General features: G+C 62.7%; 55 protein-coding genes and 1 pseudogene (2 of these 56 cut by a window edge). 35 read left to right on the top strand and 21 right to left on the bottom strand.

The window, feature by feature from the left end:
• Together CWE01_RS30665 and CWE01_RS30660 are read left to right on the top strand one after the other, a co-directional pair.
• Positions 1–36 carry the 3' end of a zinc-binding alcohol dehydrogenase family protein gene (locus tag CWE01_RS30665; protein ID WP_100944328.1) on the top strand. The gene continues 978 nt to the left of window position 1, outside the view, so 36 of the gene's 1014 nt are visible here — the last part of the coding sequence; its start codon lies beyond the left edge, outside the window; it ends in the stop codon at positions 34–36.
• A 144-nt stretch (positions 37–180) separates the two neighbouring features.
• Entirely contained in the window at positions 181–360 is a 180-nt protein-coding gene (locus tag CWE01_RS30660; protein WP_100944327.1) for a hypothetical protein, read from the top strand.
• Positions 361–375: 15 nt separating this feature from the next.
• Here CWE01_RS30660 and CWE01_RS30655 read toward each other — a convergent pair whose 3' ends face one another.
• A complete protein-coding gene (locus tag CWE01_RS30655; protein WP_100944326.1) occupies positions 376–1563 on the bottom strand; it encodes a multidrug effflux MFS transporter in 1188 nt (395 codons plus the stop codon).
• Between the two features lie 98 nt (positions 1564–1661).
• Positions 1662–1865, bottom strand: a complete 204-nt coding sequence (locus CWE01_RS30650) for a heavy-metal-associated domain-containing protein (RefSeq protein ID WP_100944325.1) — start codon at positions 1863–1865, stop codon at positions 1662–1664.
• Between the two features lie 148 nt (positions 1866–2013).
• Here CWE01_RS30650 and CWE01_RS30645 point away from each other — a divergent pair, with 148 nt between their 5' ends.
• The 3 genes from CWE01_RS30645 (at position 2014) to cueR (ending at position 5263) form a co-directional block, all read left to right on the top strand.
• A complete protein-coding gene (locus CWE01_RS30645; RefSeq protein WP_100944324.1) occupies positions 2014–2400 on the top strand; it encodes a hypothetical protein in 387 nt (128 codons plus the stop codon).
• 63 nt (positions 2401–2463) lie between these two features.
• On the top strand, positions 2464–4851 hold the full coding sequence (locus CWE01_RS30640; protein WP_100944323.1) for a heavy metal translocating P-type ATPase: 2388 nt from the start codon (positions 2464–2466) through the stop codon (positions 4849–4851).
• A 10-nt stretch (positions 4852–4861) separates the two neighbouring features.
• The gene (cueR, locus tag CWE01_RS30635) at positions 4862–5263 is read left to right on the top strand and encodes a Cu(I)-responsive transcriptional regulator (RefSeq protein WP_100944322.1); all 402 of its coding nucleotides are present in this window, start codon (positions 4862–4864) and stop codon (positions 5261–5263) included.
• Positions 5264–5300: 37 nt separating this feature from the next.
• Here the strand turns inward: cueR and CWE01_RS30630 are convergent, their stop codons facing one another.
• Positions 5301–6197: a PA4780 family RIO1-like protein kinase gene (locus CWE01_RS30630; protein WP_100944321.1), complete on the bottom strand. Its 897-nt coding sequence runs from the start codon at positions 6195–6197 to the stop codon at positions 5301–5303.
• A 435-nt stretch (positions 6198–6632) separates the two neighbouring features.
• Between CWE01_RS30630 and CWE01_RS34460 the strand changes: the two are divergent.
• Positions 6633–7721 (top strand): annotated as a pseudogene (locus tag CWE01_RS34460) (cache domain-containing protein); the annotation flags it as partial.
• 90 nt (positions 7722–7811) lie between these two features.
• Complete coding sequence (locus CWE01_RS34455; protein WP_370868300.1) at positions 7812–8579, top strand: methyl-accepting chemotaxis protein; 768 nt, start codon at positions 7812–7814, stop codon at positions 8577–8579.
• Positions 8580–8711: 132 nt separating this feature from the next.
• Here CWE01_RS34455 and CWE01_RS30620 read toward each other — a convergent pair whose 3' ends face one another.
• Entirely contained in the window at positions 8712–9503 is a 792-nt protein-coding gene (locus CWE01_RS30620; protein WP_100944319.1) for a helix-turn-helix transcriptional regulator, read from the bottom strand.
• 203 nt (positions 9504–9706) lie between these two features.
• On the opposite strand from CWE01_RS30620, the gene CWE01_RS30615 reads away from it, so the two are divergent.
• Positions 9707–10561 carry a MaoC/PaaZ C-terminal domain-containing protein gene (locus tag CWE01_RS30615; protein WP_100944318.1) on the top strand — a complete coding sequence of 285 codons (855 nt, stop codon included), beginning with the start codon at positions 9707–9709 and terminating at the stop codon, positions 10559–10561.
• A 207-nt stretch (positions 10562–10768) separates the two neighbouring features.
• Positions 10769–10918: a hypothetical protein gene (locus tag CWE01_RS33460; protein WP_157815309.1), complete on the top strand. Its 150-nt coding sequence runs from the start codon at positions 10769–10771 to the stop codon at positions 10916–10918.
• Between the two features lie 64 nt (positions 10919–10982).
• Here the strand turns inward: CWE01_RS33460 and CWE01_RS30610 are convergent, their stop codons facing one another.
• Positions 10983–11471 (bottom strand): type VI secretion system tube protein Hcp, encoded by a 489-nt coding sequence (locus tag CWE01_RS30610; protein WP_100944317.1) that lies wholly within the window; start codon positions 11469–11471, stop codon positions 10983–10985.
• A gap of 191 nt (positions 11472–11662) precedes the next feature.
• On the opposite strand from CWE01_RS30610, the gene CWE01_RS30605 reads away from it, so the two are divergent.
• From CWE01_RS30605 to CWE01_RS30580, 6 genes are all read left to right on the top strand, one after another.
• Positions 11663–13036, top strand: coding sequence for a hypothetical protein (locus CWE01_RS30605; RefSeq protein WP_315975366.1), 1374 nt, complete (start codon positions 11663–11665; stop codon positions 13034–13036).
• A 132-nt stretch (positions 13037–13168) separates the two neighbouring features.
• The gene (locus CWE01_RS30600) at positions 13169–13474 is read left to right on the top strand and encodes a MazG-like family protein (RefSeq protein ID WP_100944316.1); all 306 of its coding nucleotides are present in this window, start codon (positions 13169–13171) and stop codon (positions 13472–13474) included.
• Positions 13471–14220: a methyltransferase gene (locus CWE01_RS30595; protein ID WP_100944315.1), complete on the top strand. Its 750-nt coding sequence runs from the start codon at positions 13471–13473 to the stop codon at positions 14218–14220. Before CWE01_RS30600 ends, CWE01_RS30595 begins: the two co-directional genes overlap by 4 nt.
• 14 nt (positions 14221–14234) lie before the next feature.
• Positions 14235–14831, top strand: coding sequence for a DUF4136 domain-containing protein (locus CWE01_RS30590; RefSeq protein WP_100944314.1), 597 nt, complete (start codon positions 14235–14237; stop codon positions 14829–14831).
• Positions 14832–14851: 20 nt separating this feature from the next.
• Positions 14852–15412, top strand: a complete 561-nt coding sequence (locus tag CWE01_RS30585) for a DUF4136 domain-containing protein (protein ID WP_100944313.1) — start codon at positions 14852–14854, stop codon at positions 15410–15412.
• A gap of 143 nt (positions 15413–15555) precedes the next feature.
• Positions 15556–17412: a pilus assembly protein TadG-related protein gene (locus tag CWE01_RS30580; protein ID WP_100944312.1), complete on the top strand. Its 1857-nt coding sequence runs from the start codon at positions 15556–15558 to the stop codon at positions 17410–17412.
• On the opposite strand, the gene CWE01_RS30575 is transcribed toward CWE01_RS30580, so the two are convergent.
• Both CWE01_RS30575 and CWE01_RS30570 read right to left on the bottom strand, forming a co-directional pair.
• A complete protein-coding gene (locus CWE01_RS30575; protein ID WP_100944311.1) occupies positions 17320–20148 on the bottom strand; it encodes a PAS domain-containing sensor histidine kinase in 2829 nt (942 codons plus the stop codon). The two genes, CWE01_RS30580 and CWE01_RS30575, sit on opposite strands and share 93 nt — an antisense overlap.
• A complete protein-coding gene (locus CWE01_RS30570; RefSeq protein WP_100944310.1) occupies positions 20145–20591 on the bottom strand; it encodes a TadE/TadG family type IV pilus assembly protein in 447 nt (148 codons plus the stop codon). Before CWE01_RS30570 ends, CWE01_RS30575 begins: the two co-directional genes overlap by 4 nt.
• 75 nt (positions 20592–20666) lie before the next feature.
• Here CWE01_RS30570 and CWE01_RS30565 point away from each other — a divergent pair, with 75 nt between their 5' ends.
• On the top strand, positions 20667–21137 hold the full coding sequence (locus CWE01_RS30565) for a prepilin peptidase (protein ID WP_100944309.1): 471 nt from the start codon (positions 20667–20669) through the stop codon (positions 21135–21137).
• Between the two features lie 117 nt (positions 21138–21254).
• Positions 21255–22028: a response regulator transcription factor gene (locus CWE01_RS30560; protein WP_100944342.1), complete on the top strand. Its 774-nt coding sequence runs from the start codon at positions 21255–21257 to the stop codon at positions 22026–22028.
• Positions 22029–22115: 87 nt separating this feature from the next.
• On the opposite strand, the gene CWE01_RS30555 is transcribed toward CWE01_RS30560, so the two are convergent.
• Genes CWE01_RS30555 through cpaB form a run of 8 tightly spaced genes read right to left on the bottom strand, consistent with a single transcriptional unit; the run spans position 22116 to position 29592 of the window.
• A complete protein-coding gene (locus CWE01_RS30555; RefSeq protein ID WP_100944308.1) occupies positions 22116–22382 on the bottom strand; it encodes a DUF3613 domain-containing protein in 267 nt (88 codons plus the stop codon).
• Positions 22383–22403: 21 nt separating this feature from the next.
• The gene (locus CWE01_RS30550; protein ID WP_100944307.1) at positions 22404–23138 is read right to left on the bottom strand and encodes a tetratricopeptide repeat protein; all 735 of its coding nucleotides are present in this window, start codon (positions 23136–23138) and stop codon (positions 22404–22406) included.
• 10 nt (positions 23139–23148) lie between these two features.
• Entirely contained in the window at positions 23149–24036 is an 888-nt protein-coding gene (locus CWE01_RS30545) for a type II secretion system F family protein (RefSeq protein ID WP_100944306.1), read from the bottom strand.
• A gap of 1 nt (position 24037) precedes the next feature.
• Complete coding sequence (locus tag CWE01_RS30540; protein ID WP_100944305.1) at positions 24038–24925, bottom strand: type II secretion system F family protein; 888 nt, start codon at positions 24923–24925, stop codon at positions 24038–24040.
• Between the two features lie 12 nt (positions 24926–24937).
• Positions 24938–26209 (bottom strand): CpaF family protein, encoded by a 1272-nt coding sequence (locus CWE01_RS30535; protein WP_100944304.1) that lies wholly within the window; start codon positions 26207–26209, stop codon positions 24938–24940.
• Positions 26209–27396 carry a pilus assembly protein gene (locus CWE01_RS30530; protein WP_100944303.1) on the bottom strand — a complete coding sequence of 396 codons (1188 nt, stop codon included), beginning with the start codon at positions 27394–27396 and terminating at the stop codon, positions 26209–26211. Before CWE01_RS30530 ends, CWE01_RS30535 begins: the two co-directional genes overlap by 1 nt.
• Entirely contained in the window at positions 27393–28589 is a 1197-nt protein-coding gene (locus CWE01_RS30525; protein WP_256346866.1) for a type II and III secretion system protein family protein, read from the bottom strand. Before CWE01_RS30525 ends, CWE01_RS30530 begins: the two co-directional genes overlap by 4 nt.
• Positions 28590–28641: 52 nt before the next feature.
• On the bottom strand, positions 28642–29592 hold the full coding sequence (cpaB, locus tag CWE01_RS30520; protein ID WP_100944301.1) for a Flp pilus assembly protein CpaB: 951 nt from the start codon (positions 29590–29592) through the stop codon (positions 28642–28644).
• A 308-nt stretch (positions 29593–29900) separates the two neighbouring features.
• Between cpaB and CWE01_RS30515 the strand changes: the two genes are divergently transcribed.
• From CWE01_RS30515 to CWE01_RS30490, 6 genes are all read left to right on the top strand, one after another.
• Positions 29901–30095: a Flp family type IVb pilin gene (locus CWE01_RS30515; protein WP_100944300.1), complete on the top strand. Its 195-nt coding sequence runs from the start codon at positions 29901–29903 to the stop codon at positions 30093–30095.
• 70 nt (positions 30096–30165) lie between these two features.
• Positions 30166–30582, top strand: coding sequence for a response regulator (locus CWE01_RS30510; protein ID WP_100944299.1), 417 nt, complete (start codon positions 30166–30168; stop codon positions 30580–30582).
• An 89-nt stretch (positions 30583–30671) separates the two neighbouring features.
• Positions 30672–30965, top strand: coding sequence for a hypothetical protein (locus tag CWE01_RS30505; RefSeq protein ID WP_100944298.1), 294 nt, complete (start codon positions 30672–30674; stop codon positions 30963–30965).
• A 33-nt stretch (positions 30966–30998) separates the two neighbouring features.
• Positions 30999–32348 carry an MATE family efflux transporter gene (locus CWE01_RS30500; protein ID WP_100944297.1) on the top strand — a complete coding sequence of 450 codons (1350 nt, stop codon included), beginning with the start codon at positions 30999–31001 and terminating at the stop codon, positions 32346–32348.
• 777 nt (positions 32349–33125) lie between these two features.
• Positions 33126–33950, top strand: a complete 825-nt coding sequence (locus CWE01_RS30495) for a porin (protein ID WP_157815308.1) — start codon at positions 33126–33128, stop codon at positions 33948–33950.
• 38 nt (positions 33951–33988) lie between these two features.
• A complete protein-coding gene (locus CWE01_RS30490) occupies positions 33989–34216 on the top strand; it encodes a hypothetical protein (protein ID WP_100944295.1) in 228 nt (75 codons plus the stop codon).
• A gap of 29 nt (positions 34217–34245) precedes the next feature.
• Here CWE01_RS30490 and CWE01_RS30485 read toward each other — a convergent pair whose 3' ends face one another.
• The 6 genes from CWE01_RS30485 to CWE01_RS30460 all read right to left on the bottom strand — a co-directional run bounded on the left by CWE01_RS30485 (position 34246) and on the right by CWE01_RS30460 (position 40947).
• Positions 34246–35034, bottom strand: coding sequence for a DUF4123 domain-containing protein (locus tag CWE01_RS30485; RefSeq protein WP_100944294.1), 789 nt, complete (start codon positions 35032–35034; stop codon positions 34246–34248).
• Positions 35031–36386: a contractile injection system protein, VgrG/Pvc8 family gene (locus tag CWE01_RS30480; protein WP_100944293.1), complete on the bottom strand. Its 1356-nt coding sequence runs from the start codon at positions 36384–36386 to the stop codon at positions 35031–35033. Before CWE01_RS30480 ends, CWE01_RS30485 begins: the two co-directional genes overlap by 4 nt.
• Before the next feature lie 244 nt (positions 36387–36630).
• Positions 36631–38544, bottom strand: coding sequence for an arginine decarboxylase (speA, locus tag CWE01_RS30475; protein ID WP_100944292.1), 1914 nt, complete (start codon positions 38542–38544; stop codon positions 36631–36633).
• A gap of 227 nt (positions 38545–38771) precedes the next feature.
• The gene (locus tag CWE01_RS30470) at positions 38772–39143 is read right to left on the bottom strand and encodes a translation initiation factor Sui1 (protein WP_100944291.1); all 372 of its coding nucleotides are present in this window, start codon (positions 39141–39143) and stop codon (positions 38772–38774) included.
• A gap of 205 nt (positions 39144–39348) precedes the next feature.
• Entirely contained in the window at positions 39349–39876 is a 528-nt protein-coding gene (locus CWE01_RS30465) for an NUDIX hydrolase (protein WP_100944290.1), read from the bottom strand.
• 3 nt (positions 39877–39879) lie between these two features.
• Positions 39880–40947 (bottom strand): DUF2333 family protein, encoded by a 1068-nt coding sequence (locus tag CWE01_RS30460; protein ID WP_100944289.1) that lies wholly within the window; start codon positions 40945–40947, stop codon positions 39880–39882.
• A 305-nt stretch (positions 40948–41252) separates the two neighbouring features.
• On the opposite strand from CWE01_RS30460, the gene CWE01_RS30455 reads away from it, so the two are divergent.
• The 12 genes from CWE01_RS30455 to CWE01_RS30395 all read left to right on the top strand — a co-directional run.
• Positions 41253–42914 carry a PleD family two-component system response regulator gene (locus CWE01_RS30455; protein WP_100944288.1) on the top strand — a complete coding sequence of 554 codons (1662 nt, stop codon included), beginning with the start codon at positions 41253–41255 and terminating at the stop codon, positions 42912–42914.
• A gap of 55 nt (positions 42915–42969) precedes the next feature.
• Positions 42970–44931: a methyl-accepting chemotaxis protein gene (locus tag CWE01_RS30450; RefSeq protein ID WP_100944287.1), complete on the top strand. Its 1962-nt coding sequence runs from the start codon at positions 42970–42972 to the stop codon at positions 44929–44931.
• A 269-nt stretch (positions 44932–45200) separates the two neighbouring features.
• A complete protein-coding gene (aroQ, locus tag CWE01_RS30445; RefSeq protein ID WP_100944286.1) occupies positions 45201–45656 on the top strand; it encodes a type II 3-dehydroquinate dehydratase in 456 nt (151 codons plus the stop codon).
• Positions 45657–45680: 24 nt separating this feature from the next.
• Positions 45681–46139 carry an acetyl-CoA carboxylase biotin carboxyl carrier protein gene (gene accB / locus CWE01_RS30440; RefSeq protein WP_100944285.1) on the top strand — a complete coding sequence of 153 codons (459 nt, stop codon included), beginning with the start codon at positions 45681–45683 and terminating at the stop codon, positions 46137–46139.
• 17 nt (positions 46140–46156) lie between these two features.
• Entirely contained in the window at positions 46157–47515 is a 1359-nt protein-coding gene (gene accC, locus CWE01_RS30435; protein WP_100944284.1) for an acetyl-CoA carboxylase biotin carboxylase subunit, read from the top strand.
• A 139-nt stretch (positions 47516–47654) separates the two neighbouring features.
• Positions 47655–48533 (top strand): 50S ribosomal protein L11 methyltransferase, encoded by an 879-nt coding sequence (gene prmA, locus CWE01_RS30430; RefSeq protein ID WP_100944283.1) that lies wholly within the window; start codon positions 47655–47657, stop codon positions 48531–48533.
• 30 nt (positions 48534–48563) lie between these two features.
• Complete coding sequence (locus CWE01_RS30425; RefSeq protein WP_100944282.1) at positions 48564–49880, top strand: DUF3426 domain-containing protein; 1317 nt, start codon at positions 48564–48566, stop codon at positions 49878–49880.
• Between the two features lie 175 nt (positions 49881–50055).
• A complete protein-coding gene (dusB, locus tag CWE01_RS30415) occupies positions 50056–51069 on the top strand; it encodes a tRNA dihydrouridine synthase DusB (protein WP_100944281.1) in 1014 nt (337 codons plus the stop codon).
• Positions 51066–51386: a DNA-binding transcriptional regulator Fis gene (gene fis / locus CWE01_RS30410; RefSeq protein ID WP_003186237.1), complete on the top strand. Its 321-nt coding sequence runs from the start codon at positions 51066–51068 to the stop codon at positions 51384–51386. The genes dusB and fis overlap by 4 nt, the downstream gene beginning before the upstream one ends.
• An 81-nt stretch (positions 51387–51467) precedes the next feature.
• Positions 51468–53075, top strand: coding sequence for a bifunctional phosphoribosylaminoimidazolecarboxamide formyltransferase/IMP cyclohydrolase (gene purH, locus CWE01_RS30405; RefSeq protein WP_100944280.1), 1608 nt, complete (start codon positions 51468–51470; stop codon positions 53073–53075).
• Between the two features lie 150 nt (positions 53076–53225).
• The gene (purD, locus tag CWE01_RS30400) at positions 53226–54521 is read left to right on the top strand and encodes a phosphoribosylamine--glycine ligase (RefSeq protein ID WP_100944279.1); all 1296 of its coding nucleotides are present in this window, start codon (positions 53226–53228) and stop codon (positions 54519–54521) included.
• A 99-nt stretch (positions 54522–54620) separates the two neighbouring features.
• A protein-coding gene (locus CWE01_RS30395) for a hybrid sensor histidine kinase/response regulator (protein ID WP_100944278.1) crosses the window boundary here: on the top strand, positions 54621–56561 show its 5' portion. 846 nt of this gene lie beyond the right edge of the window; 1941 of the gene's 2787 nt are visible here — the first part of the coding sequence; its start codon is at positions 54621–54623; its stop codon lies off the right edge, out of view.

Here is a 56561-nt window from a genome sequence, read left to right as displayed (position 1 = left end):
AAGGCCAAGGGCAAGATCGTGCTGGAAGGGTTCTGAGCAACCACCAGTCAGATGATTGAGCCTGGTCATCTGCAAGCAGGAAATCAGCGCTACAATCGTACCCTCACTGCTGTTTTGGTTTTATCGCAGTCATTTTCAAGAAACAGAGAATGAGCCGTTACCAACAGGAGGAAGTGCGCAATGAATATACTGCTCAAAGAACTGACCAGGCCCCACGGCAATCAATGGCAGGTCCGTCTGGACCAGCACGTGGTGACCTTCCGTAGCGAAGCTGAAGCCCGAGCCTTTGTCACCACCCTGCAAAGCAGGCTGCAGGCCCCCCACGCTTTCCCCGAACACCGGCAACGCGCCGTCGGCTAATCCCGCGTCGGGAACCTAGCCCTGGATGACTCGCGCGTTGTGTACGCGGCGAGTCGACGTGGCCAGCGTGACCACCAGCACACCGCACAAGCTGATGACCAGGGCCATCGGCACGGCGCTGCCATCGTGTAACACACCGACCAATGACGCCGCCGCTGCTGCCACGCCGAATTGCAGGCAACCCAGCGTCGCCGAGGCGCTGCCGGCGCGCGCGCCCTGGCCGCTCATGGCGCAGGCCGAGGCGTTGGGCAAAATGCAGCCCAGGCTGGAAATACAAATGAACAACGGCACCAGCATCGGCCACAGCTGTTGCGGGTGCAGGCTGCTGATCGCCAGCAGCGTCAGGCCGGCTGCCAGGTAGACCCACACCGCGCGTACCAGCAGAAAAGCCGGGCCGCGTTTGGCCAGCAGACGCGCGTTGACCTGTGCGGTCAGGATAAAACCCGCGGCGTTGGTGCCGAACAACCAGCCGTAGTGCTCGGCCGGCACACCATAAAGCTTGATGAACACGAACGGCGAGCCGGCGATATAGGCAAACATCCCGGCAATCGCGATGCCGCCGGTCAGGGCATGGCCGAGGAACAGGCGGTCGCCCAGCAAGCGGCCGTATTGGCGCAACGCACCCGACAACGGTGGACGCGGCTGATTGGCCGGCAGGCTCTCAGGCAGGCCAAGGATCACGGCGATGGCCGCCAGGGCACTGAAGATCGTCAGGGCGAGAAAGATCGAATGCCAGCCATAGAGGTTGACCAGCACGCCGCCGAGCATCGGCGCCAGGATCGGTGCCAGTCCCACCACCAGCATCAGCTGTGAGAAGACCTTGGCCGAACCCACCGCGTCGCATTTGTCGCTCACCACCGCCCGGGAAATCACCATCCCGGCACAGCCACCCAGGGCCTGGACGAAACGCGCGGCGATCAGCCAGTCCAGGCTCGGGGCGAAAGAGCAGGCCAGGGACGCGACGGTGAACAGCGCCACCCCCACCAGCAATGGCAGCCGCCGACCGAAGCGATCGGCTACCGGCCCATAGGCCAACTGGCCGATGGAGAGACCGAGGAAATACACCGCCAGGGTCAGCTGGATATGTTTTTCATCGGTGCCGAAGGCCGTGGCCATGGCCGGAAAGCCCGGCAGGTAGAAGTCGATCGCCAAGGGCGCAAAAGCGCTCAGGGCGCCAAGAATCAGGATGGTTCGCAGGTTCATCAGGTGTCCAGGGAGGATCGGCGCGGGTCGCTAGTCTAGCGGCGCGAGGAGGCCTTGGACAATCTGATAGGTCGCTAACTATTAAAAAACCTGGTGCGTCAGTTGGCCAGCTTCGCCTCATAACCCTCTTCGCCGATGGCGCTGAGCACGTCCTCCGCCGACAACCGACTGCTGCTGACGCCGACTTCCTTCGCCGCCAGGTCGACCCGCACATCGGCCGCCGGATCGCGGGCCTGGACCGCCTGGGTAATGGCCCGTACACAGTGACCGCAGGACATACCCTGGACATTGAAGACTTGCATGACACAGCTCCTTTCATGGGGGAATGCTTGCAGTCTCAAGCTTGCCACGGTGGCAAGGTCAAGTTCCTGATGACACTGCCGGGCTGGCATTTAACGCGAGCCTGCGCCAAGCTTCGGCATCGACGATCAAACCGTAGGAGATTCAGCCATGCGCTGGTCAGCATTCAGCCTGTTCGGCCTTCTCAGTATTTTCGGTGCGAGTCCTTTCGCCAGCGCAGCCGGAGAGAACTACGCCGTACTGATCATTTCTCGCGAGCGCCTGGAAGTCTCCACCTCTTGCGAGATCGGCATCTATCTCCAGGATCAGCTGTCCGCCCGGCTGTTCCAGGAACAGTCCACCTCCTTCAACCTGCCGCCAGGCAATGTCTCGATCCGCTTGAAATTCCTGCCCGGACAGACCCCAGGCTGCGAAGCCGGCATGCTGACCACCCCCGAACAGGTGATCAAGCTCAACGGCGGCGATGTGCGCAAATTCGCCATCGTCGGCGGCCCGGAAGGCCTGCGCCTGAAACAGGCGCCGCTGGGTTACGATTAAGGGCTTGACCTTGCCAAGGGGGCAAGGTTGATCCTTGGGGCAACTTCTCCAGGAGTATTGCCCATGCTCGCCTCCACCCTCTTCGACCTGCCGATCGCCGGCATGACCTGTGCCAGTTGCGCCGGCCGTGTCGAGCGCGCCCTGAGCAAGGTCGCCGGCGCCAGTGCCGTCAGCGTCAACCTCGCCACCGAACAGGCCCGCGTCCAGGCCCCGGCCGATAGCCTGCCGGCGCTGCTCAGTGCCATCGAACAGGCCGGCTACAGCGTCCCCACCCACAGCCTGGAACTGGAGATCGGCGGCATGACCTGCGCCTCCTGCGCCGGCCGGGTCGAACGCGCCTTGACCAAAGTGCCCGGCGTGCAGAACGTCAGCGTCAACCTGGCCAGCGAACGGGCCCATCTGGACCTGCTCGGCCAGGTCGATCCCGCCGTGCTGATCGCCGCGGTCAGCGACGCCGGCTACAGTGCCAGCCTGCGCCAAAGCGAAGCTGCTGTCGCCCAGGGTCAGCAACGCCGCCTGCACCGAGAACGCCTGTCCCTGCTGCTGGCGATCGCTTTAGCCCTGCCGCTGGTGGTGCCGATGCTGGCCCAGCCGCTGGGTTACCACTGGATGCTCCCGGCCTGGCTGCAATGGGCCCTGGCCACTCCGGTGCAGTTCATCTTCGGCGCACGCTTCTATGTCGCCGCCTGGAAAGCCGTCAAGGCCGGGGCCGGCAATATGGACCTGCTGGTCGCCCTTGGCACCAGCGCCGGTTATGGCCTGAGCCTGTATCAATGGGCCAACGCCGCCCCCGGCAGCATGCCCCATCTGTACTTCGAAGCCTCGGCGGTGGTAATCGCCCTGGTACTGCTGGGCAAATACCTGGAAAGCCGCGCCAAGCGCCAGACCGCCAGCGCCATCCGCGCCCTGGAAGCCTTGCGTCCGGAGCGGGCGATCCAGGTGGTCGATGGCCGTGAGCAGGACGTTGCCATCAGTGCCCTGCGCCTCGACGACCTGGTGCTGGTCAAACCCGGCGAACGCTTTCCGGTGGACGGCGAGGTGGTCGAAGGCCGCAGCCACGCCGATGAAGCGCTGATCAGCGGAGAAAGCCTGCCGGTGCCCAAGCAGCCCGGCGACCCGGTCACTGGCGGGGCCATCAACGGCGAAGGTCGGCTGCTGGTGAAAACCCGCGCGCTGGGCGCCGAAACCGTTCTGGCACGGATCATTCGCCTGGTGGAAGACGCCCAGGCCGGCAAGGCGCCGATCCAGAAACTGGTGGACAAGGTCAGCCAGGTGTTTGTCCCGACTGTCCTGCTGCTGGCCCTGGCGACGCTGATCGGCTGGTGGCTGCACGGCGCGCCGCTGGAGATCGCGCTGATCAATGCGGTGGCGGTGCTGGTGATTGCCTGTCCGTGTGCCCTGGGCCTGGCAACGCCGACGGCGATCATGGCCGGCACCGGCGTGGCCGCGCGCCACGGCATCCTGATCAAGGACGCCGAGGCACTGGAGCGCGCCCATGAAGTCAGCGCCGTGGTCTTCGACAAGACCGGCACCCTCACATCCGGCGCGCCGCGCATCGCCCACCTGATCACAGCGGAAGGTGACGACGACAGCGTGCTGCAACTGGCCGGTGCCCTCCAGCGTGGCAGCGAACACCCCCTGGCCAAGGCGGTGCTGGACGCCTGCACGGAACGTGGCCTGGCCCTGGAGAATGTCAGTGACAGCCGCGCGCTGAGTGGACGCGGCATTGCCGGGCGTCTCGGCGAACGCGCCCTGGCCCTGGGCAATCAGCGTCTGCTCGACGAAAGCGGCCTGAGTGCAGGCGCATTGGCCGAGTCGGCGAGTGCCTGGGAAACCGAAGGCCGGACCTTGTCCTGGTTGATCGAGCAAAGCCCGCAACCACGGGTGCTCGGCCTGTTCGCCTTCGGCGACACCCTCAAGCACGGCGCCCTGCAAGCCATCGAACAGCTCAAGGCCCGGCAGATCAGCAGCCACCTGCTGACCGGCGACAACCGTGGCAGCGCCAGGGTGGTCGCCGAGGCCCTGGGCATCGACGATGTTCACGCCCAGGTGCTGCCGGCGGACAAGGCCGCCATCATCGTCGAGTTGAAGCGCAACGGCGTGGTGGCGATGGTCGGCGATGGTATCAACGACGCCCCGGCGCTGGCCGCCGCCGATATCGGCATTGCCATGGGTGGCGGCACCGATGTCGCCATGCATGCGGCGGGCATCACCCTGATGCGTGGTGATCCGCGACTGGTGCCGGCGGCCCTGGAGATCAGCCGCAAGACCTACGCGAAGATCCGCCAGAATCTGTTCTGGGCCTTCGTCTATAACCTGATCGGCATTCCCCTGGCCGCCTTCGGCCTGCTCAACCCGGTACTGGCCGGTGCGGCCATGGCCTTGTCCAGTGTCAGCGTGGTAAGCAATGCGTTGCTGCTCAAGACCTGGAAACCCAAAGACCTCGACTGAAGGAGTTGTCATGAATATCGGCGAAGCAGCCCGCCAGAGTGGCCTGAGCGCGAAGATGATCCGTTACTACGAGTCCATCGGCCTGCTCAAGGCCGCCAACCGCACGGACAGCGGCTACCGTTTGTACAGTGCGCAGGACTTGCACACCCTGGCCTTTATCAAACGGTCCCGGGACCTGGGGTTCTCCCTGGAAGAGGTCGGCAAGCTGCTGACCCTCTGGCAGGACCGCCAGCGCGCCAGCGCCGACGTCAAGGCCCTGGCCCGCCAGCATATCGAGGAATTGAGCCGCAAGATCGAGGAACTGGCCAGCCTGCGCGACACCTTGCAGGACCTGGTGGAGCACTGCCACGGCGATCATCGACCCGACTGCCCGATCCTCAAGGACCTGGCATCGGGAGGCTGCTGCCCATAAAAAAATCCGGCCAAGGCCGGATTTTTTCTTTACACCCTTACTGCTGCATCCACGGCGGAGGCGGCTCTTCAGCCTTGCTCGGCGGCTTGTCATCCGCCGCGCGGATCGCCTGCCGGCGCTCCTCCTCGAAACGGGCCGCTTCGATCTCGCGCATCACGCTGCCGACATCCGCCAGTTCTTCCGGATCGTCGAACTCACCCGTCAGAATGCTGCCCGGATGCAAGGTGCCGGCTTCGAACAACGCCCACATTTCCTTGGCATAACGGGTGTCCCGGAGCTCCGGAGCGAAACGCCCGAAGTACGATGCCATGTTGCCGACGTCCCGCTCCAGCATGCTGAAGGCATGGTTGTTGCCCGCCGCATCCACCGCCTGGGGCAGGTCGATGATCACCGGACCCTGTGGCGTCAACAGCACGTTGAACTCCGACAGGTCACCGTGCACCAGACCGGTACACAACATCAGCACGATCTGGGAAATCAGGAACGCGTGATACTCGCGCGCCTGATCCGGCTCCAGCACCACATCGTTGAGCCGTGGCGCGGCATCGCCGTACTCGTCCGCCACCAACTCCATCAACAGCACGCCTTCCAGGAAGTCGAACGGCTTGGGCACCCGTACGCCAGCACTGGCCAGACGGAACAACGCCGCCACCTCCGCGTTCTGCCAGGCGTCCTCGGTCTCCTTGCGACCGAACTTGGACCCCTTGGCCATGGCGCGTGCCTGCCGGCTGTTACGCACCTTGCGGCCTTCCTGATACTCGGCCGCCTGACGAAAACTTCGTTTATTCGCCTCCTTGTAGACCTTGGCGCAACGTAGCTCGTTGCCACAGCGCACCACATAAACCGCTGCCTCTTTACCACTCATGAGTGGGCGCAGCACCTCGTCGACCAGACCGTCCTCGATCAGGGGTTCAATGCGTTTTGGAGTCTTCATCAGCTTTTATTGTGGGTCCTTTATTGCCAAACACGCGAATGTCACTCGTTATACGGCAATCCTCTCACAGCGGGGAGAGGATGCCGACCTCGAATACTCTCCAATGCACTCAATGTGCCAGATTATTCCGACGAATCCGCCAGATGAAAGCCGCGATTCCAAAGAATAGCTGACGATTATCAAGCTATTGTTCACGCAGCACCTTGTCGCTTCCGACCACGGCCGACAGCCTGATGCTCAGAAAAAATCAGAATATTCGTCCTGTACCTCAACTTTTTTCCGCACCAGCCGAAGCGCTCTAGGACAAAGGCGTTTTTGTCGGACAATCATTACGCCGCCAGCGAAACGGATTTTCAGCACCACTTTCACAGCTGCCCTATACCGACCACACGTGATCAGCACGTCTGGGGTCTACAAGAAAAATCTGGAGCGCGGATGAATATCAAGCAGAAATTGACCTGGGCGTTTGCAATCGTCGCCTGTTTGCCGGTGGTGCTGGTGGCCACCCTGGTGGTACTGAACCTGCGCAGTGAAGCCCGCAGTAACTTTGTCGATGGCAGTGGCCGGGAGATCCGCCAGGTCAGCAACGCCATGCAACTGTTTTTTGACGGCGTCAGCCAGAACGTCGAATACCTGACGAACCAGCCGCTGATAAAAAATTCCGATGGCGCGCTCAAGAGCTACGTGAGCGCCGATGCCGCGCAAACGCCCCTTAACGAGCAGGACAAACAGATCTACGACCTGCTTGAGGGCATGAGACTGGCCCATCCGGCTTATTCCTACGTGTCCTACGGCGTTGGCAACGGTGGCTACGTCTCCACGCCAGCCGACCCGAAACTGGCCAGCTACGACCCCCGTGTCCGTCCCTGGTACAAGACCGCGATCGCCAATCCCGGCAAGACCCTGCGGACCTCCGCCTACTACTGGGCCGCCGACGACGCCGTGATGATCGGCACCGTGCGCACCGTGGACAACAAGCTGGGCTCCCAGGGGGGTGTCGTCGGTGTCGACGTGACCCTCAAGCAACTGACCGAGATCGTCAAGCAGATCAAGCTCGGTGAAAGCGGCTACCTGATGTTGATGGAGAGCAGCGGCAACCTGCTGGTGGACCCCAAGCAGCCTGAGCACAACTTCAAGGCCCTGGGCAGTCTCGGTGGCGGTTACGCCGACCTGGCCAAAGCCGGCAAAGGCCTGGTGGAAGTCGATATCAACGGCGAACACTACATGGCCAATGTCTGGCCATCGGAGCAGTTGGGCTGGACCTTTATCGGCCTGATCAAGCAGAGCGAAGTGATGGCTTCGGCCAACCAGCTGACCTGGCTGGTGGCGATCATCGCCGCCGTGCTCGCAGTGATCTTCGCGATTGTCGGCGCCAGCTTCGCCAGCGTCATCGTCCGGCCGATCCGCAGCGTGGCCAGCGGCCTGGAAGGCATCGCCCAGGGCGAAGGCGACCTGACCCAGAACCTGCAGATCCGTGGCAGCGACGAAACCGCGCAACTGGCGAACTGGTTCAACCAGTTCCTCGGCGCGATCCGCAGCCTGATCCAGCACATCGGCCAGTCGGCCAACAAGATTCTCGACTCGTCGCGTAATTCCACCCGGGTCTCCGGGGACATGGCCGACGCCGCCGGGCGCCAGCGCGAAGCGGTGGACATGGTGTCGACGGCCTTCCACGAGATGGTTGCCACCGCCAACGAAGTCGCCCGCTCCTGCAGCCAGGCCGCCGAATCGGCCGACAGCGGCCAGCGCCAGGCCCGTGAAGGCCAGCAGCAGATCGATGCGGCGGTGAGCAGCGTCGACCAGTTGAGCCATGAAATTTCCCAGTCGGCCCAATCGATGCAGCAATTGGAAACCGACAGCAACAATATCCAGTCGATTCTCGGCACCATTCGCTCGATTGCCGAACAGACCAACCTGCTGGCGCTCAACGCCGCCATCGAAGCGGCCCGGGCCGGTGAGCAAGGCCGTGGTTTTGCGGTGGTCGCCGACGAAGTGCGGGCCCTGGCCAAGCGCACCGCCGACTCCACGGCGGAGATCGACGGCCTGCTGGGTAACCTGGCCAAGCGCACCAGCCAGGTCGCCCAACAGATGCATGCCAGCCTTGAGGTGTCGCAGGAGTCGGTGAACCGCATCGGCCTGGCGCGCACCAGTTTCGGGCAGATCCGCGAGTCGGTGGACGTGATCCGCGACATGAACACCCAGATCGCCACCGCGGCGGAAGAGCAGCACCATGTGGCCGAAGACATCAACCGGCACATCAGCCAGATCCATGGCGATGCGCAGTTGGTGGCGGAACTGGCGAACTCGGCGCGACTCGACTCCCAGGGGTTGGCGGGGCTGTCCAGCGAGCTGGATGCCTTGGTCAAGCGGTTCCGGACCTGATCAGATCTTGAGCATGCCGCATAGCCTGTAGGAGCCTGGCTTGCCAGCGAAGAGCCCCTTGAGGCCGCCAAAAGCTTCGCGGGCAAGCCCTGCTCCTACAGGTGGGTGGTGTTCTTGAGTCTGTTGCGGTACTCAGTGGCGAAACAGCTCCCCCGGCGTATAACCGAACAACCCCTTGAACGCGGCGATAAACGCCGACGTCGAGTCATAACCACAGGACAGCGCGGCCCGGGTCACGCTGTCACCCGCCTCCAGGGTCCCCAGCGACGAGAGCAATCGCGCACGCTGGCGCCAGCCCCGAAAACTCAATCCGGTCTCACGCTGAAACAGTCGCATCAAGGTTTTTTCCGACATGCCCAGGCGCTCGGCCCACTGCCCCAGGGTCACCCCCAGCTCCGGGTTTTCAATCAACTCGTTGCACAAGTCGAGCAACCGCGAATGGCGCGGCAGCGGTAGCGAGAACCCCACCTCCGGCAACCCCGCCAACTGATCCAGCAACACCTGCACCAGGCGTCCTTCGCTGCCCCCCTCCTCGGGATAATCGGCCGGCAACAGGCAGAAGCTCTTGATCAACTCCCGGGCCAGCGGCGTCACCTCCAGCACCCGGCAGCGCGCCGGCGCCCACTGGCAATCCTCGCGGCGCACATACAGGCTGCGCATTTCCGCACGCATCGAAGTCACCACCTCATGCTCCAGCCCCGCCGGAATCCACACACCCCATTGCGGCGGCGCAAAGAAGCTGCCCTCGGTGGTGTGCACCCCCAGCACTCCGCTGATGGCATAGGAAAACTGCACCCAGTCATGGCGATGACGCGGCGTCCAAGAGCCGGCGCTCAGGCTCTCGGCACGGGCGTACAGCGGGCGCGGCAGGGATGCCAGCGCGGGAATCTGTCGTTGGGGACCACGTTGTCCGTTAGTCGGCATGAATAGACCTTATGTCGCAAGACAGCTTTCAGACTGCGACCTTAGGCCAAGCCATCGTTTCTGACAATGCCAGCAGGCCATCAGCGCCCGACAGTGGTTCGCTCCTAGCACCAAAGCAACACGGAGCAACGAATAAGCCCTATCCTGTGCGAGATATAGCCTATAAACCTGAAAGTCTTTTCCCACAAACAAAGCGACTGCTCATGCCCGTGAACTGGCAATACCTGACCGCCGCGCCCAGCTTGCCCGCGCTTTACCTGCGCGCCGCGACACGACGCATCATCGCGGGCCAACACTTGCCGGACCAGGGGCTACGCAGTTGGGTGACCGTCGATGAGCGGCGCCTGGCCGCCTATCGTCGGGTCTGCGGCTTTGCCGAAGACAGCCCGATGCCGGCGACCTATCCCCATGTGCTGGCGTTGCCCCTGCAACTGCAGTTGCTGACAGCCAAGGAGTTCCCCTTTCCGCTGCCGGGCCTGGTGCACCTGAACAATCGTATCAGCCTGCTGCGCCCCTTGGGCGGCATGAGTCATCTACGGATCGGCGTGCAGGTGCGTAACCTGCAGCCCCATGTCCAGGGCGTGACCTTCGATCTGCTCACCGAGATCGACGATGCCCTCGGGCCGCTCTGGGAAGCCGAAAGCCGGCTGCTCTGCCGGGGCGTCAGCCTGGAGACCAGGCCCGCGCGGAAAACCAAGGCCTCAGCCCCGCCCTTGACCGAGCTGACGCACTGGCAGGTTCCGGTCGATATCGGTCGGCGCTACGCCAGGGTTTCCGGCGACTACAACCCGATCCACCTGACGGCCCTGAGCGCCCGCCTGTTCGGTTTCCCGCGGCCCATCGCCCATGGCTTGTGGAACAAGGCCCGGATCCTCGCGGCCCTGCACGAGCACCTGCCGAGCGCGAATATCGAGATCGAGGTGGCGTTCAGAAGACCGGTGCGCCTGCCCGGTGAAGTCGGCCTGTGGACCAGTGCGCCGGGCTCGAACGGCGCGTTCAAATTGTCCGGCGCCAAGGGACTGGAACATCTGAGCGGTCGTTGGCGACCTATCGCCTGACAGACCTCTCTCATCGGAACGTCGCATCCCCTACCCTCTATATTGCAGACGCTTTTTTTGTGCTCGCACATTCGTGTTATGGCGGCTGTGCGTGGGACACCTTCGGGTGTGCCGGGTCCTTTTCCCCGGTCGGCCAACCCGCGTACAGCTGCCACCCGTCTTCGCTTGGCCGCGAAAGGTGTCAGCTCCACCGAGAAGGAATTTCAGATGGGCTACATACCGCTAACTCCGACCTGCACTAACCGTCATATTCTCTTCATCAACACCCATGCTTCGATCGTGGATTTGCATTCCTATGGCAGCGAACGCATGCGCGCTGGAAAGGACATGATCGACAGGCCCATCCACTGCATCTGAAAATGAGATCGGTGATCAGGAATTCGGCTCTCCCAAAGAGGCCCTGCAACGTGGCCAACGGCTGTTAAATTTTTACGTTCTCACGAATATTCCAGCCGTACTTGATAGCGCCGCCGTCCTTGCCGCCATCGGCTTTTTGCGGCTGGTAGCTGACCTCGACCTTGGCGAAATTCAGCGATACATCCTCCTGCAGAATGTCGCTGTCTTGAGTCCCGTCGGTTCCATAGGACGCCACCATCACTTCCTTCAGGGTGATCACTAGGTATTCCACCGGACTGGTGCCGCCGGCCTTGCGTATCGTGAGTGTCGCCTCGGAATAATGCTTGCCGCTGGAGCAGGCCGCCATCAAGTTGGGCGATGACTTGTCCATGGACTTACCGAAGGACAGGTTGTTGATACTGACCTTGCCGGCCCCTCCGCCGCTGCCGGTATGCATAGAGCCGGATTGGCTCATGCCCCATTGAATCGATTTTATTTCGATTTCGTCCCGATGCTGCTGATCCTTGGACTCGCCCTTGATATCACCCAGCTTCAAAAACATATCGGTTGCCATACACGCTCCTTGTCGTTGATTCACGCCGGATTGGCGTCGGAAGGCACTTTCTTCGCGGAGGCTTGCCTGGATCAAGGCGTTGAACAGCAAAAGAGAATAGGCCTGCATTATTAACTCGCGAGTCCTACATTTTCAGTTGATAGGGCTGCCTATGCTCCAAGACCGTGATAACAGGTTAGGGAGTGACCGGGATGATTTCCGAGTTATTGAAAAGCGGCGTGCCCAGTGCGCACAACAATACTCGTCAACGTGTGGAGGGCAAGGTCGATCTACCGCGTCTGTTCCGTGCCATCGATGCGGATCCGGCGATAGCCGGTGCGGGGGTGGTTTATATCGAGAGTGACTTCACTGTGGTGACGCTGCGGGAGTTCCGGGTTATTTGTAGCATTGTGCCGAAAAAGGTCGTATTGCGTGAAGCGCCCAGGCACATGGCACCGTTGGAGTTTGTACGGATCTTGGAGACACAGCCGCGGGAATCGCGACTAGTCGCCGAGGCGGTGAGTGCGGGCTTGGCTTGTAGCAGCGCCATCTTGGGATGGATTACTGCATTCAGTGGGACGGTATTCGTCCCGTTCAGTGCTGGCACGAGCCTGATCGTCTCGAAAATTGGGCTAGCTGTTGTAGCGGCGAGTTCAGCGCAATGTATCGTGAGTGGCGTCAGGGCTTATAACGAAGCCAGCGATCCTGTTTTGAACGATGAGATGGATCGCGAGGACTGGTATCGATACATGATGCCCCTTCTGGACGCTATTTCGTTGCTCGGTGCAGGTATCTCGGGGGTAGCGACAGTCAGGTTGCTACAGGCTCGAAAAGCGGCGACGGGTAGAAATTGGTATGAGCTTTCGAGGGGGCTTTCCCGACAGCAGCAAAAGTCATTAACCCGCGAGCTACTGTCCATTCGGCATCCCAGTTTGACTGCAAAGCAGTTGAAACTTAAGCAACGGTTGATGGAGTTTCCAAAGCGCCATACCAATGATCAATTGCAACATGCGACGCTCACGCAAATAAAGGATGCTGTTGGCGCTGCTCTGAGTTTGGCTGGCAGTGCTCATTCGGGAAACATTAAAGCCATTGCAATGGGGTACTTTATGAATCCAATGATGGATCTTGATTTTGAGCGCAAGAAATTCAAAGCATTTATGGCGCGCTATTTCAAAATTTTTTTATGCTCATTTTTTCTTAGCGTGTTCTCGGCGGCATGCACTATATCCCTGATGGCGAGCACTTACTTTAGAGGTTATCCCGAGCGCGGCAGGTATACGATAATTGTGGCGATCTCTGCGTCGACGACACTGACGATACTCAATTATCTGGTGGTACGTGGGCGTCCCAGGGCAATATGGGGCATTGTCACGTTGAATGTGCTTTGCTTGTTTTTGGTACTATCGCTTACTGGCAATAAACCTCATTTCATTTCCTACATAACAGGGATAGTTTTTCCACTGCTGAGCTTGCTAGCCCTCAATAGCAAGCGCCACCGCGAAATGCGCAGTGTGCTCGTAACGATCCGTCAGCAACGAGAAGAACTTCATCGGCTCCACAAACGTCGTGGAAGGTGCCGCTGATCGCGGCTAAGCACCGCTCGCCTACCCGCCCTGACGAATATTTCATCTGCTCCAGGTGTTATCCCTACAGCAAGGCCCTTGCTTCCCGTTCTCATCCACCGGAAGCTAGACGCCTTGAAGGAGAACACCCGCATGAACCTCGACGAACTGACCCAACGCCTGCACGGCATCCGCGATCGCAACGACTGGAAAACCTTCCACAGCCCGAAAAACCTGGCCATGGCCGCCAGCGTGGAGATGGCCGAACTGGTGGAAATTTTCCAGTGGCTCAGCGAGGATCAATCGCGCCAACTGCCGCCGGAAAAGCTCGCCCATGCCGGGCAGGAAGTCGGCGATATCGTCCTTTACCTGCTCCTGCTGTGCAGCGAACTGGGCCTGGACATGAACGAAGTGGTTCGCGCCAAGCTGGCCGACAGCGAACGGCGTTTCGCCCAATGAGCGACCGTCATTTCGACCAACTGGCGACCCGCTTCGCCGAGAAGATCTACGGTGGGGCCAAGGGCGCGATCCGCCTCGCCGTGCTCCAGGCCGACCTGACCGAGAGCCTGCCGCAGCGCCCGTTGCGAGTGCTGGATATCGGCGCGGGCCTGGGTCATATGTCGTTGTGGCTGGCCGAACGCGGTCATCAGGTGACCCTCGCCGAACCCGCCGAACCGATGCTCGAGGGCGCACGCCAGCGCTTTGCCGACGCCGGGCAAAACGCGACCTTTATCCAGGCTCCGTGGCAGGAACTGCTCGGCCAGCTCACCGAGCCCTATGACCTGGTGCTCTGTCACGCCGTGCTCGAATGGCTCGCCGAGCCCCATGCGATCCTGCCGGTGCTGCACCAGCTGTGCAAGCCGGATGGCTGGCTGTCCCTGGCCTTCTACAACCGCGATGCGCTGATCTACCGCAACTTGCTCAAGGGCCATTTCCGCAAGATGCGCAAGAACGACATGGCCGGTGAAAAGCAGAGCCTGACCCCGCAGCAACCCCTTGATCCGCGCGAGTTGGCGGCGCAACTTGAAGGTCTGTGGCGGGTCGAAACCCAGAGTGGCGTGCGGGTTTTCCACGACTACATGCCGGTTGAATTCCAGGCCCGCGCCACCCTGGCGGACCTGCTGGAAATGGAACTGGCCCACCGTCGCCATCCCGGTTTTGCCGGACTGGGACGTTACCTGCACTGGATCTGCCGTCCGGTCTGAATACGGAGGATGCAATGAGTCGCCGTTTTTGTCTGCTAGCGCTGTGCCTGGGTGTGACCGCCTGCCAGAGCGACAACCCCTATACCGCCAATTCCATGCCTCTACCGCCCGCCCCGACGCAGGTTTCACGGGGCCCGGACCTGAGCGCCTACCCGGCGGCGCCACGGGACTATGCCCGCTACCGCACCTGGGCCTGGAGCAATGACCAACTACCCGCCGGCACCACGTGGGCCGATCCGGCGCAGTTGGCCGAAGTGGTCGGCAATGCCCTCGAACAGCAGGGCCTGCGTCCACGCCGCGATACGGCGCCGCCGGACCTGCGGGTCAGCGCCGACCTCCATGTGGAGAAACGCCTGCGCCAGGTCCAGGAAGACTACGGTTACGCCGGCGGCCCTTATGGCTACCGCTATGGCATGTACCCGAGCGCCCCGATCGTGCGCACCTACGAGGTGCAAGTGCTGGTGGTGCGTATCAGTCTGTTCGACGCCGGCACCGGCCAACCGATATGGAGCGCCAGCGCCGAGACCGGTACCCAGGGCAATGAGCTTGAGCGTACGGATGCCTTGCGCGACGCCGTAGGCAAAGCCCTGGCCAGTTATCCACCCAGCTAGACCACACCCGGAGAAAAATCATGTTCCGCCGTCTCGCTTTAATGGTTTTTGCCGTGCTGCTCAGCGCCTGCGAAACCACTCAGGTCAACCACGACTTCGACGCCAGCCGCGATTTCGCCGGTTACCGCAGCTGGAGCTGGAAAGAACCCGCGTTGCAGTACCGGCCGGACGATCCGCGGATCAAGAGCGATATCACCGAGCAGCGGATTCGCCAGGCGGTCGGCGAGCAACTGGACCAGCGCGGCTTGCGCCCGGCCGTAGTCGGCGGCAAGGCCGATGTGAAGGTCCAGGCGTACCTGATCGTCGACAACCGCCAGCAGCAGGTCAGCACCAACTACGGCGGCGGTTGGGGTGGCCCTTGGCACGGCGGTTTCTGGGGCGGCCCGGGCTACACCGAAACCCGCAGCGTCGACTACCAGGTCGCGACGATCCAGGTCGACCTGCTGGATGGCAAGGACGGCAAGCTGGTCTGGCGCGGCAGTGCCGAACAGATGGTCAACGATGGTGCGACACCCGCCGAGCGGAGCGCGGCGATCAACCAGGCGGTGACCAAGTTGATGACCGCGTATCCGCCGAAGTAGCCGTTCGCCGCAACATTCCCGCCCCTGTAGCGCGTCGACCGACGGCGCCCGCAGGGGCCCTATCGGATCGCCCAACCTTGGCTACACTGGCAGACAACACTGGAAAGTAAGCGCTCGGCCAGCGGCCGGCAAGGGAGTGCTCGATGTCTTTCCCCAGTCGTGTCGCCGATTTTCGTGGCCCGTCCGGGCAGCGCGGGGCGATTGGCCTGATGGCCTCTCTCACCCTCGGCCTGGCCCTGCTCTTGATGGTGGTGGTGGTCGATACCGGCCGGCTCTACCTCGAACAGCGCAAATTGCAGCAAATCGCCGATACCGCGGCTCTGGAAGCCGTGAGCCGCAGCGGCAATTGCCTGGCCGGCCTGACCGCCGCCAGCTACGCGACCCAAAGCGCCAGTCGCAACGCCTTCACGGTCGGCAGCGGCAACACCCTGACCACCACCTGCGGCACCCTGGTGACCGGGGCCAATAACCTGCGCACCTTTGCCGTGGATGCCACGCAATCCTCGGCCATCCAGGTAGTCGCCACCCATTCCGTGCCCACCAGCGTGGCCGCCGGGATCTACTCCCTGCTGTCGCCCGGGGCCTTCAATCCGAATACCCAACTGACCGCAACTGCAGTGGCCGCAACGCCCCTGCCGCCCACCGCGCAACTGAGCATCCGCAGCACCATCGCCAATGTGAACCTGCTCAACGGGGTCATGGGGCCCTTGCTCGGCAGTTCGGTCAATATCACCGCGGCCGGCTGGAACGGCTTGCTCAGCACCAACATCAGCTTGCTCAGCTACTTGCAACAACTGGCCATCGACTTGAACGTGACGGCCGGCAATTACACCCAATTGCTCGCCACCAATGCCACCGTCTCGCAATTGATCAACACCGCCATCACCGTCTCCCAGGCCAACGGTGCGAGCGCCGATGTGCTGACTGCGCTAGGTAACCTGAAAATCGCCGGGCAAACGGCCGGGAGCATCAAGCTGGGGAGCCTGGTCAGCCTGTCGACGACCACGCCGACCTCGGTGCTGAATGCCAATCTGCAACTGTTCCAATTCGTCCAGGCGCTTATCGAGGTGGCCAATAACCAGAATGGCCTGGCAGTGAATCTGCCTGTCAGCCTGCTGGGCTTGGGCGTAGGGGCGACGGTGCAGACCAAGGTGATTCAAGCGCCGCAGTTCTCCGCGATCGGCAATCCGGCCCTCGCCGCGCTCAATCCGACAGGCGCCAATGGTATCTATGTGCGCACGGCACAGATCCGCACGATGGTGACCCTGGACCTGTCATTGGTGACCAATTTACTGAGCCTGGTGACAGGGCTGCTTTCAGTCGGCACGACAACACTGGGACTGACGCTGCATGTACTACCCAATACGACCCTGGACATCAGCCTGGAAGCCGGTGGCGGCAGCAGCTATGTCACGGGCTACACCTGCGTCACCGACAGCAATAAAAGCCTGTCCATCAGCGCCACCACCGACACGGCCTACCTGCGGGTGGGCAACGTCAACCCGGACTGGGCGACCAACACAGGACCGCTGACCGTCACGCCTTTCACCCTGGTCTCTATCGGCACCGCGGCGGCGCCTTTTTCCGCCGGCGGCGCATCCCTGATGATCAGCAGCCCGGCGCTGCAAACAACCGGCACCAATACCTTTATCAATCCCCCCGATGTCAATGTAACGCCGACACCCGCCTATCCGCCCTACACACTGTCGATGTCCAATCCCATCGCCAGCCTGACTCAATCCGTCAATGGCATACAGCTGACGACCTATCCACCGACCTATACCGCTCCAACGCTTCTGACAGCGGTTTTCACACTCCTCACCACGGCCCTCAATGGCGTGATCAGCACGCTGACCTCAACCCTGAGCGGACTGCTCAGCCCCCTGCTGGACAGCCTGATCAACACCCTATTGGCGGGGCTGGGAATCACTATCGGGCAGATTGCCGTCGACGGCCACCTCACCTGCGGCCAGCCCGGCCTGGCCTACCTGGTGATCTGAAGCGATCGGCAGTTCCACACAGAACCGCGCCCCGGCGTCGCCATTGCGTACGCTGAGGCGCCCGCCCATGTTCTCGACAATCCCGTAGCTCACCGACAAGCCCAGCCCGGTGCCAATACCTATCGGCTTGGTGGTGAAGAAGGGTTCGAAGATCCGCTCCAGCAACCGTGGATCGATGCCGCCGCCATTGTCCTCGACGAACAGGCGCACCACCCGCTCATCACGCTCGGCGGCCAGGGCGATCCAGGGCTCGAAATCGCGGTTCTTCTCACGCTTGCTCAACAGCGCATCCCGGGCGTTGACCATCAGGTTGATCAGCACCTGCTCCAACTGGTCGACAAAACCCCGCACCTGCACTTCGAACTCGATGGGCGCCACCCTTAGCTCCACGCCCTTGCCCTTCATCCCCTCGCTGAGCAACGACAAGGTGCCTTCCACCGCCTGCGCCGGATTGAACGGCGCCTGCTCGATTTCCGAACGGCGGCCGAACACCCGCATGTGATCGACCACCCGCGCCGCCCGCTGGACCTGGGCGTCGATACGATTGAGCTTGTCCTGCAAATAGTCGATCTGCACATCGCCATTGCCCAGGCGCTTGAGCACATTGACGATGGCCATGCGCATGACGTTCAGCGGCTGGTTGATCTCATGGGCGAGGCCCGTGGCCATTTCGCCCAGGGTGGCCATTTTCGCGCTCTGGGTCAGTTGCTGCTGGGAACGCCGCACCTCGGTGTTGTCACGCCCGACCGCCTGCACTTCGACCAGCCGGCCTTGCTCATCGAACACCCCGCGATCCGACCAGACCCACCAGGCATGTTCGCGGCCGGGCAGTTGCAGGCTGATCTCCGCCGTACTCACCGGCAGCTCCGGGGTCAGCAGCGACAGGCGCCGGACAAACGCCGTGCGCTGCTCGGGCGACAGCCAATTGCCCAGGTCAACCCCCGGCAATTGCCCGGGCGAGCACTCCAGATAGACCGCGAGCGGCTTGTTGCCGAAGGTCAGGATCAGGTCCGGGCGGTAACGACAGATCATCGCCGGCGAATCTTCCACCAGGATGCGATAGCGCTCCTCGCTCTTCTCGATCTGTTCGGCGGCCAGGGTCGCTTCCGTGACATCCAGCCACAGCCCCACCGCTTCCACCGGCAAGCCGAGGTCGTCGCGCAACAGGCGGGCCTCATCCAACAGCCAGTGATAGGCACCGCTCTTGTCCCGGAGCCGATAACGACAACTGACGTTGCCCTCGCGCAGCAACTGGCGGGTGCGCTCGAAATAACGGTCGCGATCCTCGGGATGAATCCACTGGGCCAGGCTGCCGTCGGCACAGTCGGCCAGGGTCCAGCCCAGCAGCGGCAACAGGCTGTCGCTGAAGAACACCGGTTGCAAGGCGCCCTCGACATAACGCTGCACATAGATCACCGCCGGCGAACTGGCGATCAGGTTGTCCAGCCGGGCATGGGCGGCGGCGGCGGCCTGCTCCTGGTTCTTGACGTCACTGATGTCGAGCATGAAACCAATGATCCGCAGGCTGTCGCCGACACCCAGCACCTGCCCCTGCAGACGGTACCACTGCGGGGCCTGCAACGGGTCCTCGGCGTGCCGGCGGACACAAAGCAGCAATTCCTTGCCCTGCTGCAAGTCGTACATGCGGCTGGACAGCTCCTGGCGGTCGGCGGCATGGAACAGCTCCAGCCAGCCTTCCAGCGACACCACTCCGTAGGACGCTTCCAGGCCCAGCCCCTGCACCAGTTGCGGGGCCAGTTGCAGTTCGTCGAGGGCCGGCGTCCACTCCCACCAGCCGGTGCCCAGCAAACCTTGCAGCACCTCCAGGCGCTCCAGTTGATGATGGTGTGCTTGCTGGCGCAGGCGCGCCAGCAACGGCGCCGCCAGGGCCGCCGCCAGTTGCAGCCAGTCACGGTCGTCCAACTGCGCCGCACGCTGATGGGCCGGGTAAAAACCGGCGAGCAGCCACGCCGCCACCCCATGGTCATCACAAAAAGGAATGAGCAAGCCATCGGCATTGCCCATCACCCCTTGCAGACGCCCGTGTTCGCTGAGGCCTTGCTGCGCGCTGAAGTACAACGGCACCATGCCGTTGAGGCTGTCCAGGCCACTGCCCAGGGCCTGGCCGGTCTGCCACAGGGCCGGGGCGTCATGGGCCCGATACTGGCTGTGCACCGTCCACTGCTGTTGATGTTCGTCGAGCAGCGCCAGGGCGACACAGGGAATCCGCCAGCGCTGGGACAGGCCCTGCAATTGCTCGCCCAGCACCTGGGGCAGTCGCGCCAGGCTGCACAGGCGCAATTGTTCGCTCATCTGCCCGGCGACCTGCTGCAACTGCTCACGCAACGATGAGCGCAGGTTGTGCTCGAGCAGGTCACCGATGTCCAGGGCCTGCAACCACCAACCCGGGTTGCCGGGCTGGACCCAGGCGCGGGTATGCAGGACTTGCCCGGCCGGCCCGCTGAAGTCCAGGTCGAGGCTCTGCCCGAGCCAATCCGCCGGTACGCCTTCGACAGACAAGCGACTGGAGAGCAGCAACAAGTTGCGCAACTCACAACCGGCCTCCTGCGGCGCCAGGTCATGGCGCAAGGGACCGTCGATGCTCAAGACCCGGCCTTCGTTGTCGAGCCGCAGCAGCAAGCCGAACGCCGGGGCCGGCAAGTGGCGCACGAGCTCGGGCGGCGACTCGCTGCCGCGTCCCAGCAAGCGCCCGAACAGCTTGTCCCCTGCGCTCAAAATTGCAGACTCGAGGTGACGGTCAGGTTCGTGGGAAGGCTGGGTACCGTGCCGATTCCAGGCAACACCAGAAACGGCAGGACATTGCGCAGTTGCGACGTCGGGTAGGTGATGGTGACCGTCAGGATGCCGCCCGTGTAGAGCGCCGTAATATTGTTCGCGGCCGTGAAGTTGAAGCTGCTGGGGATCCACACCAGCCGGGTGGAGGCCGCCTGGACGGCGGTGGTCTGGACCAGAGTGGTATAGCCACTGCCGGCCGCCACCGGGTCGACGGTCACGCTACGGCGCAATCCCTCGGCCACGGCCTCATGGAACGACTGCACCATCAGCAATGGCAGGCAATAGCTGACCATGCCATAGAACACCGCGAAAAAGATCAGGAACACGAGCGCGAACTCGATGGCGGCGGCGCCTTTTTGCTTTCGAGGGAGGCTGGGGTTCATGGCAAGGTCTACCCTGACAACTGCACATTGCTATCAGCATAGAATCATTCGCCGGGAAGAGACATTTTTTAGCCAATGCACAACTTTGTTCTACTGGCCTGGTTCGCACTCTGCGCCACCCAGGATCTGCGCCACCGGCAAATCGCCAATAGCCTGACCCTCGGCGGCGGCGCACTGGTCCTGGCCTATCTGCTCTGGACCGGCAGCACCTGGCTGGGGGCGTCGGCCGCCCAGGGCGGCACGGCCTTGCTCCTGGCCCTGCTGCTGACCTTGCCCGGCTATGCCGCCGGACGCCTGGGTGCTGGAGACGTCAAGCTGCTGGCGGCGCTGGCGCTGGCCAGCGAGCCGTCCACCCTCCTGGGCACCTTTATCGGCGCTGGCCTCGCGATGCTGCTCTGGCTCTGGCTGGCCCCCCGATTGTGGCCGTTACTGGGACAAGGGCCGCAGGCAAGCCTGCACCACCTGGCCCCGGAAACCTTGGGCAAACGCCCTTTCGCGCCCTTTCTGCTGATCGGTCTGACTGGCATGTCGATCAACATCCTTTAGTGATAGCACTATGTACAGAGTGGCAAAGTGCGTCTACTTTTGAAAAACAGGCCCTGCGAAACTGCGCGTGTGGGCAAGGAGCTCGTAGTCATTGGCTGGTAGAGCATGGAGTGGCGCGTGAACAAGCTTGTCTCTCAAGTAAAAGTACTGGTGGTGGATGACCAACCGCTGATCGTCGAAGAAATCTGCGAGTTTCTCGAAAGCAACGGCTACCGTAGTGTTCCTTGTCTGTCCAGTCGGCAGGCACTTGAACGCTTCCGCGAAGACAGCGGGATCGGCCTGGTGCTCTGCGACCTGCAGATGCCGGAGCTGGATGGCATCGAGTTGGTGCGTCAACTGCAGCAGATCGCCGGTAAACATCGAGCCTTCGAAGCCATCATGCTCACCGGCCGAGCCGACAAGCAGGACGTGATCAAGGCGTTGCGCGCCGGCATCGCCGACTACTACCAGAAGCCCGTGGACCTGCACGAACTGCTCGATGGCATCCATCGCCAGGACAAGGCACTGGCCGAGCGCAATCGCACCGACAGCCTGGGGCATCTGAACCAGAAGCTGCAATTTCTCGCTGAATCCATCGATGACCTGTACCAGGACCTGAACAGGATCCGCCGCGGCTCGCCTGCCGAGAGCAGCGAGGAGGCCGATCCCGACTCGGCACAGCTCCTCCCCGAAATCGTCAGCCAGCTGTCGCCGCGGCAACTGGACGTCGCGCGGCTGGTGGGCAAGGGCCAGACCAACTACCAGATCGCCTGCGAGCTGGGCATTACCGAAAACACGGTGAAGCTTTATGTGTCCCAGGTGCTGCGCCTGACCCATATGCACAACCGCACCCAACTGGCACTGGCCTTGTCACCCGCCAATGTCCGCCACAGAGGAATCACCGAGCACTGATCCCGCCAGGCACTCGCTTGCCAGCGATGGCGATGGTGTACTCACCGCCGCCATCGCCATCAAGCCTGCTGCTTGCATCCTGTCCGCTTAATTGCTCTTAAGCGACCCGGCGGAATCCTGCTTGAAAAAATCCGGAATCGGGTGCTTGTAGCTGTCCAGCCAGCGTTGCAGGCTTTGCTCGCGCTCGCTCGGCGTGGCGACCTGGGGCGCCGGGCTCTGCTGCGTTCCCACCACCTGCAGTTGCAACCATTTTTCCGTCTGTTTCTGATAGGGCGAAGACAGCTCCTGCTCCGCCGCCTGGGCCGCAAACGACAGCAGCAGGCACGCCGCGCCACAGAGTGTGTATCGTTTCATCCCGACCTCCTTCATGTCGATTCAGCGCACGCCTGCCGCAACGGCAGGTGCCTCTTCCCTTGCCGCCACCCGGTCACTGGCGGGCCGACGCCCCGCTCCGACGCCGCTCTTGAGCTGCTGCGCCCGGGCCTGGGCCTCGCTGAACTGCGCGGGGGTCAGGCTCATCCGGGTGACCAGCTCAGCGGCCTGGCTCCAGTTGTCCTGATAAAGCAACAGACTCACCAGGTTCACCGCCGCCAAGGGATCGGACTGCTTGAGCTCGATGGCCGTGAGAAACTCGAAACGGGCATCCTCCAACCGCAGTTGGTTGAGATAGACCACCCCCAGGTCGTTGCGGATCTTTTCGTCGGTCGGCGCCAGGCGCGCCGCCCGCTGCAAATGCGCCATGGCCTGGCCATTGTCATTACGCGCCGCCGCCAGTTGCCCGAGGCCATGCTCACCCTCGGCCGCGAGGCAAGTCCCGAGCAGGCTGCGATACAGCGGCTCGGCCTCGCTGCGGCCCAACTGCCGATAAACCCGGGCCTTGCGCAAGCGCACGGCGTCGAGGCTTTCCGGCAGGTTCTGCAGGTTGGCCAGGCTGGCGTGCAGCTTGCCCTCATTGGCCATGTCATCGGCCAGGTTCAGGGACAACTCCTGGTCGGCATCCGGTTTGGCACAACTGCCGCCCTGCCCGAGCATGGCCGTCCAGGGCGTGCGGCCATCGCTGGCACAACCGCCCAGCGCCAGGAGCGCCACCGCGGCAATCAATACTTTCATCCCACCCCTCCTAGAATCCATTAAAGGCCTTGGCCAGGGCGGTAAAGCCCGGCCCGGCAAGGACGATCAACAACGCCGGAAACAGGAACACCATCATCACCACCGACATTTTTGCCGACATCTTCGAGATGTATTCCTGCAGACGGGTCAGACGCCGGTCGTCGAGCACTTGCTTGAGCGCCAGCAACGACTTCATCGCCCCGCCGCCCTGATGGATCAACTGCTGGAGAATCACGCAGATATCGTCGAACTCATCCACCTCCAGCAGGCTCGCCACCTTGCTCAATTCTTCCCCCAGTTCCAGGCCCGAATCGACCCGCGCCAGTACCAGCCGCAGCTCCCCGGTCACCACCGGCAGCAGCGCCTGCCCCTCCTGGGAGAGCACGCGCAAGGCCTGTTCCACCGCCATGCCCGACTCGAAGAGGATCCGCAGCAACGGAATGAAGGTCGAGACCTCATGGACAATCTGTTTCTGCCGGCGCTGAGCGAGCACCACCAGCAGGCGTTTGGGAAACAGGTAGCCACCAGCCAGGGCCATGAGTGGCACGATCCACGGCGAGGCAATACTGGGGAACAGCACCCCTTCCGCCAGCGACACGATACTCAGCGCCAGCAGCGGGATCGCGATCTGGCTGGCAGCGAACAGCGAGCGCTGGCTGGCCTTGCGCCAACCGAGCCGATTGAGCAGCGTCTGGGTTTCGCTGTCGAGGCTGATCGAACGCTGGCCAAAACGCGACTCACCCAGCCTGCGCAACAGGCTGCCGAGGCGGTTGTCGCGACTCATCTGGCCTTGCAGGCGCTGGCTCACCGCCCGTTCGCGCCGACGCTGCTGCAACACCGGGCCGACCACCAGGGTCAAGGCGGCAAGCAACAACAGCACACTGGCCAGGATCGCCATCTCACACGCTCCGCAACATGCGCCACAGCGCCAGGCAACCGAACACCTGCAAGCCGAACGCCATCAGCAACATTCGCTGTCCGCTGGCGTCATCCCACATGTGCAGCAGATAGCCCGGGTTGGTGACCAGGAAAAAGCCCACCATGCCCACCGGCAGCAGCCCCAGCACCACGGCGGTCAGGCGGGTTTCGCCGGTCATCGCGCTCAGTTGCCGGGCGCCCTGTTCACGCTCGCGGATCAGCTTGATCAGGTTTTCCAGCAACTCGCTGGCGTTGCCACCGTAGCGATGGTTGACCTTCAACCCCAAGGCCAGGAAACGGAACTCGTGACGCTCGTAGAATTCGGCGAAGTCATGCACCGCCTCCGCCAGACCGACTCCCAACTCGACATTGCGCCGTACCCGGCCCATGGCTTCACGCAGGGGATCGGCGGATGCCTCGATCCCTCCCAGGATCGCATCGGCCAGGGTTCGCCCCGACTTGAGACTGCGCACCGCGTGATCGAGCAGGGACGGCAGTTGCTCGACCATCCGCCGCACACGCCGCCGGTAGCGCCAGGCCAGATACAGGTGCAAGACCAGGGGCGGCAGCACCAGCATCAGCAACAGTCCGATGCCACCGGCCTGCGCACCGCCGAGCAGCACCAGCAATGCCCAGACTCCCAGCCACAAGCCTTGCCGCTCGCCGGGGCGATTCAGGCCGGCCCGTACAAACAGGCGATCCAGGTGGCTCTTCGTGGTCTGGGTCACCGGCGCCAGGACCGGCTGGCCCTGGCCCAGGCGGCTCAACACCCGCTCGCGGCCAGTCTTGCGCAGACTGGTGTAGAACAAGCGTATCGACAGCACCAGCAACAGCAGGCTGATCAGGCCGAGCAGCACGGAAACGAACATCGGCGCCCCTCCTCAACCAAAGGTCATGGGTGCGTCGCGGCGCAGCTTTTCGCCGCCCGGGTTCACCGCATCGCGCAGGAAACCGAAACCGGAGCGCCGGTCCAGGCGGAACAGGGTGTTGGTGACATAGATGTCCTCGCGCACATCCAGCACCTCTACCACCTCGCTGACACAGCGACGGCCGTCGGGCAGGCGGGCCAGCTGGATCACCACATCGAGTGCCGCGCAGATCATCTGCCGCAAGGTCTTTTCACCGATCTGCCGCCCCGTCAGCCCCACCAGCGTTTCCAGACGCAACAGGGCATCCTGGGCGTTGTTGGCGTGCACGGTGCTCATCGAGCCGTCGTGGCCGGTGTTCATCGCCGTGAGCACGTCGAGTACTTCCACGCCGCGAATCTCGCCGAGGATGATCCGGTCGGGGCGCATCCGCAGGGCATTGCGGATCAGGTCGCTGGACTTCACTTCGCCATGCCCCTCGGCATTCGGCGGACGGGTTTCCAGGCGCACCACATGGGGGTGATTGAGTTGCAATTCGGCCACATCCTCGATGGTGACCAGGCGTTCATGGGGGTTGATCAACTGGCTGAGGATATTCAACAGGGTGGTCTTGCCGGTGCCGGTGCCGCCGCTGATGAGGATATTGCAGCGCTTGCCCACGGCCAGCTGGATAAACTCGAAAATCGACTGGTCGATGGTCTGCATTGCCATCAGGTCGCTGCTCTTGAGCATGTCCTTGCGAAATTTCCGTACCGACAGGCACGGGCCATCGAGGGCAATCGGCGGAATGATCGCATTGACCCGGCTGCCATCGGGCATCCGCGCATCGACCATCGGCGAGGACTCGTCCAGGCGCCGGCCCAGGGGCGCGAGAATCCGCTGGATCACCCGCTCCACGTGATGGTCGTCGATAAACCGCAGGTCGCTCTGGTGCAGGACACCGTCGCGCTCGATAAACACCCGGTGCGGACCGTTGACCAGGATCTCGGTCACCGAACTGTCGCGCAGCAGCACCTCCAGCGGTCCGAAACCGGTGAGCTCGTCGACGATCTCCTCCGCCAGCCGCTCCATCTCATAACGCGACACCGCCAGGTGCAACCGCGAGACGTACTCGCCGACCTTGTCGATGACAAACTGCGCCAGGGCCTGGCGCGAACCCTCCAACAGATTCTTTCCCGACTCCTCGATGGCATCGATGATGTAGCGATGCAGCACCAGTTTCAGGCCGTCGTGGTCGGTATTGCCGGCCCCGCCGCGGGACTGGCCGCCGAACAGTTTCTCCGCCATTACTTATGCCCCCAGAGCCGATTGAACCAGCCTTCGGAGGTCTTGGTCAGGCCCTGGGAACGTTTCGCCAGGCGCTCGCCGAGGCTTTTCAGGCCTTGGGTCAGGGCTTCCCGGGGCGACAGCTCGAACAGCGTCTGGCCCTGGTTCTTCGCATTCAGACGAATGTCCGGGTTGTACGGCAGCACGGCAATCACCTCCAGGCCGAACGTCTTGCCGAGGGTTTCCGAATCGGGGGAAACACCGCGCAGGTAGCGGTCGACCAGCAAGCGGGCGTGATCGAGCTTCATGCCTTTTTCCCGCCAGAGATTGAGCACCGCGAGGCTGCGTCGGCAATCGAGCACATTCTGGTCGGTGTACCAGAGCAGCTTGTCGCAATGGCTGACAAAGGTCCGCAAGGCCTCGCTGTCGGGCTGCCCGACCAGGTTGACGACGATATGCTGGAAATGTTGGCGCAGGGCACTGAGCAGCATGTACAACTCCGCCGCACTGGTGCGCTTGAGGGGTTCGTCGGTGCTGGAGTAGGCGAGGATGCGCAGGCCCGCTTCAGCGCTGGTAAAGGCGCTGTCCATCAGGGTCGCGTCGAGACGGCGCAGATGGCGCAGGGCATCGCCGAAATGGAACGAGCTTTCCAGCCCCAGCAGCGCCAGACTGTCGCCCCGGGGCAGGCCCAGGTCCAGCAACAGGGTCTGCTGGCCGCTCTTCTGCACCACCAGCGCCAGATGGCTGGCGAGCAAGGCGCCCTCGGCATTGCCCTGGGCACCATACAACACGGTGAAACCACCCAGTTGTGCACTTGGGGTCACCGCCGGCAGGCGCTTGCTCAGGCGCCGAACCAGGCCGGCCACTTCGCTGGAGCGCGAACCGTAGGCGACAAAATCCCGCGCACCGGCGCGCATCGCATTGAGTACCAACTGGTTATCCATGCCGTCGCCGAGCGCGACGATCGCCAGCATCGGCTTGGCCTCCAGCACCCCCTCGATCAGGGCGCTCTGGGCCACCAGGTTTTCCCGGTCCAGGCCGACAAAGATCAGGCCGGCAAAGGTGACATCCACCAGCGAGAGCAACTCGTCGAGGCTACCGCCGGCGCTGACCACCTGCCCCAGGGGCGCCAGCGCGCCCTGCAGCCATTCCAGGTCCGTGCTGTTGCGGGTGATTGCCAGAAAGGTCTGGCTCAGGCTCTGGCTCATTTTGATAACCCGCTGCGGCGATCGTAGTTGCCGTTATCGAGGAAGAACAGGCGGAACCAGTTCGGATCGTATTCGCGCAATTTCTCCCCTGGCAGGCTGGGCAACCGCGCATCCGCCGCCAGGGGCTGGACCAGGTGCGGCGTGACGATCATCAGCAACTCCTGCTCCTCGCGCTTCATGCTCGAGTTGCGGAAAAATGCCCCCAGCACCGGGATATCGCCCAGGCCCGGCAACTTGTTGATCTGCGAACTGTTGCTGGTGCTGATCAGGCCGCTGATGACAAAACTTTCGCCATCGGCCAGGGAAATGCTGGTGTCGGTGCGGCGGATCGTCAGCGCCGGCACCGGCGTACCGGAAATGGTCACGGCGTTGCTGTAGTCCAGCGCACTGACCTCGGGCGCCACTTTCAGGGCGATGCGGTTGCGGCTGATCACCGTCGGGGTCAGGGTCAGGCGGATACCGAACTCCTTGTACTCGATCGAGACAGTGTTGCTGCCAGAACTCGGTACCGGAATCGGGATCTCGCCGCCGGCGAGAAAACTCGCGCTCTGCCCGCTCAGGGCAACCAGGCTCGGACGCGCCAAGGTGTAGGCAAAGCCGCTGCCTTCCAGGGCATTGATCAGGGCCTTGACCCGCCCACCGCCGAAACCGATGTTGAAGTTGGTGCTGTCCGGTGACTGCCCACCAGAGACTGGGCCGGGGGTGACATTGGTCGCGACTGTGCCCGGGGAACCGAACAGGTAGTTGCCGCCCTGGCCGAAAATCGCCGTCCCCGCCTCCTTGAGCTTGGTCCGGTTGACTTCGACGAAACGAATATCGGTCTGCACCTGGATCGGCAGGGACGGGTCCATCGAAGGCGATACGGACGCCGTGGTCAGGCTCGCCGTGGCCTTGCCCTGGACAAACACCATGCTCTGGCGCGGCTCGCTGGCGCAGGCGGTCCAGACCATCAGGCTGGTGGCGCCGGGGGTCATGCCGGTAAGCAGGAAAGCATTATTACCGTTGGGGTGCACATCGGCGATTTTTGCATCGCCCACCGCCAGACGGGTGATCGCCGCTGGCGAGCGCAGTTCCTGTTGCAGGCCTTCGCCGACTTCCAGCACGGCGGGCAACGGGCCCAGGCCGGCACAACCGCCCGGCACCGCCAGGGCGACATCGCAGCCCAGGCCGCCCAGTAGCAGGGCCACGATCATGGGTTTGAATCTCGACACACATCGACTCATCCGCGACTTCCTTGCTGACAGATCAGGGCGTTTGTTGACTGACTTGATTACCGCGGATCACTTCGATTCCCCGGCTTTTCGCCGCACCGGAAAGCGCCCCGGGAGCCGCGGTTGCCTGGCCCCTGGGCACACCGGCCATGGCCAGCTGGTTGAACTGGAACAAACTGTGATTGGCGCTTTCGATGCTGGCGGCGGCGCTCTCCCCGGCCCAGTAACGGGGCAACAGATGCTCGTCGGCGCTGCGAACCGCCAGGCGTAGCGTACCGACCTGGGTGGCGAGCATCAGGCGGCTGAGCAGCACTTGCGGCACGGCCAGCACCACCGTGCGGGCGTTGCCGGGGCTCGGGGCCTGGCGCAGGCGTACGTCGGTAGCGGACGACGGAGCGCTCGGCAAACCATCGTTGGTCAGCCCGAGCTGGTCGCCGACACTGAGCAAGCGCATCGCCGGCACCACCACCTGTGCCGACTGCTGCGGGTTGCCGGCATCCTGGCGCAGGAACAGCAGGACATCGACGTAGTCCCCCGGCGTCAACTGGCCGCCGGCGCCGATGACCTCATCCACGGCGACCGCCAGGGCGCGCTCATCGGGACGGATCATCCGTGCCAGGGGGCCGCCGGACTCGAAACTCTCGTCGCTGAGCCAGGTGCCCGCCTTCAAGGGGCGCCAGGGAATGCGGTCCACGGCCTGTTGCAGGGAGCTCAGGCTGCCGGCCGGTGCGGTACGCAGCCGTTCGACGGTCAGGTCGGCCGCCGTCAGGGGAACAAAAGGGGGAACATCATGGGCCAGTACCACCACCGACTGACGGATCGCATCCTCCGCGCCGCCCACGGTTTTATCCACGGATGTGGCCACCGGCGCGTTGGCTGGCGCCGCAGGTGCCGGCTGACGGCTCAGCCTCAAGCCCCAATAACCGACCACAATGGCCGCGATCAAGAACAGGGCGGCCAGCCCCATGGTAACGCGACTGTTCACGACGGCTCTCCCTATCCTGCTACGCCCAAGGCCATGAAACCTTCGCAATCAGGCAGCTATGAACATCAACTATTTCGCTATTGGACGGTAGCGCAGCTAGGACAAAACGCCATTACCGATCGAAAAATACCTCTCGAAAGAATGGAAAAAAACTGTTTTTTTGCCATCACTCCTTGAACTAATACTTTGTAATTAAACCGTTCTTACAGTTGTAGAGCGGCGTGTTGTTGACAATGCTGATGATGAGCTAGGCAAATCGTTTCGCGAGCCTGCTGCAACGGCGCTTTCCCAGCGCAAGGAGAAACCAGATGTTGCATGAAGCGATCCTCAAACTGGTTGTAAAACTGCAGATATTCCTGCAGGAAAAAGACGGCGCCTCCGGTATTGAATATGCCATCGTAGCCGCGATGGTCGCGGTTGTGATTGCCGCTTTCATCGGCCCCATCGGCACCCGGATCACCGCCATCTTTAATGCTATCGAAGCCGCCGTCGTTTCCACCTGACAGAACCCTGACCTCGTCTGAACAAAGAGGCGCTACACTAAGAAACGAACTCAGTGACAGGTATGGTCCCATGAACGCCTCTTCCCCCCCACGCCAACAGCTCCTCCTCGTGGACGACGAAGAGGACGCCCTGCTCGAATTGGCCGAGTTGCTGGAGGGGGAGGGCTTTTGCTGCTTCACCGCCACCTCGGTCAAGCTGGCGCTCTCGCACCTGACCCATCACCCGGATATCGCCCTGGTGATCACAGACCTGCGCATGCCGGAAGAAAGCGGCATGTCGCTGATCAAGCGCCTGCGTGAACACACCTCGCGCCAGCACCTGCCAGTGATCGTCACGTCCGGCCATGCCGACATGGACGACGTCAGCGATATGCTGCGGCTCCAGGTGCTGGACCTGTTCCGTAAACCCATCTACCACGTGCGCCTGCTGGAAACCCTCAACAACCTGTTTCCGCAGCCCAGGATGCATCTGGTCAACCCTTCTTGATGGACTGTCTGGACAACCTTCGGGTGCGCCTGTAAAACCTGCTCCCTGCTAGTGCCGCGCACTAGTCGGCTTATTCATCAGGGGTACCTATGCAGGTAGAAAGTTTTTTTGAATGGCTGGGCCAGGCACTAGGCTCGGTGATCCGCTTTATCATTGATGGCCTCAGCAGCTTTTTCCATGCGCTGACCCATGCCGGCGGTAACTTTATCGACGGCTTCGCCCGCTCCCTGGGCATGAGCCCCTCGTTCTTCAGCATCCTGATCCTGATCCTGGGCCTGATGCTGCTCTACTCGGCGATCCGCGCCTTCATGCGGGCCTCGATCATCCTCGGCATCATCTGGCTGGTGCTCGGGCTCTGGCTGTTGAGCTGGGTCGTTCACTAGTCGCTACAATGCTCGCTCTTTCAAGGAGCCCGCATGTCCCCCCTGATCGCTGACTGGCGAGACCGCCCGACTCACCGTCGGGTCTGGGCGCTCGCCGCGCCCATGATCCTGTCGAATATATCCGTCCCCCTGGTGGCCCTGGTCGACAGCAGCGTGATCGGCCACTTGCCCCACGCCCACCAACTCGGTGCAGTGGCGGTCGGGGCCAGCCTGTATATCTTTCTCGCCTGGGCCATGGGTTTCCTGCGCATGGGCTCCACCGGTTTCGCCGCACAGGCCGCCGGACGTGGAGACGGCGCGGCATTGCGCCAGGTGCTCACCCAGGGACTGCTGCTGAGCCTGGTGCTGGCGCTGTTCCTGGGGGCCATCGCCGTGCCGTTCAGCCAAGTGGCGCTGACCTTCATACAACCCTCGCCCGAGTTGCACGAATTGACCCTGGACTTCTTCCACATCCGGCTCTTCGGGCTGCCGGCGGCGCTGGCCAGCTATGCCCTGGTCGGCTGGTTTCTCGGCACCCAGAACGCCCGCGCACCGCTGGCCATTTTGCTGACCACCAACCTGGTGAATATTGCCCTGAACCTTTGGTTTGTCCTCGGGCTGGACTGGGGTGTGGTCGGTTCGGCCCGGGCCTCGGTGATCGCCGAATGGACCGGCGCCCTGCTCGGCCTGAGCCTGACCGGCAAGGCCCTGCGCGCCTACCCCGGGCAGATCGCCTGGGCAGCACTCAAGCTATGGCAGAGCTGGCGCCCGTTGCTGACGGTGAACCGCGATATCTTCATTCGCAGCATGGCGCTGCAATCGGTGTTTTTCCTGATCACCGTCCAGGGCGCACGCCTGGGCGATGCCACCGTCGCGGCCAACGCCCTGCTGCTCAATGGCCTGCTGCTCACCGCCCACGCCCTGGACGGACTGGCCCATGCCGTGGAGGCGCTCTGTGGCCATGCCATCGGCGCCCGCGATCGCGACACGCTGCGGCGTTCCCTGGTGGTCGCGGCCGGTTGGTCGCTGCTGGCAAGCCTGGGCTTCGCACTGCTGTTCCTGCTCGGCGGCCACCTGTTCGTCAGCCTGCAGACCGATATCCCCAGCGTGCGCGAGATTGCCTTCGGCTACCTGCCTTACCTGGCGCTGTTGCCGCTGATCGCGGTCTGGAGCTACCTGCTCGACGGCCTGTTCATTGGTGCCACCCGCGCCCGGGAAATGCGCGACAGCATGCTGCTCAGCGTACTCCTCAGCCTGCCTTGCGCCTGGTGGCTGAGCCGCTTTGGCAATCACGGCCTGTGGATAAGTTTCCTGCTGTTCATGGCCCTGCGCAGCCTGACCCTGGGACTCTATGCCGTGAAGCTGCGGCGCAATGACGGCTGGTTCAGCGGCGCCACCCACTGAGTCACCCCATCGCAACCCAACCCAGCGGCTGATCAAGCTGAACCAATGCTGAACAGGGGTTGAAGTTATCAACCCTGGATTGAAGGGAATAGGACGTACTCCATGCTTGAGCGGCGGCTTTTCGAGTCTTCAGGGTATAGGAGCATGAGTCAATTGTAGGTTAGACGTTACTGGGCTACTCAGTTAAAAAATGGCTAAACCCATTGGAAATATTGACCTTCCAAGTCCACATGCACCAGTTCAGGTTCACATTTTCACTTTAATATCTATTTATTGATACAAATCATCCTGACTGAAAGAGTTGCCTGCGCGCGGCCATCAATCAGTGTTGCCGGGGAAAAGCCTGCTTTTTTTCGAGCGTAGTAGGTGCTAGCATTTGATGGCTTTTTGATATCCAACTTAAGTGGGTATTAACTTCAAGCTTTTGGTAAATCCGAATTTTAGCGACAACGCCTTTTGCATGTATCAGCCTGCTCAAGGCGGGTTCAGCGTGCCTGTCATAGCACGATGTACCGCCCTCTTTCGTGAATGCTATTGAGTTGAGATGCCTGACCGTAATGCAAGGAGCGCGTTTCACCTGAGACGCTACAGCCCACAGGAAGTGAAAACAGTGACATTGCCTCAATTCGCCGACATCGCCCAACTCTCGGATTTCGCCGTCAGTGCCAAGCGTCCCAGGCACCTGTCGGGGCTGTCCTGACCGCCAGCAACAGAACATGTGAACATTGCCGTTTGCGGGCGGTTTATGATTTTATTTTTTTAACTTGAGGGAACAAATTGAAAATCAATCAGATGGCAATCTTCGCAGCCACTGCAGCGTTGTGCACAACGGCATTCGCCGGAACAGACGACATAAAAGCATCGAATAACCAGTTTGAAGTCCAAGCCATTTCCACGAAAGTCGACTACAAGGAAACTAACGACGGGAGAGGAGGTAGTCTTGCCGGAACGTATTATACGGAAAGCGGTCACATCCCTGGCTTTGCATTATCTTTTTCCATGATGAATGACCTGCTGCTGGATAACGACTACCTTCAACTTCAGTACAACAAGAGCGACGGAAATACCGATACCAAGGGCGTACTCAAGCCAACCAGAATTTACGGCACTGCCGTTGGCCAGGCGGGTTCAACCATTTCCGACTACAGTCTGCGGTGGGGAAAAGGGTTTGCGCTTGACGGGGTGTTCATGATCACTCCTTACGGCGAACTTGGCCGTCATGAACAGCAGATCAAATCCAGTTCCGATTCAACTTTTACCCACAGCTGGTATGGCGCCGGTACGCTCATTCAATATTCGCCTCTTTCCCATTTGGTGTTTACTGCCAATGCCTTGATCGGGCGCACGTTCGCGGCAGACTATAATCAGAATGGCCCTAATGCCTTTTCTGGTGCGCTCGGAGATTCCAATCTGTATAAGGCCGGCTTATCTACAGATTATGCATTCACGAAAAACCTTCATGGAAATGTGGGTATCGATTACACATCCTTTAAATATGGCAGCAGTGCCACGCACAGAATTCTGAACGGAGAGGCTGTATGGATGCCCGAGAGCCGGACCGACGATACAACTTTCAAGATCGGGATTGGCTACGCTTTTTAAGCAGTGGGCCGAATGATTCAAACACCAGGGGCAGCCACATGAAAGAAGAGACAACCAAACTTTTGCAAGCTACCGCCAAGGCTCGAAAAGTTCTACTGATTTTGTCGATCATATGGTTCACCGCCGTTCGGCGCCATCAGGACTTCTACCCGGAGATACAGATCAGCTCGCTGCAGGAGGTCATGATTTCACTAGCGCCCCCCATGGTGATCATTATCTTGGCGTGCATCTGGTATCGAGTCTTCAAGTACAAACCTGAGAAATGACCCAGGCAAACTTGGCGCGATGAAGCCGATCAACCGTGGCCTGCACCCCAGGTACGGCGCAGGTTTTCCAGGCGTTCGACAGGAGAGTCCCCCAACGGGTCCGTCGGAATGGGCTCCGCGGGATACTCCGCACGCAGATGCAGCCAGCCATCGAGCAGGCCGTACTCGCGAAAGCCCTGGGCGATGCCCTCCTGCACATGGCACCAGGTCCGGTCGTATTCATGCCCGCTGCAGCGGCTCCACTGATAGGCGTGGCGCTCCAGCAGGCAGGTCTGCAGACGACGCCGCTGGCGGCTGTCCAGGACCGGCGGCGCACCGAGGACATCAACCTCGAGTCCGGGGTTGAACAGTTGCTGCCAGCCGACACTGCCAATGGCCCGGTCCGCCCAGGTCCCGCCATGCCAGTACAGACAGCGGATGGGGCCGAGCCAGCCGCTCAGTTCGCGCGGGTCCGATGAGTCGAAGAGATAGCTCGCGGTCTGCGGGTTGTAGTAACTGAGCAAGCCTCGATGCTGCTCGTCGAAACCCACCACCAGTATCTGCCGCAAGTGGGCCAGCAACGCCTGCACCGGCGCCCGGGTATGCAGGAACAAGCCCGGCCAGAGACTCGGGTTGGCCTGGCTGAGGCGGCTCAACGGGCAATCCTCGGCCAGTTGCAACAGGCGCGGAGCGACTTCCCCCAGACCCTGAAACGGTGTGCCTTCGAACAGGTTGTACGCCAGGTAGTGCGCGTAACGCTCCTTCAGCGCCTCGACTACCCCCGGGGCACCGGGCACATCCAGCAGCAACCACTGGCTGCAATCGTCCGTCGTCTTCATGACAGGCCCCTTCGCGGGAGTACACCCCGACAGACACAATCCTGCACCGCGCAGTGACGCTCGCTGCCGCCCATGGGCTGCCCGCACAGCAACACCAGCGGATAACCGGCGTGCAGGGATTCGAGAATCGGCTCCCGACGCGGACGTTGCGCGCCAGCGGGCAGCGGCCTCGGCAACCGGACATCGGCACGCATGACAATTCGCGGTGCTTGCGCATCGCCGTCCTGAAAGCGCACCCACACCGCCATACCCACCATCAGTGCCGAGCCGTTTTCCTCGCATTCACGTTGCAGCGAGCGAGCCAACGGCAACCAGCAAGGCGCCTGGGACGAAGCACTGCATTGGGAAAAGGCGTCGATGCGCACCGCCACCCGCCCTGTTTCGTCGCGAAAGGTCCCCTGCTCGTCGACGTCGACCACCTGCGCCCGGAACAGCCCCGATAACACCGGGCCGGGCCTGCGCCTTCGGGAGCGAAACGCCACCTCCCAGGACGTCGCCGCAAAGGCATTGCCATAACGCACCCGCGGCCCGGTGTCCGCCAACTCACCGGGCAGGCTGTCGCCACGATGGCTAAGCCGGGTCACCAGCCACAACCGATTCCAGGCCGCACAAGGATGGCCGGAAACGGGCAGGTAGGCACCGCTGGCCAGGCCGGGCAGATCGCTTTCGCCCTCCGCCACCTGAGCCCCACGGCCGCCACGACGGCGGCCGCCAGCGGCCAGCGTGACGCAAAAATCGAGTACACCCGGGCCCGCCTCATGGGCGAAGCGCGCCTGTGGGGCTCGCCGAAACGCCCCCTGGTGATCGGCAAAGACCAGCAAGTGCACGTCCCGACTGTGCTGGAAATGATAGTGGATGCCCTCCTCCGCGCAGAGCCGCTGCACAAACGCCAGGTTTGACTCCTCGTACTGAACGCAACAGGCACGCCGGGCATAGTGACCCTTGAGCGAGAAACGCACGGCATCGTCGCCCAGGCCATGTTCCTCGAGCACCCGGGCGATGATCGCCGGAACCGAGCAGTGCTGGAACAGGCGCCGGCTCACCCGCTGCGCCAGGCACCCCAGGCGCGGCCCCAGGGACAGGCGGCAATGGCCCCGCGCCAAGCCCCGTAGCGTCAGGTTGACGCCCTGTATCTGCGCGTGAAAACCGGCGTTCTCGGTCCCCAGCGCCAGGTAGCAACTGCGGTACATCAACCCGGCCAGGTCCAGTTCGCCTTCCTCGTCGAGGACATCCAGCTCAAAGGCAAACAGCTCGTCGATCGCCTCCGTGCCGCTAAAGGCAGTGACAATCAGGGGATGGGACAAGCCCGCTACATCCAGCCGAAAAAACGGCTCGCTGACTGGATCGAACATTGGCTTTCCTCATACGTGGCACCGACAGGGATTCTCGCCGAGAGACAAGGCCGAGTAGAGGGCCGAAGCAGCGTTAGAGAAAAGACCTACGCAAAACACAGAACAAGGGAAGCCATCGCCTTGACTTCAGGGCATAAAAAACCCACCTCGGTGGGTGGCTTTTTCACAAAAGGACATTACCTACAAGCTCACAGGAAAAAACCAAACTCAAACAAGGCATTTTCCTGGGAACTATTGGCGCGCCTTATGAGGACAGGTACGAGGAGCGGGTCAAGCCCAGGCGCAGGGCATCCAGGTACTGGGTACGCTCCTTGACGCTGATGTTCGCGCTGGCGACTTTGTCGCGGTAGTGCGTCATCAGTTCCTCCGGCGACAAGTGCACATAACGCAGCATGTCCTCGATGGTGTCGTGGGTTTCGATACCGGCGTGGTACACGCTGCCATCCGGGTTCTGGTAGATGTTCACCGAGTCGGTGTCACCGAACAGGTTGTGCATGTCACCGAGAATTTCCTGGTAGGCGCCCACCAGGAAGATCCCCAGCAGGTAGTCCTCACCCTCGTTCAGGGCGTGCACCGGCAGGCTGGTTTCGATGCTCTGCTCATCGACGTATTGCTTGATCTTGCCGTCGGAGTCGCAGGTCAGGTCTTGCAGCACGGCGCGGCGCAGCGGCTCTTCATCGAGACGGTGCAGCGGCAGGATCGGCAGGACCTGGCCGATGGCCCAGGTGTCCGGCAGGCTCTGGAACACCGAGAAGTTGCAGATGTACTTGTCGGCCAGCTTGTCGTTGAGTTCGTCGAGCACCTGGCGGTGTGAACGCTGACGGGCCTTCAACGAGTTGTGCAGGCGCCGGCACACGGCGAAATAACATTGCTCGGCCAGGGCTTTCTCGGCCAGGGTCAGCTTGCCGTCGGCGTACTGGGTGGCCACGTCGCTCATGTAGTGGGTGGCGCGCCAGTAGGTTTCGGTGACCATCTCGATATCGGTCGGCCCCAGCAGTTCCACCAGCCACTGCACGGTTTCCGGCAGATTCTCGGGGTTGTCGATATGCGGCACGTCGTCGTTGTGTTTCTCGACGTCGGTCACCTGCACCACCAGCATGGCGTGGTGGGCGGTCAGCGAACGGCCGCTTTCGGAGAAGATGTTCGGGTGCGGCAGGTTCTGCGCATCGCAGAATTCCTTGAGCATGCCGACCACGACACCGGCGTAGTCATCCATGTCGTAGTTGATCGAGCTGGCGTTGCGCGAGTGGGTACCGTCGTAGTCCACGCCCAGGCCGCCGCCGACGTCGATATGGTCCACCGGCAGGCCGAGGTTGCGCAGTTCGCCGTAGTAGCGGATCGCTTCCTTGAAACCGTACTGGTAGTCCGCCAGGTTGGCGATCTGCGAACCCATATGGAAGTGCAGCAGGCGAATGCCCTGGTCCAGGCCCGCGTCGCGGAAGCGCTCGACCACCGACAGCAACTGCGCCGCCGAGAGACCGAACTTGGACTTCTCGCCGCCGGTATCGGCCCACTTGCTCGAGGCCAGGGACGACAGGCGCACCCGCAGGCCGATCCGTGGCTTGACCTTGAGGGCCGCGGCCTCTTCGATCACCAGCTCGACCTCGGATTCTTTCTCGATCACGATAAAGACCGTGTGACCGAGCTTCTGGCCCATCAGCGCCAGGCGGATGAACTCGCGGTCCTTGTAGCCGTTGCAGACGATGGTGCCGCCCTTCGGCGCCAGGGCCAGCACCGCCAGCAACTCCGGCTTGGAGCCGGCTTCCAGGCCGATGGAGACGTTCTGGGTGGCGATGATGTTCTCGATCACCGCCTCCTGCTGGTTGACCTTGATCGGGTAGAGCGCGGTGTATTTGCTCTGGTATTCCAGACGTTCGATGTTGGCGTCAAAGGCCCCGGTCAGCTGGCGGACGCGGTCCTGCAGGATATCCGGGAAGCGCACCAGCAACGGCAAGGACAAACCGCTCTTGCGCAGTTCGTCGACCTGCTCGAAGAGGTCGATGGGCGAACTGCTCGGGCCGTTCGGACGAACCTCGACGCGACCGGCGTCATTGATCGCGAAATACCCGGCCCCCCAATGGCGAATCCCATAAACACTGCGGCTGTCCGCAACTGTCCATTGGCTGCCATCGTCTTTGCGTGTGCGTCGTACGGACATCGAAGTCCCCTATAAAGAAGTCAAATAGCGCCACCTGGGTCCAGGCTGCGCGCAGTCTAAAGAATGAAAATGACGATTCGCCTGCATGCAAGGGACTAAGACCTTGAATCCAGCACCGAGTTTAGAAACTGTTCGGGAACAGGCTCTGTGAAAACCATGGGGACGACAGCCCGGCTTCGTTCATCCGGGCCGATGGGTCAACTTCACGGTGGTTTTCACAGAGGCTGCTAGCCGCCGGACTTCTTCGCCTTGAAACCGTGCTTTTCCAGCTCGGCCAGCAGCAACTCGACGTGATCGCCCTGGATCTCGATCACGCCATCCTTCAAGGCACCACCGGTTCCACAGCGTTTCTTCAACGCGGTCGCCAGGTCCTTGAGGGCGTCTTCGGCCAAGGGCACGCCGGTGACAGTGGTCACCGTCTTGCCGCCACGGCCCTTGCTTTCGCGACGCACGCGGGCAATGCCGTCACCGGCAGGAAGAACGTTTTGTTTGCAGATACAGGCCGCCACCGGCTGGCTACAGTCCGGGCAATGTCGACCTGCGTCGGTGGAAAACACCAGGCCACCGAGGGCGGCGAAGGATGCGGCTTTTTTGGCCACCGGCAATCCTCTTGGGAGGACTAAAGACTGGTCACACCCCCGGGAGGGGCCTGCGACCGCGAAGCCCCACTCAGGCAGGGGCAGCGCAACTGCGGCGGGCAACGCCGCCGCAGCTTTGAAAGTCGCGCAGTGTAACGGCAAAAAGCCCCCGGCCCAATAGCCAAACAGCGCCAATTGATGAAGCTTTTGCGACGTCGCTGCCGCGTTATTGCAGATAACGTTTCAACGCCGCCAGGGAGTCCGGGCAGTAGGGCTTTTCCAGGGTTTCACGCAGGGCCTGGTCGACCGGGACAAAACGCGCCTCGAGTACCTCTTCCGACTGCAGCCGCAGCGGCCCGTCCCAGACCGCGCTGAACACCGCGCACCAGAGCCGGTTGCCCGGCTGATCGAAGAAGAAGTGCTCGTGCTCGGTCAGCGGCACGCCACTGACCCCCAGCTCTTCTTCCAGCTCGCGGGCAGCGGACTCGGCATAACTTTCGTCGGCCTGGACCATGCCGCCGGCGGCCACATCCCAGTAACCGGGGTAGATGGCCTTGCTCAAGGTCCGCCGGTGCACGCACAGCTCACCGGCGGAGTTGAACAGCAGGATATAGGTGCCGCGCCCGATCAGGCCGCGCTCGCGCAACTCGATTCGGGCCAGGGCGCCGAGCAACTGGTCATCGGCGTCGACCCAGGCGATCTGTTCGGCGTCGGAGGCCGCGCGGTGCAGGGCCTCCTGCGAAGCGTTATCCATGGCTCAGCCCTGGTTCAGCAGTTGGCGCAAATCGATCACCGCCGCGTTGGCCCGGGAAATATAGTTGGCCATGACCAGCGAGTGGTTCGCCAGGATACCGAAGCCGCTGCCATTGAGGATCATCGGGCTCCAGATCGGCTGCTGTGAGGCCTCCAGTTCACGAATGATCTGGCGCACGCTGACCGTGGCGTTCTTCTTCGCCAACACGTCGGCGAAGTCGACCTCGACAGCCCGCAGCAGGTGCGACAGTGCCCAGGCCTGGCCGCGTGCCTCATAGAACACGTTGTCGATCTGCAACCACGGGGTTTCGACGATTTCCTCATCGACCTGCGGCGCTTGCCCCGGGATCACGCTTTCGGTTTTCAGCGCGGTGTTCAGCTTGACCCGCCCGACACTGGCCGACAGGCGCTGGGACAGCGAGCCGAGACGGGTCGCGACATCGCCGAGCCAGTTGTTCAGGTTGTCGGCGCGAGCATAGAACAGTGCATTGTTCTGGTTCGGATCGGACAAACGGGCCTGGTAGCGGCTCAGGGAATTGATCCCTTCCTGATATTCCGACTCGCTGGACGGCAGCATCCAGCTCTTGTTGTCGAAGTTGAAGCGCGGCTCGGCCTTGGCCAGATCGGCATCTTCAGCCGATTGCGACTGGGAACGGGCGAAGTCCTTGCGCAGGGCACGGGTCATGTCGCGGACCTGGACCAGCACGCCGTATTCCCAGCTGGGAATATTGTCCAGCCAGACGCCCGGCGGAAAACGGTCGTTGGACAGGTAGCCACCGGGCTTGTGGAGCAAGGTGCCGGCCACGGTCTTGAGGGTTTCCACCGTGGTATAGCCGACCACCATCTTGCGGCCTTCCTTCTCGGCGGCCATCTGGGCGTTCTGCTGCACCGCAAACAGCGGCGGCTCCTGGCTCCAGTACCAACCGATGAGGATCGTGGTCAGCAGGTACAAGCCCAGCAGGGTCGCCAGTGCACGACTGAACAGCATCCCGCGAAAATAACCGCGGGTCGCCGACTTGGGTTCGGCGGCGCGCTCCGGCGCGCTGTCTTCGCGTTTTTTCCAGTCCAGCATGGCTCTATCCTTTTCCTGAATTCATCGGTTCGACCACAACCCTGCTCCATCGTGCCTTTCCTGTCATTGCGCAAGGTCAAGGGCACGGCAGCGTTGCCATCCGTGCGAGCACTATAAATCAAGCCCCGGCAGGGCGCCTCCCCGATACGACCTCTCCGGTCTTGTTGTGGGATCCAACCCAGCGAAACCGGTGGGTCACCAAATGAATCAGCTTAATTGACGGATGACACCGCCATTGACGAAAAGAGCTGCTAGCATAGAGCCATCAGTCGACCCCAGCCGTTCCCCTCACTAGTAGTCAGGACATGACCGAGCCAGAAGACCCCAGCCGCGAGCGCCTCAAGCAGCACTTTGCCCAGCGGGTCATCCATCAGGCCCGGCAAATCCTCGAGATCTGGCAACGCCTGCAACGCAGCGAATGGTCGAGCACCGACATGTCCGAGCTGAGCGAAGCCAACCTGCGCCTGCTGCGCTTCGCCGAACGTTTCGAACAACCTGAACATACCCAACTGGCCCACCATATCAGCCAGTCCCTGGAAGCCGTCGAGGCCAACCGCGGACGCCTGAGCAGCGGCCTGATCAGCGAACTCAATCGCCTGATGCAGCGCCTGTCGCGTACCGGCCTGCGCCACGGCGACCAGCTCGACCAGACCTTCCTTCCGCCGCTGCGCAAACCGGTCTACGTGATGCTGCAAGACCACGACCGCGGCGAGCGCCTGGCCAAGCAACTGGAATTCTTCGGCCTCAGTGCCCAGTCGCTGGAAAGTGTCGCGGCGTTCCGCTCGTCGATGGCCGAACGCCTGCCCTCGGCGATCATCATGGACGTCGACTTCAGTGGCGCCGGCATGGGCCTGCACCTGGCCGCCGAAGCGCAACTGGGTCTGGAGCAGAAGCTGCCGCTGTTGTTCTTCAGCCACCACGAAACCGACACCCCGACGCGCCTGGCCGCCGTGCGCGCCGGCGGCCAGGAGTTCCTCACCGGGACCCTGGAAGCCTCCAGCCTGCTGGAGAAAATCGAGATACTCACCTGCGTCGCCCAATACGATCCGTACAAGGTGCTGATCATCGACGACTCGCGGGCCCAGGCACTGCACACCGAGCGCCTGCTCAACAGCGCCGGGATCGTCACCCGCACGCTGATCGACCCGATCCAGGCCATGGCCGAACTGGCGGATTTCCAGCCGGACCTGATCATCCTCGACATGTACATGCCAGCCTGCACCGGCACGGAACTGGCCAAGGTGATCCGCCACAACGACCGCTATGTCAGCGTGCCGATCATCTACCTGTCGGCCGAAGACGACCTGGACAAGCAGCTCGACGCCATGAGCGAGGGCGGCGACGATTTCCTCACCAAGCCGATCAAGCCGCGCCACCTGATCACCACCGTGCGCAACCGCGCCGCCCGCGCCCGCAACCTCAAGGCGCGGATGGTCCGCGACAGCCTCACCGGCCTGTACAACCACACCCATATCCTGCAGCTGCTCGAAGACTGCAGCTTCCGCGCCCGCCGCGAATGCAAGCCGCTGAGCTTCGCGATGCTCGATATCGACCATTTCAAGCGGGTCAACGACAGCCACGGCCACCCCATGGGTGACCGGGTGATCAAGAGCCTGGCGCTGTTTCTCAAGCAACGCCTGCGCAAGACCGACTTTATCGGTCGTTATGGCGGCGAAGAGTTCGCCATCGTCATGCCCGACACCGATCTCGAGTCGGCTTATAAAGTGCTGGATGAGATTCGCCAGCGCTTCGCCGAAATCCACTACCCCGCGCAACCGCAGGATCTGTGGTGCACCTTCAGCGCCGGGGTGGTGGAACTGCAGGCCGATTCCGACGCCCTGATGATGGCCAGCCAGGCCGACGAAGCGCTCTACCGCGCCAAACATGCCGGACGCAACCGCGTGCAAGCGGCACGGCAAAGTGCCAGCTTTTCATCGGATTCCACTGACTCAGTCATGACTCTGTAACAAAACAGCAATAACTTCAGGCACTTACCACTTTTTGTCGTGGATAGAATCCTGAATGCGCCTGAAGCTGCTGACCAACCTCAACACCCTGCTGCTCGTCGCCGTCTGCCTGGCGCTCGGAGCCACGCTCTGGTGGTCGCAGCAGGCGCTGGAACGCCCCTACCAATTGATGGAGCGTTACCTCAGCCTGTCGCAACAGTTCCAGAACCAGGCAGCGCGCAATATCGAAGACTACCTGGGCAGCGGCGACGCCTTGCGCCTGAGCAGTGCCAACCAGGCCATCGAGCAGCTGGAAAAACAGCTCGGCGCCCTGCCGCCGGACCTGACCGCGACCCTGCGTCCGAGCCTGGCCGCCCTCAACGACTTCAGCAAGACCGACCTGCTTGCCGCCGGCAAGCTGGCCGGCGACCCGCAGGCCCTGCTGCTCCAGGCCGAACGCGAGCTGGGCGGTAACCTCGATCAACTGAGCCAGTACGCCATCCAGGCCAAGACCCCGGAAGCGGCCGCCTACCTGCCCCTGTTGCTGACGGCCTCGTCGCACCTGGCCAAGCTGAGCCTGGCGCGGGACAAACTGGTCAGCAGCGGACGCAGCGAACTGGCCGCCGATGTCGAGCGCGAACTGGCGAGCATTCGCGGCCAGGCCGAACAGCTCGAAGCCCTGCCCCTGCTGGGTGTGACCGCCAGCAGTGAATCCAGCACCGACGACTTCAGCGCCATGATGGGCCTGGAAAACACCGAAAAGGCCGTGGTCCAGGACACCGGCGTCGACCTCAAGCGCGAACTGCACAGCCTGCTGACCCGTTACCCGGCGGAACTGAGTCGCACCCGCGAGCAGATCCAGAAGCGCGCGGACCTGGCGGCGGCGACCCACCTCAAGATCAGCGCCGTACAACAGGCGATTGCCGGGCTGGAGCCGGAGGTCCGCGCCCAGCATGGCAAGATCCAGGGCGACGTGCGGATGATGCAGGGCTTGATGATCGGCCTGATCCTGCTGATCGCCCTGTTGATCGATACCCTGCAGCGCAAGCTGTCGCGGGTCCTGACCAACCTCGCGCCGGCGCTGTCGACCTGGGCCGAAGGCGATTTCAGCCGGGATATCCAGCTGGGCAAGACCAATCGCGAACTGCATGACATCGAAGCCTCGCTGAACCGCCTGCGCGCCTATCTGGTGGACCTGGTCGGCACTATCCGGCAGAACGCCGAGGAAGTCGCCGGCAGCAGCCGCGCCCTGGCCGACCTCAGCGGCGGCCTGCACAGCGGCGCCGAGCGCCAGGCCGGCGACACCGCGCAGATCCGCGACGCCCTCGGCGAGCTGGAAGCGACTATCCAGCAAGTCGCCGGTGACGCCAGCCAGGCCGCCGATGCCAGCCGCAGTGCCGGCAGCGCGGTGGAACACGGCCAGCAGGTCATCGGCCTGAGCCTCACCGGTCTGCACGCACTTGTGGGGGAAGTCCAGGGCAATGCGCAGATGATCGAGAAACTCGCCGAGGAATCGGCCACCATCGGCGGCGTGCTGACGGTGATTCGCTCGATTGCCGACCAGACCAACCTGCTGGCCCTCAATGCCGCCATCGAAGCCGCCCGCGCCGGGGAAATGGGCCGTGGTTTCGCCGTGGTCGCCGAAGAGGTGCGCAGCCTGGCACAACGCACGGCCGGGGCCACGGGCGAGATCCAGACCCTGATCGCCGGCCTGCAGAGCGCCGCGCGGCAGTCGGTGGAAGGCATGCGTGCGCAGGTCGAACATGCCGAGGCCACGGCCAGTCAGGCCCAGGCGGCGGACGGTGCACTGGACAAGATCGTCGGCGCGATCCAGACCATCGCCGAGACCGCGGTGCGCATCGCCGATGTCACCGCCCAGCAAAGCGGCGCCGTCAGCGAAATCCGCGATCACAGCGAACGTATTCACCAGTTGGGTGGCGACAACCTGCTGCGCATCGGCGAGGGCCGCAGCCAGGGCGAACACCTGCTGGTACTGGGCGGGCAGTTGCGTACCGCGGTGCAGGCCTTTCGCGTCTGAACGGGCGCCACAAAGCGCTTCCGCCCGCCCGTTCCCTCGTCGGCAACGGCAGCAAAATCACCGCCGTAAGAGGGCATCGACGAAACCGCTGCGGCGAACTTCGTCGAACCTGTCGCGGAGACGAATGACCGGATCCGGCAAATCAGTCATAAATTTCGCGCGAACATCGGACATCGTGCTGGCTATTGCAGGTAACTGGACAGTCGCCAAAGCTTTCCGGCATAGTCGGCCCGCACCGACAACTGCACGTGAATAACAAGGAACAACCGATGGCGACCCTACTGGTTCTGCACGGACCCAACCTGAACCTGCTCGGCACCCGCGAGCCGGGTGTCTATGGCGCGGTGACGCTGCCCGAGATCAACCAGGACCTGGAGCGTCGGGCCCGCGAAGCCGGGCACCATCTGCTGTACCTGCAAAGCAACGCCGAGTACGAACTGATCGACCGGATCCACGCGGCCCGTGGCGAAGGCGTGGACTTCATACTGATCAATCCAGCGGCTTTTACGCACACAAGTGTCGCATTACGTGACGCGCTGCTGGCGGTGAGCATCCCATTCATCGAAGTGCATTTGTCGAACGTGCACAAACGCGAACCTTTCCGCCATCACTCCTACTTTTCAGATGTTGCTGTGGGAGTGATCTGCGGCCTTGGCGCCAGCGGTTACCGACTGGCCCTGGAGGCCGCCCTGGAACAGCTTGAATCACAGGCTAAACACCCCTGACCGACCCTTGGGAGTTGACGATTAATGGATATCCGTAAAGTTAAGAAACTGATCGAATTGCTGGAAGAATCCGGTATCGACGAGCTCGAGATCAAGGAAGGCGAAGAGTCCGTACGCATCAGCCGCCACAGCAAGACCCCGGCGCAGCAGTACTACGCTCCGGCACCGATGCCCGCACCGGTCGCCGCCGCTCCGGCTGCCGCCCCAGTGGCCGCGGCTCCGGTTGCCGCCGCCGCCCCGGCGCTGAACGGCACCGTAGCCCGTTCGCCGATGGTCGGTACCTTCTATCGCAAATCCTCGCCTGCTGCCCCGTCCTTCGTCGAAGTCGGCCAGAGCGTGAAGAAAGGCGACACCCTGTGCATCGTCGAAGCGATGAAGATGATGAACCACATCGAAGCTGAAACCAGCGGTGTGATCGAATCCATCCTCGTCGAAGACGGCCAGCCGGTTGAGTACGACCAACCGCTGTTCACCATCGTTTGAAGCGCGGAGAGCCAACGATGTCGAATCCTGCGAAGTTGGAAAAAGTCCTGATCGCCAACCGCGGTGAAATTGCACTGCGGATCCTGCGCGCCTGCAAGGAACTGGGGATCAAGACCGTCGCCGTCTACTCCAAGGCCGACAAGGAGCTGATGCACCTGGGCCTGGCGGACGAATCCGTGTGCATCGGCCCGGCGCCTGCCGCCCAGTCCTACCTGCACATCCCGGCCATCATCGCGGCCGCGGAAGTGACCGGTGCCACGGCGATCCACCCGGGCTACGGCTTCCTCGCGGAAAACGCCGACTTCGCCGAACAGGTCGAGAAATCCGGTTTCGCCTTCATCGGCCCGCAAGCCGACACCATTCGCCTGATGGGCGACAAGGTTTCGGCCAAGCACGCCATGATCAAGGCCGGCGTACCGACCGTTCCCGGTTCCGACGGCCCGCTGCCGGAAGACGAGGAAGAAGCCCTGCGCATCGGCCGTGAAGTCGGCTACCCGGTGATCATCAAGGCCGCCGGTGGCGGTGGTGGTCGCGGCATGCGCGTGGTGCACAAGGAAGAAGACCTGATCTCCTCGGCCAAACTGACCCGCACCGAAGCTGGCGCGGCGTTCGGCAACCCGATGGTGTACCTGGAAAAATTCCTCACCAACCCGCGCCACGTGGAAGTCCAGGTGCTGTCCGACGGCCAGGGCCACGCCATTCACCTGGGTGACCGCGACTGCTCGCTGCAGCGCCGCCACCAGAAGGTACTGGAAGAAGCACCGGCCCCGGGCATCGATGAAAAGTCCCGCCAGGAAGTCTTCGCCCGTTGCGTCAAGGCGTGCATCGACATCAACTACCGTGGCGCCGGCACCTTCGAGTTCCTCTACGAGAACGGCAACTTCTACTTCATCGAGATGAACACTCGCGTGCAGGTGGAACACCCGGTATCGGAAATGGTCACCGGCATCGACATCGTCAAGGAGATGCTCAGCATCGCCGCCGGCAACCCGCTGTCCTACACCCAGGACGACGTGGTGATCCGCGGTCACGCCCTGGAGTGCCGGATCAACGCCGAGGACCCGAAGAAGTTCATTCCGAGCCCGGGCACCGTCAAGCACTTCCACGCACCGGGCGGCAACGGCGTTCGCGTCGATTCGCACCTGTACAGTGGTTATGCGGTACCGCCGAACTATGACTCGCTGATCGGCAAGCTGATCACCTACGGCAAGGACCGTGACGAAGCCCTGGCGCGCATGCGCAACGCCCTGGACGAAATCGTGGTGGACGGGATCAAGACCAATATCCCGCTGCACCGCGACCTGGTTCGCGACGAAGGGTTCTGCAAGGGTGGTGTGAACATTCACTACCTGGAACACAAACTCGCCAACCAGTGAGTGCGTGATCCCGTCGACAAGGCCGCTTAATTGCGGCCTTGTCGTTTTTGAATACCGCCCAAGGCGCCGCTCAAGTAGACTTGCGCGTTTCTCGCAGCCCCAGCGGTTGCACACTCCATTTTTGCAAAGGTGCCCCGCCATGCCTTGGCTGCAAGTACGCCTGGCCATCAGCCCGGAACAAGCCGAAACCTACGAAGACGCCTTCCTCGAAGTCGGCGCCGTTTCGGTCACCTTCATGGATGCCGAAGATCAACCGATCTTCGAACCGGAACTCAATACCACCCCGCTGTGGTCCCACACCCACCTGCTGGCCCTGTTCGAAGGCGGCACCGAAGCGGCCAGCGTGCTCGCGCACCTGGAACTGCTGACCGGCGCACCGCTGCCCGAGCACCACAGCGAAGTGATCGAGGACCAGGACTGGGAACGCAGCTGGATGGACAACTTCGAGCCGATGCGCTTCGGCCGTCGCCTGTGGATCGTCCCGAGCTGGCACGCCGCGCCGGAACCGGAAGCGGTCAACCTGCTGCTCGACCCGGGCCTGGCCTTCGGCACCGGCACCCACCCGACCACCGCGCTGTGCCTGGAATGGCTCGACGGCCAGGACCTCAAGGACTGCAACGTCCTGGACTTCGGCTGCGGCTCGGGGATCCTGGCGATTGCCGCCCTGCTGCTGGGCGCCAGGGAAGCGGTCGGCACCGACATCGACGTCCAGGCCCTGGAGGCCTCCCGCGACAACGCCGGGCGCAACAACATCGCCGAAACGCTGTTCCCGCTGTACCTGCCGCAAGATCTGCCCCAGGTCCAGGCCGACGTGCTGGTGGCCAATATCCTCGCCGGGCCCCTGGTATCCCTGGCGCCGCAACTGTCCACCCTGGTCAAGCCCGGCGGTCGCCTGGCACTCTCGGGGATCCTCGCCGAACAAGGCGCGCAAGTCGCAGCCGCTTATGCCCAGGACTTCGACCTCGACCCGATTGCCGATCGCGATGGTTGGGTGCGCATCAGTGGTCGTCGGCGCTAGAATGGGCGCCTGCATGAACCGGATCGCCGCATGACCGACAGCTTCGTCACCCAGTGCCCGCATTGCCAGACCAGTTTCCGCGTCAGTCACGCTCAATTGAGCGTGGCCCGTGGTGTGGTTCGTTGCGGCTCCTGCCTGCAGGTGTTCAACGCTGCGCGACAACTGCTCGAACAACGTGCAGCCCGGGAAGCGGCGAGCGCCGCGGCTACTGCCGCGCCAGCAGCGGCACCAAAGCCGCTGCCACCCGCACCGCCAATGCCGCCACCGCCGCCTCCAGAACCGCCGCAACAGCCACGGGCCATCAGCCAGCGGCAGTGGTCGGCCGAAGAGCTGGACCTGGACAACCTCGACCTGGACGAAGAGCTGGCGCGCCTGGAACAACGGGAAATCCAGCCGACCAAGGCGTTCGGCCAGGACCGTGGCGGCAAGGGCGAGTCCCTCAGCGCCCGCCGCGACGGCCCGGACACGGAAGAAGAGCAATGGCCCGACAGCCTGTTCAGCGAACCGCCGGGCAAGCACCTCGACGCCACCCCGGCCGACGAGGGCGAAACAGCCCCGGCCAAGGCGCCGGAAAAGAAGGCCGAACAGCCCAAGTCGGCACGCACCGAGCCTTCGCTGTCCTTCGACCTCGCCAATCTGGACGACGAACCGCCGGTCCCGCGCCTGCAGCTTGAACACGACGAGCTGGAAGACGACACCTTCCATGCCCCGCCGGCCGCCGAACCGGCCGACGATGAGCCCCTCGAAGACGAGCGCAGGAAACCCAAGGCCAAGCGCGAACGCAACGAGCCCGGCCTGCACGACGACGTGCTGCTGGACCTGGTCGACGACCCGATCCAGCTCGACTGGCAACGCCGCCGCTCGCCCTGGGGCCGGCGCCTGCTCTGGCTGCTGCTGGTACTGCTGGCCGCCGGCGCGCTGGTCGGCCAATACGTCGGTTATCACTTCGACGAACTGGCGCGCCAGGACCAATACCGCCCCTGGTTCCAGCAACTGTGCCCGGAAGTCGGCTGCAAGGTGCCGTCAAAAGTCGATATCGCCCGGATCAAGAGCAGCAATCTGGTGGTGCGCAGCCACCCGGACTTCGCCGGCGCCCTGGTGGTGGACGCGATCATCTACAACCGTGCGCCGTTCTCCCAGCCCTTCCCGCTGCTGGAGCTGCGCTTCGCCGACCTCAACGGCCATCTGATCGCCAGCCGCCGCTTCAAACCCGCCGAGTACCTGAGCGGCGACCTTGCCGGCCAGGGTGAAATGCCGCCGCAAACACCGATCCACATCGCCCTGGACATCCTCGACCCGGGCGCCAAGGCCGTGAACTACAGCTTGAGCTTCCACTCGCCCGAGTAACCCGGTGTCCATTGCCGGTGGCACGGCGGTTTTCTGGCGACAACCAAACCGCCAGCGATAACCGAATAACTGTTCAGATTTTATCCAATTTTGCCTTTATCCGGTCATCGAGAGCGGGTATCATGCCAACCCTTTTTCGAACTCTCATGATCCGGCCCCACAACAGGGAAGTCCTATGTCGGCGGTACGCATCGGCCCATATACATTGCAGAACGGCTTGATTCTCGCCCCCATGGCGGGCGTCACCGACCAGCCCTTTCGTCAGTTGTGCCGACGCTTGGGCGCGGGTCTTGTAGTCTCGGAAATGGTCACCAGCGACATGAGCTTGTGGAACAGCCGCAAATCGCGTCTGCGCATGATCCACGAAGGCGATCCCGAGCCCCGCTCGGTACAGATCGCCGGTGGCGACGCACAGATGCTGGCGGAGGCGGCCCGGGCCAATGTCGAGCTGGGTGCACAGATTATCGATATCAACATGGGCTGCCCGGCCAAGAAGGTCTGCAACAAGGCCGCCGGCTCCGCGTTACTGAAAGACGAAGCACTGGTGAGCGAGATCCTCCACGCCGTGGTTGCGGCGGTGGACGTACCGGTCACCCTGAAGATCCGCACCGGCTGGGACCGGGCGAACAAGAACGGCCTGACAGTGGCAAAAATTGCCGAACAGGCGGGCATCACGGCGTTGGCGGTGCATGGACGAACCCGTGCCGACCTGTATACCGGTGAAGCCGAGTACGACACCATTGCCGCGATCAAGCAGGCGGTGTCGATCCCGGTCTTCGCCAACGGCGACATCGATTCGGCCGAGAAAGCCCGGCACGTGCTGCACGCGACCGGTGCCGATGGCCTGTTGATCGGCCGGGCCGCCCAGGGGCGGCCGTGGATTTTTCGTGAGATCGAGCATTTTCTGCGTACCGGCGAAACCCTCCCGGCACCGGAGTTGTTCGAGGTGGAACGTATTCTGCTAGAGCATCTGGCCGCGTTGCATGCCTTCTATGGGGAGGTGATGGGTGTGCGTATCGCCCGCAAGCACGTCGGCTGGTATCTCGCAACCTTGCCGGGCGCCAAGGAGTTTCGCGCCCACTTCAATCGTGTGGAAGAAACGGAAGCACAGTGCGCCAACGTTCGTGAGTTCTTCGCCGAGCGTTACAAGAGCCTGGTGACAGGGGAAGGGAGAGGGGTGGCCGCATGACGATGATGACCGAGACTTTAGTGAGTGGAACAACGCCCGTGAGCGACAACGTCAATTTGAAACAGCACCTCAACACGCCGAGCGAAGAAGGCCAGACCCTTCGCGGGAGTGTCGAGAAGGCGCTGCACAATTATTTCGCCCACCTTGAGGGCGCGGCCGTCACGGACGTGTACAACCTGGTGCTCTCGGAAGTCGAGGCGCCCCTGCTCGAAAGCGTGATGAACTACGTCAAGGGCAACCAGACCAAGGCCAGCGAGCTGCTCGGGCTGAACCGCGGCACCTTGCGCAAGAAACTCAAACAGTACGATTTGCTGTAAGCATTCAATCAAACCAGAAAGGCGCCCGCGTAGAACCGGTCGCCTTTTTTGCTGACTCCTTTGCTTTTGATGGAAATTGAGATGACCGACCAGACCACCCGCCTGCCGATCCGCCGTGCCTTGATCAGTGTTTCCGACAAGACCGGGATCCTCGAATTCGCCAAGGAGCTGGAAGCCCTGGGCGTGGAGATCCTCTCCACCGGCGGGACCTTCAAGCTGCTGCGCGACAATGGCGTGGCCGCAGTGGAAGTCGCGGATTACACCGGCTTCGCGGAAATGATGGACGGCCGGGTGAAGACCCTGCACCCGAAAATCCACGGCGGCATCCTCGGTCGTCGCGGCATCGACGACGCCATCATGAACGAGCACGGCATCAAGCCGATCGACCTGGTGGCGGTCAACCTCTACCCGTTCGAAGCCACCATCAACAAGCCTGGCTGTGACCTGCCGACCGCCATCGAGAACATCGATATCGGCGGCCCGACCATGGTCCGCTCGGCGGCCAAGAACCACAAGGACGTGGCCATCGTGGTCAACGCCGGCGACTACGCCCAGGTCCTGGAAAGCCTCAAGGCCGGTGGCCTGACCTACGCCCAGCGTTTCGACCTGATGCTCAAGGCCTTCGAACACACCGCCGCCTACGACGGCATGATCGCCAACTACATGGGCACCGTGAACCAGGCCGCCGAGACCCTGAGCACCGAAGGCCGCAGCGAATTCCCGCGCACCTTCAACAGCCAGTTCATCAAGGCCCAGGAAATGCGCTACGGCGAGAACCCGCACCAGAGCGCGGCGTTCTACGTGGAAGCCAAGCCGGCCGAAGTCGGCATCGCCACCGCCACCCAGCTGCAAGGCAAGGAACTCTCCTATAACAACGTGGCCGATACCGATGCCGCGCTGGAATGCGTGAAGAGCTTCGTCAAGCCGGCCTGCGTCATCGTCAAGCACGCCAACCCGTGCGGCGTGGCCGTCAGCCCGGACGCCGAAGGCGGTATCCGCCAGGCCTACGAACTGGCCTACGCCACCGACACCGAATCGGCCTTCGGCGGCATCATCGCCTTCAACCGCGAACTGGATGCCGAAACCGCCAAGGCCATCGTCGAGCGTCAGTTCGTCGAAGTGATCATCGCCCCGTCCGTGAGCGAAGAAGCCCGCGCCGTCGTGGCCGCCAAGGTCAATGTGCGCCTGCTGGTCTGCGGCCAATGGGACGCCAACCGCGCCCCGGCCTGGGACTACAAGCGCGTCAACGGTGGCCTGCTGGTGCAGAGCCGCGATATCGGCATGATCGGCAGCGACGATCTGAAAGTCGTGACCCAGCGCGCGCCGACCGAGCAAGAGATCCACGACCTGATCTTCGCCTGGAAAGTCGCCAAGTACGTCAAGTCCAACGCCATCGTCTACGCCAAGAACCGCCAGACCATCGGTGTCGGCGCCGGCCAGATGAGCCGCGTCAACTCCGCTCGTATTGCTGCAATCAAGGCCGAGCATGCTGGCCTGCAGGTACAGGGCTCGGTCATGGCTTCGGACGCGTTCTTCCCGTTCCGCGACGGTCTCGACAATGCGGCCAAGGCCGGTGTCACCGCGGTGATCCAGCCGGGCGGCTCGATGCGTGACAATGAAGTGATTGCGGCTGCCGACGAAGCCGGTATCGCGATGGTGTTCACCGGCATGCGCCACTTCCGCCACTGATAACACAGCCCCTGTAGGAGCCGGCTTGCTGGCGATGGCGGCCGCCAGATCGATGCAAGACTCGCTGGCCTCATCGCCAGCAAGCCGGCTCCTACAGTCAGCGTCCAGCGGGATGCTCTCTTAGAATTCAGCGTCATCGAGGTTTTTGAAATGAATGTTTTGATCATCGGCAGCGGTGGCCGTGAACACGCCCTGGCCTGGAAAGTGGCGCAGGACCCGCGTGTCGTAAAAGTCTTCGTTGCCCCGGGCAACGCCGGTACCGCCATCGAGGCCAAGTGCGAGAACGTCGCCATCGACGTCCTGGCCCTTGAGCAACTGGCGGACTTTGCCGAGAAAAACGTCTCCCTGACCATCGTCGGTCCGGAAGTACCGCTGGTGGCCGGCGTGGTCGACCTGTTCCGTGCCCGTGGCCTGGACTGCTTTGGTCCGACCGCCGGTGCCGCCCAGCTCGAAGGCTCCAAGGCCTTCACCAAGGACTTCCTGGCACGCCACAAGATCCCTACCGCCGACTACCAGAACTTCACCGAGATCGAGCCGGCCCTGGCCTATCTGCGTGAAAAAGGCGCACCGATCGTGATCAAGGCCGACGGCCTGGCCGCCGGCAAAGGCGTGATCGTCGCCATGACCCTGGGCGAAGCCGAAGACGCCGTCCGCGACATGCTCGCCGGCAACGCCTTCGGTGAGGCCGGTTCGCGGGTGGTCATCGAGGAGTTCCTCGACGGCGAAGAAGCCAGCTTCATTGTCATGGTCGACGGCAAGAACGTCCTGCCCATGGCCACCAGCCAGGACCACAAGCGCGTCGGCGACGGCGACAGCGGCCCGAACACCGGCGGCATGGGCGCCTACTCGCCGGCCCCGGTGGTCACCGCCGAAGTACACCAGCGGGTCATGGACCAGGTGATCTGGCCGACCGTGCGCGGCATGGCTGCCGAAGGCAACGTCTACACCGGTTTCCTCTACGCCGGGTTGATGATCGACCAGGCCGGCAACCCGAAGGTCATCGAGTTCAACTGCCGCTTCGGCGACCCGGAAACCCAACCGGTGATGCTGCGCCTGCAATCGAGCCTGATCCTGCTGATCGAGGCCGCGCTGGCCCAGGCCCTGGACAAGATCGAAGCACAATGGGACCCGCGTCCGAGCCTGGGCATCGTCCTCGCTGCCGGCGGTTACCCGGGCGACTACGCCAAGGGCGCAGTGATCAACGGCCTGGATGCGGCCGCGGGCCTGGAAGGCAAAGTCTTTCACGCCGGTACCGCACTGAAGGACGGCCAGGTAGTAACCTCCGGCGGTCGGGTGCTCTGCGCCACCGCCCTGGGCAACAGCGTTGACGCCGCACAGCAGCAAGCTTACAAGCTCGCAGCTAAGATTGATTGGGACGGCTGCTTCTACCGTAGCGACATAGGCTATCGTGCAATTGCACGCGAACGCGCAGACTCAAAGGAATAAGCTATCCGAAGGGATAGGCAAGGGCCTTCAGCCCTTGCCGAACTATTCCAGCCCTGCGCATAGTTATCACCGGGCATCAACCTACGAAGGGATTTCGCCGTGCGCTGGCTCAGGATCGCCATAGGTTTCACTGTCAGCTTGCTGACCCTGCTCTGCCTTGCCCCGGCCCAGGCCTCGCAAGGCATTGGCTGGGCGTCATTGCTTGACGACCAGGCCGACCTGCAATTGAGCGACATCCGCTCTTCGCGCTACATCAACCAATTCAGTCCCGTCGAGCTCGAACGCTTGACCGCCGCCCAGCCCGAGGGCGCCTTGTGGCTGCGCTTTCGCCTGCAACCGGGCAACCATGAACAAGTCCTGCGGGTCTTCGCCCCTGACCTGGCGCGTCTGGACCTCTACACCCTCGACGGCGACAACCTGATCGCCCAGGTGCGCACCGGCAACGACCTGCCCCAGGCCGAACGGCCGCTGCCCAGCAGCGACTTCATGCTGCCGCTGGTCCAGAGCACCCGACCGCTGGATATCTACCTGCGGCTGGTGTCCAAGCACGAGCTGCGCCCGCACATCACCCTCGAACCGGCGATCGCGGTCGCCGCCGACCAGAGCCAGTCATTGCTCTACGGCCTGCTCTTCGGCTGCCTGACGATGCTGATCCTGCACAACCTGATCCGCTTCACCTACACCCGCTCGCGCAGCAGCCTGTGGCTGGCGGCCTGCGAAGGTTTCCTGCTGCTCAGCGCGTTGTTCCTGCTGAACCTGATCGGCCCCTGGCTGCCCGACTGGAATGGTGCGCAGACCCCCGCTTCCTACGTGGCGCTGCTGCTGACCGCGCCCTGCGGACTGATGTTCACCTACTCGTTCTTTTCGCAGTTGGGCCCGCATCCGCTGAACAAGCTGCTGCTGGCCGATATCCTGGTCATCAGCCTCGGCGGCCTGTTGCTGTTGTTCGTCGACACCCTGCCCCTGAACATCATGACCTACGGCCTGGTGGGCCTGGCGAGCCTGAGCATCCTGCTGGTGTCCGCCTATCACTGGCAGAAGGGCTACCGCCCGGCGCGGCTGTTCGTGGTGGCCATGGTGATTTTCAACATCGGCACCCTGGTGATCCTGCCCGCGCTGCTGGGACTGACCCTCGTGGCGCCGCAAGGCCTGATCATCGCGCTGCTGATATTTATCTGCATCAGCGGCCTGTTGATGAGCGTGGCCCTCGGCGAGCGCCGTCGCAGCATCACCGAAGACCAGTTCAGCCTCAGCCGCGACCTGGCGGCGAGCAACGCGGAAATCGCCGCCAAGGCCGAATTCCTGGCGAAGATCAGCCACGAGATCCGCACGCCGATGAACGGTGTGCTGGGCATGACCGAACTGCTCCTCGGCACGCCGTTGTCGGTCAAGCAACGCGACTACGTGCAGACCATCCACAGCGCCGGCAACGAGCTGCTGACCCTGATCAACGAGATCCTCGATATCTCCAAGCTGGAATCCGGGCAGATCGAACTGGATGACGTGCAGTTCGACCTCAACGCCCTGATCGATGACTGCCTGAGTATTTTCCGCGCCCGGGCCGAGCAGCAGAATGTCGAGCTGATCAGCTTTATCCAGCCCCAGGTGCCGCGAGTGATCAGCGGAGACCCGACGCGTTTGCGCCAGACCCTGCTCAGCCTGCTGGAACACGCCCTGAAGAAAACCGACGAGGGCGAGATCCTGATTGTCGTCGCCCTCGACGAGCGCAGCGGCCAGCCGCGCCTGCGCATCGCGGTCCAGGACAGCGGCGTGCCGATGGGCGACGAAGAACGCGACGCCCTGCTCCACGCCGAACTGCAGAGCAAGAACTTCCTCGCCGCGACCCGCCTGGGCGGCAACCTCGGGCTGGTGATCGCCCGTCAGCTGGTGCAACTGATGCAAGGCGAGTTCGGCATCAAGAGCGGCGCCCACCAGGGCAGCACCCTCTGGCTGACCTTGCCGCTGGACCCGCTGCACCTGGAGAACCCGACCTCCGACCTCGACGGTCCCCTGCGCGGTGCGCGGGTGCTGGTGGTCGAC

The sequence above is a fragment of the Pseudomonas sp. QS1027 genome (assembly GCF_002814235.1).
Taxonomy (GTDB): Bacteria; Pseudomonadota; Gammaproteobacteria; order Pseudomonadales; family Pseudomonadaceae; genus Aquipseudomonas.
The sequence above is the reverse complement of the archived record's forward strand: the minus strand, read 5'-3'. Positions and strand labels throughout refer to the sequence as shown.

Bases quoted from the DNA above. Each gene is read 5' to 3' on its own strand.
- CWE01_RS30660 (WP_100944327.1), top strand. From the start codon at position 181: ATGAATATACTGCTCAAAGAACTGACCAGGCCCCACGGCAATCAATGG.
- CWE01_RS30655 (WP_100944326.1), bottom strand. From the start codon at position 1,563: ATGAACCTGCGAACCATCCTGATTCTTGGCGCCCTGAGCGCTTTTGCG.
- CWE01_RS30650 (WP_100944325.1), bottom strand. From the start codon at position 1,865: ATGCAAGTCTTCAATGTCCAGGGTATGTCCTGCGGTCACTGTGTACGG.
- CWE01_RS30645 (WP_100944324.1), top strand. From the start codon at position 2,014: ATGCGCTGGTCAGCATTCAGCCTGTTCGGCCTTCTCAGTATTTTCGGT.
- CWE01_RS30640 (WP_100944323.1), top strand. From the start codon at position 2,464: ATGCTCGCCTCCACCCTCTTCGACCTGCCGATCGCCGGCATGACCTGT.
- cueR (WP_100944322.1), top strand. From the start codon at position 4,862: ATGAATATCGGCGAAGCAGCCCGCCAGAGTGGCCTGAGCGCGAAGATG.
- CWE01_RS30630 (WP_100944321.1), bottom strand. From the start codon at position 6,197: ATGAAGACTCCAAAACGCATTGAACCCCTGATCGAGGACGGTCTGGTC.
- CWE01_RS34455 (WP_370868300.1), top strand. From the start codon at position 7,812: ATGGCCGACGCCGCCGGGCGCCAGCGCGAAGCGGTGGACATGGTGTCG.
- CWE01_RS30620 (WP_100944319.1), bottom strand. From the start codon at position 9,503: ATGCCGACTAACGGACAACGTGGTCCCCAACGACAGATTCCCGCGCTG.
- CWE01_RS30615 (WP_100944318.1), top strand. From the start codon at position 9,707: ATGCCCGTGAACTGGCAATACCTGACCGCCGCGCCCAGCTTGCCCGCG.
- CWE01_RS33460 (WP_157815309.1), top strand. From the start codon at position 10,769: ATGGGCTACATACCGCTAACTCCGACCTGCACTAACCGTCATATTCTC.
- CWE01_RS30610 (WP_100944317.1), bottom strand. From the start codon at position 11,471: ATGGCAACCGATATGTTTTTGAAGCTGGGTGATATCAAGGGCGAGTCC.
- CWE01_RS30605 (WP_315975366.1), top strand. From the start codon at position 11,663: ATGATTTCCGAGTTATTGAAAAGCGGCGTGCCCAGTGCGCACAACAAT.
- CWE01_RS30600 (WP_100944316.1), top strand. From the start codon at position 13,169: ATGAACCTCGACGAACTGACCCAACGCCTGCACGGCATCCGCGATCGC.
- CWE01_RS30595 (WP_100944315.1), top strand. From the start codon at position 13,471: ATGAGCGACCGTCATTTCGACCAACTGGCGACCCGCTTCGCCGAGAAG.
- CWE01_RS30590 (WP_100944314.1), top strand. From the start codon at position 14,235: ATGAGTCGCCGTTTTTGTCTGCTAGCGCTGTGCCTGGGTGTGACCGCC.
- CWE01_RS30585 (WP_100944313.1), top strand. From the start codon at position 14,852: ATGTTCCGCCGTCTCGCTTTAATGGTTTTTGCCGTGCTGCTCAGCGCC.
- CWE01_RS30580 (WP_100944312.1), top strand. From the start codon at position 15,556: ATGTCTTTCCCCAGTCGTGTCGCCGATTTTCGTGGCCCGTCCGGGCAG.
- CWE01_RS30570 (WP_100944310.1), bottom strand. From the start codon at position 20,591: ATGAACCCCAGCCTCCCTCGAAAGCAAAAAGGCGCCGCCGCCATCGAG.
- CWE01_RS30565 (WP_100944309.1), top strand. From the start codon at position 20,667: ATGCACAACTTTGTTCTACTGGCCTGGTTCGCACTCTGCGCCACCCAG.
- CWE01_RS30555 (WP_100944308.1), bottom strand. From the start codon at position 22,382: ATGAAACGATACACACTCTGTGGCGCGGCGTGCCTGCTGCTGTCGTTT.
- CWE01_RS30550 (WP_100944307.1), bottom strand. From the start codon at position 23,138: ATGAAAGTATTGATTGCCGCGGTGGCGCTCCTGGCGCTGGGCGGTTGT.
- CWE01_RS30545 (WP_100944306.1), bottom strand. From the start codon at position 24,036: ATGGCGATCCTGGCCAGTGTGCTGTTGTTGCTTGCCGCCTTGACCCTG.
- CWE01_RS30540 (WP_100944305.1), bottom strand. From the start codon at position 24,925: ATGTTCGTTTCCGTGCTGCTCGGCCTGATCAGCCTGCTGTTGCTGGTG.
- CWE01_RS30535 (WP_100944304.1), bottom strand. From the start codon at position 26,209: ATGGCGGAGAAACTGTTCGGCGGCCAGTCCCGCGGCGGGGCCGGCAAT.
- CWE01_RS30530 (WP_100944303.1), bottom strand. From the start codon at position 27,396: ATGAGCCAGAGCCTGAGCCAGACCTTTCTGGCAATCACCCGCAACAGC.
- CWE01_RS30525 (WP_256346866.1), bottom strand. From the start codon at position 28,589: ATGATCGTGGCCCTGCTACTGGGCGGCCTGGGCTGCGATGTCGCCCTG.
- CWE01_RS30515 (WP_100944300.1), top strand. From the start codon at position 29,901: ATGTTGCATGAAGCGATCCTCAAACTGGTTGTAAAACTGCAGATATTC.
- CWE01_RS30510 (WP_100944299.1), top strand. From the start codon at position 30,166: ATGAACGCCTCTTCCCCCCCACGCCAACAGCTCCTCCTCGTGGACGAC.
- CWE01_RS30505 (WP_100944298.1), top strand. From the start codon at position 30,672: ATGCAGGTAGAAAGTTTTTTTGAATGGCTGGGCCAGGCACTAGGCTCG.
- CWE01_RS30500 (WP_100944297.1), top strand. From the start codon at position 30,999: ATGTCCCCCCTGATCGCTGACTGGCGAGACCGCCCGACTCACCGTCGG.
- CWE01_RS30490 (WP_100944295.1), top strand. From the start codon at position 33,989: ATGAAAGAAGAGACAACCAAACTTTTGCAAGCTACCGCCAAGGCTCGA.
- CWE01_RS30485 (WP_100944294.1), bottom strand. From the start codon at position 35,034: ATGAAGACGACGGACGATTGCAGCCAGTGGTTGCTGCTGGATGTGCCC.
- CWE01_RS30480 (WP_100944293.1), bottom strand. From the start codon at position 36,386: ATGTTCGATCCAGTCAGCGAGCCGTTTTTTCGGCTGGATGTAGCGGGC.
- speA (WP_100944292.1), bottom strand. From the start codon at position 38,544: ATGTCCGTACGACGCACACGCAAAGACGATGGCAGCCAATGGACAGTT.
- CWE01_RS30465 (WP_100944290.1), bottom strand. From the start codon at position 39,876: ATGGATAACGCTTCGCAGGAGGCCCTGCACCGCGCGGCCTCCGACGCC.
- CWE01_RS30460 (WP_100944289.1), bottom strand. From the start codon at position 40,947: ATGCTGGACTGGAAAAAACGCGAAGACAGCGCGCCGGAGCGCGCCGCC.
- CWE01_RS30455 (WP_100944288.1), top strand. From the start codon at position 41,253: ATGACCGAGCCAGAAGACCCCAGCCGCGAGCGCCTCAAGCAGCACTTT.
- CWE01_RS30450 (WP_100944287.1), top strand. From the start codon at position 42,970: ATGCGCCTGAAGCTGCTGACCAACCTCAACACCCTGCTGCTCGTCGCC.
- aroQ (WP_100944286.1), top strand. From the start codon at position 45,201: ATGGCGACCCTACTGGTTCTGCACGGACCCAACCTGAACCTGCTCGGC.
- accB (WP_100944285.1), top strand. From the start codon at position 45,681: ATGGATATCCGTAAAGTTAAGAAACTGATCGAATTGCTGGAAGAATCC.
- accC (WP_100944284.1), top strand. From the start codon at position 46,157: ATGTCGAATCCTGCGAAGTTGGAAAAAGTCCTGATCGCCAACCGCGGT.
- prmA (WP_100944283.1), top strand. From the start codon at position 47,655: ATGCCTTGGCTGCAAGTACGCCTGGCCATCAGCCCGGAACAAGCCGAA.
- CWE01_RS30425 (WP_100944282.1), top strand. From the start codon at position 48,564: ATGACCGACAGCTTCGTCACCCAGTGCCCGCATTGCCAGACCAGTTTC.
- dusB (WP_100944281.1), top strand. From the start codon at position 50,056: ATGTCGGCGGTACGCATCGGCCCATATACATTGCAGAACGGCTTGATT.
- fis (WP_003186237.1), top strand. From the start codon at position 51,066: ATGACGATGATGACCGAGACTTTAGTGAGTGGAACAACGCCCGTGAGC.
- purH (WP_100944280.1), top strand. From the start codon at position 51,468: ATGACCGACCAGACCACCCGCCTGCCGATCCGCCGTGCCTTGATCAGT.
- purD (WP_100944279.1), top strand. From the start codon at position 53,226: ATGAATGTTTTGATCATCGGCAGCGGTGGCCGTGAACACGCCCTGGCC.